This window comes from Kitasatospora sp. NPDC048722 (assembly GCF_040650235.1).
Lineage (GTDB): Bacteria > Actinomycetota > Actinomycetes > Streptomycetales > Streptomycetaceae > Kitasatospora.
The window spans coordinates 1-56845 of sequence record NZ_JBEZGX010000047.1 but is presented as its reverse complement, the minus strand read 5'-3'; the positions used below and the strand labels follow the sequence as shown (position 1 = coordinate 56845).

Sequence of the window (56845 nt, the reverse complement as noted above, 5' to 3'; positions counted from 1 at the left end):
TTCACCCGCGGCATCGCGGTCGGCAAGACCGACGGCACCGGCTGGCACCAGCTGAACCTGCCCGTCGACGGCACCCTGCCCAACCGGTACGTCTCGTCCTTCGCCGTCGACGAGAACGACGCGCAGCACGTCGTCGTCGCCTTCTCCGGCTTCTCCCGCGCCTGGACGGAAGGCCCCGGCGCCGGCATCGGCCACCTCTTCGAGTCCCACGACGGCGGCACCACCTGGACCGACATCTCGGCCAACCTGCCCGACGTCCCCGCCGACACCGTCAGGTTGCTCCCCGACGGCGGCATCGCCCTCGGCACCGACGTCGCCGCGTTCTACCGCGCACCCGGCGAGAGCCGGTTCAAGGTCCTCGGCGAGGACCTGCCGACCACGTCGGTGCTCCAGCTGAGGAGCGGCCCCGACGGCAAGCTCTACGCCGCCACCTTCGGCCGCGGCATCTGGGCCATCAAGACCCGCCGCGACGGCTGACCCGTCCCTACACCCGCGACCCGGGCGCGGCGGCGGCCCCGCCGCGCCCGGCGTTCGCCTGCGCGACCAGGTACGGCACCATCCCGCGCTCCGCGAGCGCCGTCCGCCAGGCGTCCCGCGCGAGCGCCAACTCCCCCGGACCCCCGGCGTCCCCGGCCGAGGCCCCCCGCGAGCGCGAGGCCTCGGCAGCCAGCCCGATCCCACCCGCCAGCGCACTCACCAGCGCCACCCCGGCCGCGACCCACCCGGCGCCGACCAGCGCCCCGCTCAACACCTCCGAGTCGTCGGCCAGCCCGAGCGAGTAGCCGAGCAGCAGGAAGATCCCGGCCGCGGCCCCGGAGACGAGGGGCACGATCACCGCCAGCACCCCCAGCCACCCCGAAGCCCGCTCCGGCGCAGGCGCGTCCACCGGCAGCCGCGCCTCCGCGTCGGCATCCGCCCGCAGCCCCGCGTACCGCTCGTACTCGGGCGCAGCGGCGGCCAGCACGTACTCCGCGTTGTCCCGCGCACACCGCCGCAACCGCTCGACCCCGTGTGCCTGTTCCCCCGTCGCCCGCAGCGCGGCCTGCACCGCCGCCCCGGCGAGCGCCCTGCTGAGCACCGTCTCGAAGTCGGCCCGGTCCTGCTGAGGAAGCCGGAGCGGTCTTTCCATGGTTCAACCCCGTTCGCTGTTCGCGTCGCCCCCGCCTTGGCGCCGGCTTTACCAGCCCTTAGTTCTACAGCACTGTAGAGCATGGGGTGCAGGCGGAGCAGCACTCGTGACCAGTGAACTTATGGCTACGGAACGGGATCGGCCATGGGTACACGCCGCAGAGCGGCCAGGATCGATCCGACGCCCCGTCGGCCGACGGCAACGCTCCGAGCCCTCCCCGCGTGCAGGAGGACGAGCCTAGGCCACCGTCAGGATGCCCCGCATGAAGTGGTGGAACGTGCACTGGTACGAGTACGGGCCGCGCTGCGCCGGTGCCGTGACGGTGGCCGTGGCGCCCGGGGCGATGGGGGCCGTGCCGAAGGTGCGGTCCTGGGCGGTGAGGGTGTGTTCGACGGCGTCGGTGTTCACCACCGTGACGGTGCCGCCTGGGCGGACGGTGAAGTTCGCGGGCTGGAACTGGAAGTTCCCGATCGTCACCGTCACCGCCGCCGGGCCGGTGGGGGCCGCCGTCGCGGGGCCGGGCTGCGCGGACGGCGGGGCGGTGGGGGTGTTCTCGTCCGGCGCCGGGCCGATGTAGGCGCTGAGGCAACCGCTCAGGCCGGCAGCCAGGAGGAGGGCGCCGCCGGCCCGGGCCAGCCGGGTCGGCGGGCGCATCAGTCGGTGGCGGCGGCGGTGACGAGCCGGATCCGGCGGGCGTCCGCGGAGGCCGGCGGGGCGGAGCCGAGGTTGGAGACCGTGGCGGTCAGCACGGCGTCCACGTCCGGGATCCAGTTGCTGGTCTTGGACGGCACGATGAGCTGGCGGTGCTGCTCCGTCCCGTCGCACTGGATGTCCGTCTCGGCGGTGCGGGTGGAGCCGAAGGCCTTCGTGGCGGCGTCCTCCGGGTCCTGCTGCTCCACCGTGACGGTCAGCGACCTGGCCTCGGCGGCGACCCCGCACGCGTACGTGACGTCGACCCGGACCTTGCCCGGGATCTTCTGGTCGATCCGGGCGCCGTCGATGCTGACCGACGTCGTGGGCTGGTCGGGGCCCGGATCGGCCCCTGCGGGTACTGCCAGGCTGCTGAGGGCCGTGGTGAGGGCCGTCAGGATGATCCACCGCTGCACTGCCAACCTCCCGGGGGGCTAGGACGAGCTGCGGCCGACGCTAATCGCCCGCCCCCGGCCCCGCGCGCCGGGCGGCCCGAACGGCTCACACACCGTCCTGAACGGCTCACACCGCCCGGCGCTGCGGGCCTGGCTCACGCCGCCTGCCGCACCAGCCCGGCCCGCGCGCCCGGCCGCAGCCAGACGACCCACGTGAGCGCCGAGCAGGCCAGGTAGGCCGCCAGGAATCCCACGTACGCGGCGTCCCCGTTGTGGCTGGCCTGGAAGGACTGCCGGAAGGCGAGGTTGACGATCACCCCGCCGAACGCCCCGATCGCGCCCGCGAGCCCGATGAGCGCGGCGGAGCGCCGTCGTGCGTCGGCCTCCGCCACCGCCGGGTCGGCGCCGGCGGCGACGGCGGCGCGGGCCCGGCCCTGGTAGTGCGCGGGGATCATCTTGTACGTCGAGCCGTTGCCGATCCCGCTGAGCACGAACAGCGCGACGAACCCGGCCAGGAACAGCGGCAGCGAGCCCGCCCGGGAGGCCGCGAGCACGACGGCCGTCCCGGCGCCCATGGCCGCGAACGTCGCGAGCGTGACGCGCGCGCCGCCCCAACGGTCGGCGAGCCGTCCGCCGACGGGCCGCAGCAGCGAGCCGAGCAACGGCCCGAGGAAGGTGAGCGCGGCGGCCTTGACCGGGGTGTCGAAGCGGTCGTGGAACTGCACCTGGAGCACCTGTCCGAAGGCGAAGCCGAACCCGATGAACGAGCCGAACGTGCCGATGTACAGCGCCGATACGGCCCAGCCGTACGGGTCCCCGGCCACCTCGCGCAGCGCCCGCCCCTCGCCACGCGAGGCACCGGAGGAGACGGCCAGGTTGTCCATCCGCCACCAGGCCCCCGCCGCCGCGAGCACGATCAGCGGCAGGTAGATCAGCGGCAGCAGCCGTGGGTGGGCCGCGCCCGCCGTGGCGAGGACGAGCAGCCCGAGCAGCTGCACGGCCGGCACCCCGAGGTTGCCGCCGCCCGCGTTGACGCCGAGCGCCCAGCCCTTGAGCCGGTGCGGGTAGAAGGCGTTGATGTTGGCCATGGACGAGGCGAAGTTGCCGCCGCCGACGCCGGCCACGCAGGCCACCGCGAGCAGCGTCCCGTACGGGACGCCGGGTCGCAGGACGAGGGCGGCGAGCACGGTCGGCACGAGCAGCAGCAGCGCGCTGATCACCGTCCAGTTCCGTCCGCCGAACCGCGCGACGGCGAAGGTGTACGGCAGGCGCAGCAGCGCGCCGAGCGCGGTCGGGAGCGCGGTGAGCGTGAACTTCCCCGCCGTGTCGATGTGGTACTCGGGCCCGAGGAAGAGCACGAGCACCGACCACAGGCTCCACACCGAGAAGCCGATGTGTTCGGAGAGGACGGAGAAGACGAGGTTGCGCCGGGCGATGCGGGCGCCGGCGCGCTGCCAGAACTCCTCGTCCTCCGGGTCCCAGCCGCGCAGTTCGGCGGGTCTGGCCGTACCGGCCTCGACGGTGGTCGTCACTGCGCACCTCCGGAGACCCGGACGGGCCAGACCTTCAGGACGGCCGGGCGGCCGTCGGGGGCGGTGTCCTCGTCGAGGCAGCGGCCGTCGGTGAGGTCGAAGACCTGCTTGTACATCGGCGAGGCGAGCGTCGGGCGGGAGCCGCGGCTGCCGAGCAGGCCGCGCGAGAGCACCTGGGCGCCGCTGAACGGATCGAGGTTGTCGACGGCGTACAGCGTGCCGGTGCGGTCGAGGAAGACCGCGACCTGCCGCGCGCCTTCCAGCAGGACGGCCCTGCCGCGGCCGGGCTGCAGGTCGTCGAGGGTGCAGACGGCGCGCCAGCGGGTGCCGTCGTGGATCTGAACGGTCACGGGGTGAGCACCTCCAGTCGGGCCCCGGCGATGAGGACCGGGGATTCGAGGGTGTGTCCGTCCTCGCCCGGGCGGGCGGGGCGGATCTGGCCGCGTTCGGGGACGAAGGTCACGGCCGGGTCGGGGGTTCCGGGGGCGTTGACGAAGGAGGAGAAGCGCCGCAGCCGGTCGGGGTCGGCCAGGGTCTCGGCCCATTCGTCCCGGTAGCCGACGATGTGACGGGCCATCAGCTCGTCGAGCTCGGCGGCGATGCCGAGCGAGTCGTCGAGGACGACGGCCCGCAGGTGGTCGAGGCCGCCCTCCAGGCGCTCCAGCCAGACCGAGGTGCGTTCGAGGCGGTCGGCGGTGCGGATGTAGAACATCAGGAAGCGGTCGATGGTGCGGATGAGCGTCTCGCGGTCGAGGTCGGCGGCGAGCAGGTCGGCGTGCCGGGGCGTCATGCCGCCGTTGCCGCCGACGTAGAGGTTCCAGCCGGCCGAGGTGGCGATGATGCCGAAGTCCTTGCTCTGCGCCTCCGCGCACTCGCGGGCGCAGCCGGAGACGGCGGACTTGAGCTTGTGCGGGGAGCGCAACCCCCGGTAGCGGAGCTCCAGTTCGATGGCGAGCGTGGTGGAGTCCTGGACGCCGTAGCGGCACCAGGTCTCGCCGACGCAGGACTTCACGGTGCGCAGCGACTTGCCGTAGGCGTGGCCGGACTCGAAGCCGGCGTCGACCAGTTTCCGCCAGATCACCGGGAGCTGGTCGACGGTGGCGCCGAACATGTCGATCCGCTGGCCGCCGGTGAGCTTGGTGTAGAGGCCGTGGTCGCGGGCGATCTCCCCGATCGCGATGAGGCCCTCGGGGGTGATCTCGCCGCCGGGCACGCGCGGGACGACCGAGTAGGAGCCGTTGCGCTGGAGGTTGGCGAGGAAGTGGTCGTTGGAGTCCTGGAGGGCGCCCTGTTCGCCGTCGAGGATGTGGCCGTTGCCGAGGCTGGCCAGGATGGAGGCGACGGTGGGCTTGCAGACCTCGCAGCCCTCGCCGCTGCCGTGCCGGTCGAGCAGGTCGGAGAAGCTCCCGATCCCCGTCACGCGGACGATCTCGTACAACTCGGCGCGGGTGTGGGCGAAGTGCTCGCACAGGCCCTTGTCGGTGCTGACGCCGGCCGCCTCCAGCTCCTCGGTGACGACGGTGCCGAGCATCTTGATGCAGCTGCCGCAGCCGGTACCGGCCCGGGTGCACTTCTTGACGGCGGCGACGCTGTCGCAGCCCTGGTCGCGGACGGCGGCGCGGACGGCGCCCTGGGTGACGTTGTGACAGGAGCAGAGCACCGCGTCGTCGGGCAGCGCGACCGGCCCGGCGTTCGCGAACCCGGCGGGCAGCACGAGCTGCTCGGCCGGGACGGTGAGCGGCTTGCCGGCCACCGCGAGCGGGCGCAGCGTGCCGTAGGCGTCGGTGTCGCCGACCAGGACGCCGCCGAGCAGGGCGCCGTCCTGGCCGATGACGAGCTTGCGGTAGACGCCGCCGCGGCTGTCGCTGTAGAGCACGTCGAGTGCGCCCTCGGCGGTGCCGTGCGGGTCGCCGAAACTGGCGACGTCGACGCCGAGGAGCTTGAGCTTGGTGGAGGTGTCGGCGCCGGTGAAGCCCTCGCCGGGCAGGCCGGCCAACGTCCGTGCCGCCGTCTCGGCCATCTGGTAGCCGGGGGCGACGAGACCGTAGACGCGGCCGTCGGCGGCCTGGGCGCACTCGCCGATGGCGAGGATCGCCGGGTCGGCGGTGCGGCAGTGCTCGTCGACGACGACGCCGCCGCGGGCGCCGACCGGCAGGTCGCAGTCGCGGGCGAGTTGGTCGCGGGCGCGCACGCCGGCCGAGAACACCACGAGGTCGGCGGGGAGTTCGCGGCCGTCGGAGAGCGCGAGCCCGGTGACCCGGCCGTCCTCGCCGGTGACGACGCCGCTCGCGCCGGCGCTGGTGTGCACCGTCACGCCGAGGTCCTCGATCTTGCGGCGGAGCACGGCGCCGCCGCCGTCGTCGACCTGGACGGCCATCAGGCGGGGTGCGAACTCGACGACGTGGGTGGTCAGTCCGCCGGCCCGCAGCGCGCCGGCGGCCTCCAGGCCGAGCAGCCCGCCGCCGACGACGACGCCGGTGGCGGCCTGCTCCGCGTCCGAGCGGATGGCGTCGACGTCCTCGATGGTGCGGTAGACGTGGCAGCCTGGCGCGTCCTTGCCGGGCACCGGCGGGACGAACGGGACCGAGCCGGTGGCCAGCACGAGGGCGTCGTAGTGGAGTTCGGCACCGGACCGGGTGGTGACGGTCCGCCCGGCCCGGTCGATCGCGGTGACCGGGTCGCCCAGGCGCAGGTCGATGCCGTGCTCGGCCAGGAAGCCGGGCGGGCACAGCGAGAGGTCCTCGGCGGTGCGGCCGTCGAACAGCGCGCTCAGGTGGACCCGGTCGTACGCGGGCCGGGGCTCCTCGGCTAGCACGGTGACCCGCCAGCCGGCCGCGGCGGGCTGCGCGGTGAAGGCCTCCAGGAAGCGCTGGCCGACCATGCCGTGGCCGACCAGGACCAGGTCCCGGACAGTGCGGTCGTTACGGGTCATCGCGGTACTCCTCGGGTGAGCAGGTGCAGGGGGTGGCCGCCGAGCGGTCCTTCGCTATCGAAGGCGCCGGCCAGCGCGTCCACGGTGGCCAGGTCGCCGAGCAGGATCGCGCCGACCAGGCGGTCGCCGCGCAGGACGAGCTTCTTGTAGCTGCCGCGGGTGGCGTCGGCGATCCGCAGGACGTCGAGACCCGGGTCGAGGGTCTCGTCCACGGCGCCGAAGGCCGCGTACTCCAGGTCGCCGGTGCTGAGCCGGGCACGCTGGAGGCTGCCGGTGTAGCGGGCGTCCGGGTCGGCGCCGGACAGCCGCCGGGCGAGCACGTCGGCCTGCTCCCAGGCGGGGCCGGCCAGGCCGTGGACGGTGCCGCGGTGCTCGGCGCAGTCGCCGATCGCGGACACGTTCCCGGAGACTGCCAGCCGGTCGTCGACCAGGATGCCGGTGCCGACCGGCAGCCCCGCGCCGTACGCCAGGGCGGTGCGGGGGCGGGTGCCGCAGGCGAGCACGACCAGGTCGCAGTCGAGCCGGTAGCCGTTGGCCAGTTCCACCGCGCCGACGCTCTCGCCGCCGTGGACGGCGCGGGCGCGGTTGCGGGCGTAGGTCTCGACGCCGAGCCCGAGCAGTCGCTCCCGCAGCACCTCGGCCGCCTCGTGATCGAGTTGACGCTCGATCAGGTGCGGTCCCTGGTGGACGATTTCGGTCCGCACGCCGAGCGCGGCGAGCGCCCGGGCGGCGCTCACGCCGAGCACCCCGCCGCCGATCACGACCGCGCGCTTCGCGGTGACGGCCTCCTCGGCGAGCCGCCCGCAGTCCTCCAGCGTGCGCAGGGTGTGCACGCCCTCGGTGAGACCCAGCCCGTCGGGGCGGCGCAGCCCGCGCACGGGCGGCAGCACCGGGTTGGAGCCGGTCGCGAGGACGAGCTCGTCCCACGGCTCGACGGTGCCGTCGGCCAGGGTCAGCGTGCGGGCGGCCGGGTCGAGGGCCACGACCTCGCAGCCGGGCCGGGCTTCGGCCCCGCCGAGCGGCAGCGCGATCGACTCGGCGTCGTAGCGCCCGGTCAGGACGTCCGCGAGCAGCACCCGGTTGTAGGGCGCGCGCGGCTCGGCGCCGTAGACGGTGACGGTGCCGGACCCGCCGAGCGCACCGTAGCGCTCGGCGAAGCGGGCGCCGGCCATGCCGCCGCCGACGACGGCGATCCTCGGGGTCACGGGGCCACCTCCTGTTCGGCGCGCTCCACGCGGACCGCGCACAACTTGAACTCCGGCATCCGGGACACCGGGTCGAGCGCCGGGTTGGTCAGGCTGTTGGCCCGGCCCGCCCCCGGCCAGTGGAAGGGCATGAACACGGTGTCCGCCCGGATCGCGTCGGTGATCCGCGCCGGGGCCACCGCCCGTCCGCGCCGGCTGGTCACCGCCACCGGCTCCCCGTCGGCCACCCCGAGCCGCTCGGCGAGCCGTGGGTGCAGCTCGACGAACGGGCCGGGGGCGGCCTTGGTCAGCTCGGCCACCCGCCGGGTCTGCGCGCCGCTCTGGTACTGGGCGAGCACCCGGCCGGTGGTCAGGTACAGCGGGTACGCCTCGTCGGGCTCCTCGCCGGCCGGGCGGTGGGTGACGGCCGCGAAGCGGGCCCGTCCGTCCGGCGTCGCGTACCGGTCGAGGAAGAGCCGCCTGGTGCCCGGGTGGTCCTCGGCCGGGCAGGGCCAGAACACGCCGTCCTCCGCCGCGATCCGCCGGTAGGTGATGCCCGCGTAGTCGGCGTCGCCGCCGGCCGAGGCGCGGCGCAGCTCGTCGAAGGCCTCCTCGGCCGCCACCGGGAAGCCGGTCGCGACACCCAGACGGGCGGCCAGTTCGCGCAGCACCCACAGCTCGCTGCGGACGCCCTCGGGCGGGTCGAAGGCGCGGCGGCGCAGGATGACCCGGCCCTCCAGGTTGGTGGTGGTGCCGTCCTCCTCCGCCCACTGCGTCACGGGCAGGACGACGTCCGCGAGGCGGGCCGTCTCGGACAGCACCAGGTCGGCGACGACCAGCAGGTCCAGCGCGCGCAGCCGCTCGGTGACGTGCCCGGCGTTCGGCGCGGACACCGCCGGGTTGGAGCCGGCCAGCAGCAGCGCCCGGACGCCGTCCGGCCGGCCGAGGCCGTCCAGCAGCTCGTACGCCGACTTGCCCGGGCCCGGGATGCTCTCGGCCGGCACGCCCCACACCGCGGCGACGTGCGCCCGGGCGGCCGGGTCCTCGATCGAGCGGTAGCCGGGCAGTTGGTCCGCCTTCTGGCCGTGCTCGCGCCCGCCCTGCCCGTTGCCCTGGCCGGTGAGGCAGCCGTAACCGGCGTACGGACGGCCGGAGTTGCCGGTCGCCAGGCACAGGTTGATCCACGCGCCGACGGTGTCGGTGCCCTTGCTGTGCTGCTCCGGGCCGCGCGCGGTGAGCACCATGCCGCTCGTCGCCGTGCCGAACATCCTTGCCGCCTCGCGCAGTTGGTGGGCGGGTACGCCGGTGATCCGCTCGACGCGGTCCGGCCAGTGCGCCATCGCGGCCTCACGGGCCGCCTCGAAGCCGGTCGTCCGCCCGGCGACGAAGTCCTTGTCCACCAGGCCGTCGGCGATCACCAGGTGCAACAGGCCCAGCGCGAGCGCCAGGTCACCGCCCGGGCGGGGCTGGAGGTACAGGTCGGCGAGTTCGGCCGTGCGGGTGCGGCGCGGGTCGACGACGATCAGGATGCCGCCGTTCTCGCGCAGTTCGCGGAAGTAGCGCACCGCCGGCGGCATCGTCTCGGCCGGGTTGGCGCCGACCAGGATCAGGCAGCCGGTGTGCGGGATGTCCTCCAGCGGGAACGGCAGGCCGCGGTCCAGGCCGAAGGCCCTGCGGTGGGCGGCCGCCGCCGAGGACATGCAGAACCGGCCGTTGTAGTCGATGTTCGCGGTGCGCAGCACCACCCGGGCGAACTTGCCCAGCAGGTAGGCCTTCTCGTTGGTCAGCCCGCCCCCGCCGAACACGCCCACCGCGTCCGGCCCGTACTGCTCCCGCACCCGGACGATCCCCTCCGCGACGCGGTCCAGCGCCTCCGGCCAGCCCGCCGCCCGCAGCGGCCCGCCGGGCCGGTCGCGCAGCAGCGGGCCGGTCAGCCGGACGTCACGGGCGAGCACGGCCGCCGCCGAACGGCCCTTGCCGCACAGCGCACCCCGGTTCACCGGGAACTCCGGTCGCTCCAGCACCTCTGGCGTGCCGTCGGCGCCGCCGCCCAGCCGCATGCCGCACTGGAGCGAGCAGTACGGGCAGTGGGTGTCGGTGGTCGGCGCGGGGGCCGCCTTCGGGCTGGTCGGCGTCATGCCGAGGAATGTCGCCGTCCGCTGTTTCGCGACCGCGTCACCCGTGTTGCGGGCGCGGTACACCTCCCTCACGGCCGCCCGGCCCCAGGGTGCGCTCCAGGAACGCCAGTCGTAACCGGAACGGCCGTTTCGCTTACCTGGGGGTGACGGGCGGGCAACGCCCCCGTAACGTGCGCGCCGCACGCTGACCGGCATGGCCACCCCCAGCACCTCGCCCGGACCCCTGACCGGCTTCACCGTCGGGGTCACCGCCGCGCGCCGCCGTGAGGAACTCGTCGCCCTCCTCACCCGGCGCGGCGCCCAGGTGGTGGAGGCGCCCGTGCTGCGCATCCTGCCGCTCGCCGACGACCTCGCCCTGCGCGAGGCCACCGAGCGGTGCCTGGCCGCCCCGCTCGACTACGTGGTCGCCACCACGGGCGTCGGCTGGCGCGGCTGGATGAGCGCCGCCGAGGGGTGGGGCCGCGGTGCCGCCCTCGCCGAGGCATGCCGGGGCGCGGTCGTGCTCAGCCGGGGGCCCAAAGCCACCGGCGCCGTGCGGGCCAGCGGCCTCGGCGAGGGCTTCTCCCCCGGCACCGAAGCCACCGACGAGCTCCTCACCTGGCTGCTCGCCCGCCCCCTCGACGGGTGCCGGATCGCCGTCCAGGAACACGGCGTGCGGCTCGACGCCTTCGCGGCGGCCCTGCGCGAGCGCGGCGCCGAGGTGATCTCCGTCCCCGTCTACCGCTGGGCCCCACCGGACGACATGGCCCCGGTGCGGCGGCTGGTCGAGCAGACCGTCCGGCGCCAGGTGCACGCGCTCACCTTCACCAGCGCGCCGGCCGTCGCCGCCTTCCTCGCCACGGCGGAGGCCGAGGGCCTGCGCGAGCCCGTCCTCGACGCCCTGCGCGGGGACGTCCTGCCCGTGTGCGTCGGCGCCCTGTGCGCGCGCCCGTTCGCCGACCTCGGGCTGCCGACGGTGTACCCGGAACGCGGCCGGCTCGGCTCGCTCGTCCGCCTGCTGGCGGAGACGCTCCCCACGCTCGGTCGGCGCGAAATCCCTTTGTCCGAGGTGGTGTTGACGCTCCAGGGCAACGCGGCACTGGTCGACGGCGAGAGCCACCTCCTCAGCCCCCGCGGCGCCGCCGTGCTCCGGGCCCTCGCCGAACGCCCGGGCCACGTGCTGAGCCGCGCCGAACTCCTGCGCGCCGCCTGGACGGACGCGAGCGCGGACGAACACGCGGTGGAGGCGGCCGTCGGGCGGCTGCGGGCGGCACTCGGGCCGCACGCGGGACTCATCCGGACCGTGCCCAAGCGGGGTTACCGGCTGGCGGCGGGCTGATGCTGCTGGCCGTGGCGCACGGAAGCCGGGACGCGGCGGCGTCCGCGACAATCCAGTTGCTACTTCGCCGCGTTCGCCGTTTGCGCCCCGAACTGAACGTCCAGTGCTGCTTCCTGGACCTGAACAGCCCGCCCCTGGAGGAGGCCCTCCCCCAACTGGCCCATCGCCGGCCCGTCGTGGTCCCGATCCTCCTCGGCACCGGCTACCACCTGCGAGTCGACATCCCGGCCGCAGTGGCCGCCGCCGGCCTCCCACCCTCCCAGGTGGCCCGCGCCCTGGGCCCGCACCGCCTGCTCGCGGAGGCCCTGGCCGACCGCCTTGCGGAGAGCGGCGCCACCCGCGAAGCCCCAGTGGTCCTGGCCGGCGCCGGCTCCTCCGACCCGACGGCCGTCGCCGACACGACACGGATGGCGAGCCTCCTGGCCACCCACCTGGGCCGCCCGGTCACCCCGGCCCACCTGTCGGCGGCGAGCCCCACCCCCCACGAGGCCGTGGCCGCCCTGCACTCCGAGGGCCACCGCGAAGTAGCAGTAGCGACCTACCTCCTGGCCCCGGGTTTCTTCGCCCGCCGAGCCGCCACGACGGAGGCGAGGTGGACGAGCGCCCCCCTGGCCGCCCACGAGGCCGTCGCCCGCCTGATCCTCCACCGCTACGACGAGGTCAGACGGCGGGCTTGCGAGCTGCCGCGGGGGCGACGGGCACGGGCTGTGGAGGATGCGCCCCCGAAGGGCGGCTCGTTGCGGAACGCCCTCGACCACGGGAACGGGCGCGACGCCTCGACTCCGCAGCCTACGCCTGCTACGACGCGATCCTCCCGGTGCCCGCAGCCCCCGAACGTCTCACCTGGATGTGCGCTCCTCTCGGGCTCTCCACGGAACAGGTGATCACCCCTCGGGAGACCTGACCTCCTACGGCGGGTCGAGCGGTGGAAGGCATGTGGAAGGCAGGGGCCCGCCGCGCCGGGTGCGCGGCGGGCCCTCACATGGCGCGGCGTTACCGGCGGCCGGCCACCGCTCGGCGGTCGGACCGGGCGTCCTCGCCCTGGTCGTCGTCGCCCCAGCCGTCGCTGCGGTCGCGGTACAGGGTGAACCGGTCGTAGAGGGCCGGCGTCGGGACCGGGTTGGCCGCCGTGGCCGGGGCCGAGTGGTAGTAGCTCACCGTGATGGTGGTGCGGCTGCCGGGCAGCACGCCCGGGTCGACGTCGAAGACCGCGACGCCGTAGGGGTGGGTGGTGTCCGGGTCGATCACCGCGGACCAGGCGGCCTTCTCCTTGGCGTCCGGGTCGGCCTTGAAGGTGAGCCGCTGGGTGCGGACGAAGGCCTCGCGGACTCCGTCGCCGTCGGCCGGCAGGTACTTGTCGTCGTGGCCGGCGGTGCCGCCGCCGCCCAGGACGAGGTGGACGGTGCCCTGCGAGGTGTCGATCCGCCGCAGGTCGTCGTCCGCGACGGACGGGGTGAGCAGGCCGCCGGACTCGGTGCCCCGCACGGGGTGGGTGCGCTCGTAGTCGTGGTCGTGGCCGGCGAGGACGAGGTCGACCGAGTACTGGTCGAACAGCGGCAGCAGCTTCTCCCGGATGCCCATGTCGCCGCCGTGGCTGGCGGCGGACGAGGACATCGCGAACTGGTGCATGCTGACGACGATCCAGTCGACCGCGCTGCCGCCCCGGGCCCGCGACAACGTACGTTCCAGCCAGCGCAGTTGGGCGCCATCGCTGTAATCGCTGATGTAGATGGACCGCCCGGTGGCGGGGTCGATGCTGGCGTCGTCCTCGACGGCGATCTCGTTGCCGTCGAGGCTCAGGAAGAGCACCGAACCGACCTGGAACGCGTACCAGTTGCCGCAGTGGTCGCGGGTGCCGTTGTCGGGGAGCTCGAAGCGGGTCAGGTAGGAGGCGTAGCCGAGGTCGCCGCCGCCCGCCTCGACCTCGTGGTTGCCGGGTGCGGGCATCCAGGGCCGGCTGGCGGCCGACTTGGACAGGTTGTTCATGAACGCGTTCCAGCACTGCGGCTGGAGCTGCGGGTTGTTGTTGGCGTACGCGAGGTCGCCGTTGAGCAGGTGGAACAGCGGCGAGAACTGCTCGACCTGGCGGACGGCCGCCGCCCCGTGGATCGAGGACTTCGCGAACACGTTGTCGCCGGTGCCGAGGTCGCCGAAGCTGGTGAAGCGGAACGCGGCCCGGCCGCGCCCGGGGGCGGTGCGGAAGGTGCCGCGCACCGGCTGGGCACCGTCGTGCAGGACGTCGTAGACGTACGTGGTGTCGGGCTTCAGACCGCGCAGCCGGACGTGGTGGGTGAAGGTCTCGACCTTGTTGAGGCCGTCGACGTACGTGCGCGTCTCGGCGTCGACGCTGCGCCCGGCGCCGCCGCGCGGGGTGCCCAGGCGCAGGCGCGGACGGCTCACGCTCGCCGCCGTCGCCCAGGACACGGTCATCTCGGTGGACGGCTCGTCACCCCACTGGAGGTGGACCTGCTCGGGGCCGGGCGTGCCGGCGACGGCGGGCTGCGTCCAGAGCAGGGTGGACGCCGGGATCGCCGCGAGGGCGCCGACGGCCGTACCCGTCCGAAGGACCGTTCTGCGCGAGGGATGTGACACTGCCGCCTCCATGGGCTCCGAGAAACGCCCAGGAGACTCCCACGGCGGACGGTACCGGCGAACCACTTCGGACAGTGCGTCCGGCGAACGCCGGGTGAACGAAACGGTTACTGTGGCCCACGTCCGACGGCGGCAACGCGATCGAGAGGTCCCGCACGTGTCCTCAGCACCGGATTCCCCCGCAGCACCGACCTGGTACACCGTCCGGTGCTTCTTCCGCTGGACCAACTGGAGCGACGCGCCCTACGAGGAGCGGATCACCCTCTGGCGCGCCGGCTCCTTCGACGAGGCGATGGCGCTCGGCGAGCGCGAGGCGGCCGCGTACGCGGAGGACGGCGGCTTCGAACTGCTGCCGCTCACCCAGGTGTTCGTCCTCGACGCGGACGGCGGCCCGGCCCACGGCAGCGAGGTGTTCTCCCTGCTGCACCGCACGGACCTGGCACCGGAGACGTACCTGGACCAGTTCGACCGCGACGGCGGCACCGACCAGCCGTGAGCCGAGGAGCTCCTACACGCCGTAGTGATGGGCGAACGGCCGCCCGGGGCAGGTACGGCACTCGAACAGGCGTACACCGTCGAGGTCGCCGAGGCTCAGGCCCGCGCCCTCCCACGTGACGTCGCGGTCCTCGACCGGGGTCCAGGCCTGCCGGTTGTCGTGCTCCTCGGTGCTGTCCACCGTCAGCAGGTGGTCCATCGGTGCCCCGCACACCTGGCAGGCGGGCCACCGCGGCTCCTGCGACCAGCCGGGGTAGCCGCCCAGCTTGGTGCCCGGCGCGGTGGACAGGTGGTACTGGTAGTTCCAGCCCGTCTCCTCCTCCACCTGTTCGAAGCGGGCGTCCAGGGCGTCCCAGAGCTCGTCCGGCAGATCCCAACTCGCGTACTCGGTCACCGTCTCCGGGTGCACGACGCAAGGGCGCGGCACCTGTCCGTACCAGGCGTCCGCGGGCGTCCGCGGGGTCCGCCGCACCTCCCCCACCTCCTCCGCGGAGCGCCAGTGGACCAGCGGGACGACCCACTGGCTCGCGTGGCGGCGCGGGCACCACAGCACCTGGAGCAGGTCCCGCCCCTGCGGGAAGGGCACGGTGTCCGGCACGTCGGCGCGGAAGATCTGGACGACCGCGACCATCGGCGACCCCGGGTGCTCGGGGCACTCCGGCCACGGCTCCCGCACCGGCCAGAGCAGCGGCCCGCCGACCGAACTGTCACGGCACGTCGGCCGGCCCGCGCGCGGGTGCAGCCGCACGGTCTCCGTGCGGAAGGGCGTGAGCTCGGGAAACAGCTCCTCGACGTTCAAGGGGCGCGGTGGGGTTCGACGGGTCACCCGCGGACGGTACCGGTGCCCGCCCCCCGGGCGCACCGGAGATTCGGCCGGAGCCGCGCAGGAAGTCGGCAGGCCCGACTTCCCGCGCCCGGCTTACGCCGGCTGCACCTACCTCGGCACCGCCACGGCCCGCACCGGAGGCTCGGCGTCGGTGGTGCCGTCCTGGGCGACGACGGTGAAGCGGCCGGGGCCGTCCGGGGCCAGGTCCGACGGGTGGTCCGACTCGGTGCCGAGGACGGCGAGGCTCTCGTCCTCGTGGCCGGTTGCGGTGTCCACGCCGGTCAGGGAGTTGCGGGTCATCGCCCAGACGCGGGTGCCGTCGACGGCCAGGCCGGTCACCTGGTCGCCCAGCCCGGCGGTCCACCGCTTGCCGCCGTCGGCGAGGGAATAGGCGACCAGGCGGCCCGTCGCGTGGCGGCTGTTGTGCTTCGCACCGCCGAAGGTGACATCGTCCGGCTTCTCGCCCGGCACGACGAGCAGGTCGCCCACGACCACCCCCGCGATCTCCTGGTCGACCCTGAGCAGGTCCTTGATGTTCCCCGCCATGCCGCTTCTCCCCCGAGACGTGTCGAGTGATCATGGCAGAGGCCGACAAGCGCAGGAAGTCGGATCCATCGACTTCCTGTGCACCACCCTTCGGCTATGCGAGAGGAGACTGTGGGCCATGGATGCGATCGCTCATGGTGTGCGGGAGTCGGCGTCGCGGATCGGAACGTGGCTCCGGGCCCACGTCCGGTCGGCGCCCGCCGTGCCGGCTGCGGACGTGGCAAGGCTCGATGCGGCGGCGCAGGAGCTCGGGCTGGTGCTGCCCGGGGATCTGCGGGCCTGGTGGGGGTCGACGGGTGTCAGCGCCGACTTCTGGCTCCCTGGGGACTTCGCGCCGACGGGCCTGGAGGAGGCAATGGAGACCCGGGAGATCTGGCTTCTGATCGCCGAGCAGAGCGCGGGTGAGGGAGAGGGTGAGAGCGAGGGTGAGGAAACGTTCCTGCCCGCGTTCATGCCGATCGCGTTGAGCCCCGGCGGCGACGGCCTGCTCGTCGATCTGCGCTCCGGCGAGTGGCAGGGCGCCGTTTTCCTCTGGGATCACGAACGATGGGGCCTCGGCACGCCGCTCTGGGAGGGCGTGGGCTCGATGCTCGCGGACGTCGCCGACGCGCTGGAGTCGGGTGCACCGGCGTTGACGTGGCACGAGGGTCTCGGCGGCCCCGAGAATCCGGTCGTCGCGGCGGTCGACGGGTCCCGCCGACTGGGCTGGAAACCCGCGTGGATCTGACCCGCACCGGACAGACGCAGGACGTCGGACCCGCCGACTTCCTGCGTGCGGAGGCCTCGCCCGGACGGATTACCGTTCCCTGACGTCCCGTCCGCGCCCGCCCACCTCCCGGGCCCACCCGACTAGCGTCGACGGCATGGAGATTCTCGTCACCGGCGGCGCCGGCTTCATCGGCTCCGCCGTCGTCCGCACCCTCACGGCGGCAGGCCACGGCGTGCGGGTGCTGGACGCGCTGCTGCCCGCCGTTCATCCGTCCGCCCAGCCCCCCGAGCTGCCGGACGGCGTGCCCTTCCTGCACGGGGACGTCCGCGACCCGGCCGCGGTGGAGGAGGCGCTCGACGGGGTGGACGCCGTCTGCCACCAGGCCGCGATGGTCGGCCTCGGGCTGGACCTGAACGACGCGCCCGCCTACGCCGGCTGCAACGACCTCGGCACCGCCGTCCTGCTCGCCGCGATGGCCCGCACCCGCGTCCGGCGTCTCGTCCTGGCGGGCTCGATGGTCGTCTACGGCGAGGGCCGCTACCGCTGCCCCGTGCACGGCGACGCCTCACCGGGCCCGCGCCGACCGGCCGACCTCGACGCCGGCCGCTTCGAACCGCCCTGCCCGCACTGCGGCACCGCCCTCGCCCCCGGGCTGGTCACCGAGGACGCCCCCGCCGACCCGCGCAACGTGTACGCCGCCACCAAGCTCGCGCAGGAACACCTGGCCTCCTCCTGGGCCCGCGCCTGCGGAGGCACCGTCCTGACGCTCCGCTACCACAACGTCTACGGCCCGGGGATGCCGCGCGACACCCCGTACGCGGGGGTCGCGTCCCTGTTCCGCTCGGCCCTCGCGCGCGGCGAGGCGCCCCGGGTGTTCGAGGACGGCGGCCAGCGGCGCGACTTCGTCCACGTCGAGGACGTCGCGGCGGCCAACCTGGCGGCCCTGACCGCGATCGACGCCAGGCCGCCCGGCAGCGCCCGCGCCTACAACGTGGGCAGCGGCGAGCCCCGGACGGTCGGCGAGATGGCGTCGGCGCTGGCGGAGGCCTACGGCGGCCCGGCACCGGTGGTGACGGGCGAGTACCGGCTCGGCGACGTCCGGCACGTCACCGCGGACTCCGCCCGCCTGCGCACCGAACTCGGCTGGCGCCCGCACGTGCCGTTCCACACCGGGATGAAGGAGTTCGCCGCCGCGCCGCTGCGCGCGTGACCACGGCGGGCGTGAACCCGCTAGACGGCCGCCCTCGGCGCCGGCAGGGCGATCTCGAAGCAGCAGCCCCCGTCGACGTTGCGCACGCCGGCCCGCCCGGCGTGCGCCTCGACGATGCCGCGCACGATGGCCAGGCCGAGCCCGCCGCCGCTGTCACCGCTGTCGCCGCCCTCGCCCGGGTCGCGCCGGGGCGTGCGGGCGGCGCCGCCGCGCCAGCCGGTCTCGAAGACGCGCGGCAGGTCCTGTTCCGGGATGCCGCCGCAGCCGTCGGTGACGGACAGCACGACCTCGTCCGCCTCGCGCCGGGCGGCGACCGCGACCACGCCCTCCTCCGGGGTCGCCCGGATGGCGTTGACCAGTAGGTTCCCGAGCACCCTGGTGATCTCCCGGCTGTCCACCTCGACGGGCTCGGCCGCCACCTCCCGCCCCTCCAGCCGGACTCCGCGCCGCCGGGCCAGCGGGTAGGCGCCGGCGAGCGCGTCGTCCACCAGGTCGTAGACGGACACCCGGGCCACCGACAGCGACAGCGCCCCCGCCTGGATCCGGGACAGCTCGAACAGGTCGTCGACCATCCCGGTGAGCCGTTCGACCTCGGTGCGGATCCGGACGAGGTAGCGCTCCGGCTCGTCGGCAACGCCGTCCTCCAGAGCCTCGGCCATGGCCCGCAGGCCGGCGAGCGGGGTGCGCAGGTCGTGCGAGATCCAGGCGATCAGCTCCCGGCGCGAGCGTTCCAGGGCCTGTTCGCGCGCCCTGGACTCGGCGAGCCTGGCGCTGGTTGCGGCCAACTCCTCGCTCAGAGACGCCAGTTCAGAGCCGAGCGGATGGTCCGGCGCGGTGAACCCGGCGTCGCTGCCGACCGTCCGGGCCGCCACGGCCAGCGCCCGGCTGCCGGCCACCACCTGGCGGCCGAGCAGGGCGGCGGTGAGCAGCGACACGACGGCCGCCATGCCGAGCACGGTGACGACCACGCCGAAGTCGTGGGTGGACAGGAACATCGCCTGCGCCACCGCGAAGGTGCCCGAGGTCACGGCGAGGACGGTCACCACGGCGACGCTGAACAGCGAGAGCGCGACGGAGCGCCGGCGCAGCAGGCGGATCGCGGCCCAGCCGAGCAGTCCGGCACCGCCCGCTCCGAGGGCGGCGAACAGGGCGATCAGCAGGAGGTCCTTCACGCCGCCGCACCCCCGCGTTCCGGGCCGACGGGGTCGTAGCGGTAGCCGACGCCCCACACGGTGGTGATGAGCGCGGGCGCGGCGGGGTCGTCCTCGATCTTCTCGCGCAGCCGCCGGACGTGGACGGTGACGGTGGAGAGGTCGCCGAAGTCCCAGCCCCAGACCCGCTGCATCAGGTCCTGCCGGGAGAAGACCGTGCCGGGGTGTCGGAGCAGGAACGCGAGCAGGTCGAACTCCCGCAGGGTCAAAGAAAGTTCACGTTCACCGCGCTGGGCCCGGCGGGCCTTCGGGTCGAGGGCGATGTCCCCCGAGCGCAGCGGACCGGCGTCCGGAGCCGCCGCGCCCGCCGGGGCCGCGCCGGCCCGGGCGCGGCGCAGCACCGACTGCACCCGCAGCACCAGCTCGCGCGGGCTGAACGGCTTGGTGACGTAGTCGTCGGCGCCGAGCTCCAGGCCGAGGATCCGGTCGGCCTCGTCCCCCTTTGCGGTGAGCAGCACCACCGGCAGCCCGGCGCCCTCGGCGGAGGCCCGCAGGCGGCGCAGCACCTCCAGGCCGTCGAGGCCGGGGAGCATGAGGTCCAGCACCAGGAGGTCCGGGGGCGCGCTGCGGGCGAGGGCGAGCCCCTCGGCGCCGTCGGCGGCGCGGTCCACGAGGTGGCCGGCGCGGGTGAGGTAGCCGGCGACGACCTCGGCCACGGTCGGGTCGTCGTCGATCACCAGGATGCGGGAGACGTCGTTCACCTCGCCGAGGATAGGAGGTGGCGGCGCCGGGCGGAGACCGGACGGGACGGGCGTTCGCCTTCCGTAAGATCCCCGAGAAGATCCCCGAGAAGATCCCGGACGAGATCACCCGGACGGGCCAGCCGACACGACGTCCGCGTTCCGTAAGGCGCCGGTGCCCCCGCGCGGGGCCCGCCGGCGCCTAGCGTGGCCCGCGTGACCTCACCCACCCCCATTCCCCCTTCCGTCGACGTCGTCCTGCCCTGTCTGGACGAGGCCGCCGCGCTGCCCTGGGTGCTCGGGCGGATCCCGGCCGGCTGGCGGGCGATCGTCGTGGACAACGGCTCCACGGACGGCTCCGCCGAGCTGGCCCGCTCGCTCGGCGCGACGGTGGTGGCCGAGCCGCGGCGCGGCTTCGGCGCCGCCTGCCACGCCGGGCTGCTCGCGGCCACCGCCGAGCTGGTGTGCTTCCTGGACTGCGACGGCTCGCTCGATCCGGCCCAGCTGCCGCGCGTCACGGGCCCGGTGCTGGCGGGCGCGGCGGACCTCGTCCTCGGCCGGCGCCGCCCGTCGACGGCCGGGGCCTGGCCGGTGCACGCCCGGCTCGCCAACGCCGTCCTCGCCCGCCGCCTGCGCGCCCGCACGGGGGCGGCGCTGCACGACCTCGGCCCGATGCGGGCCGCCCGCCGGGAGCGGCTGCTGGCGCTCGGCCTGGGCGACCGGCGCTCCGGCTACCCGCTGGAGATGGTGCTCACGGCGGCGGCGGCCGGTATGCGGATCGCCGAGACGCCGGTGGACTACCTGCCGCGCGCGGGCCGCTCCAAGGTCACCGGGACCCTGCGCGGGACGCGGCAGGCCGTCCGCGACATGCGGGCGGTGCTGGCCGCGCCGCCGCCCACGCTGCTGGTGATCGCCAAGGCGCCCGTCCCGGGCCGGGTGAAGACGCGGCTCACGCCGCCGTTCACGCCCGAGGAGGCCGCCGGTCTGGCCGGAGCCGCGCTCGGCGACACCCTGCACACGCTGTCCACCGTCCCGGCCGGGCTGCGCCTGCTGGTGCTGGACGGCGAACCGGGCGACTGGCTGGCGCCGGGCTGGCAGGTCGTGCCGCAGTCGGGCGGCGGGCTGGACGAACGGCTCGCGGCGGCCTTCGCCCACGCCGCCCGCCTCGCCCCGGGCGCGCCCGCGCTGCTGGTCGGCATGGACACCCCGCAGCTGAGCGCGGCGGGGCTGGCCGAACCGCTGTCCGCCGCCCGGCGCGCGGGCGTCGACGCCTGGTACGGCCCGGCGGCGGACGGCGGATTCTGGGCCCTCGGCCTGGCCCGGCCGACGGCCTCGCTCGCCGCCCGACTCCTGCGCGGCGTACCGATGTCCACGCCACACACCGGAGCTCATCTCCTCGACCGCCTCGCCGCAGTGAATCTGACGGTTCATCATCTTCCGGAGCTCACCGACGTGGACACCGCCGAGGACGCCCGCCGCGTCGCCGCCGAAGCCCCGCACAGCCGCTTCGCCGCCCGCCTCGCCAGAGTCGAACCCGGCGCCGTGGATGACGCGTTGACGATCGCCGCCGCCTCGCAGGTCGACACCCCCTCCACAGCGCCGAACTCGCCCGCCAGGATGCCACGTTGACGATCACCGCCACCACCCCCTGGGTCGACGACCCGTTCGCGGAGGCCGTCCGCACGGGTCATGGCCCGCTCTGGCTCCGCCGCGCCGACGGCCACCGCCTGCGGCTCGACGTCGAACGCTGGTGCGCCCCGGCCGCCGGGGCCGACCACAGCCTGCTGCTGCGCTGCACCCGGCTCTCCGCCCCCGTCCTCGACCTCGGCTGCGGGCCCGGCCGCCTGGTCGCCGCGCTGCTCGAACTCGGCGTCCCGGCACTCGGCGTGGACGTGACCGGCGCGGCCGTCGCCCGTACGCTCGGCCTCGGCGGCGCGGCGCTGTGCCGCTCGGTCTTCGACCGGTTGCCCGCCGAGGGCCGCTGGGGTGCCGCGCTGCTGGCCGACGGCAACCTCGGGATCGGCGGCGATCCGCTCGCCCTGCTCCGCCGGGGCGCCGAACTCATCGCCCCGGACGGCCTGTTGCTCGTCGAGGTGGAAGCCGCGGAGACGGACGAGCGCGCTGTCGTCCGGGTCGAGGGCCCCGACGGCCGCCTCGGCCCGCCGTTCCCGTGGGCCCGCCTCGGCACCCGCGCCACCTTGCGCCGCGCCCGCGCCGCCGGCCTCGCCGAGGCCGAGCGCTGGACCTCGCACGGCCGGCGCTTCCTGGCCCTGCGCAAGTCCTGACCGGCGCGGGGCCCGACCGCCCAGGGCGTGAGCCGAGCGCGGGCACGGATTTGGGCCGGGGTCCAGGGAGCCTTGCAGGACGCCGTTCGTGCGTCACGCGTGCGGCTGTCGCCCAACCGCCTCTCGGCCCCTCGGTCAGGGGTGCCCCGGCGGCACCCTTCGCGGCGTCGCGGCCGAGCCTGCCAGAAGCCCCGGGCGGGGACAAGACCCCAAGACCGACGCCTACCCGGCGTTCCCCACCCACCACGGCGGGTGCCCGGACCTGCACGTCAACGGCACCCGTCCCGTGCCGTCCACGCACCGGACCCACGGGACGGACACCAGCCCCACGGGACCGGCACCCTATTCACACCGCCCGCGCGAGCGTCCACCGAGCGGCCAGCCGGCCGCCCCACCGCCGCACCGCACCACCCGTCACGACGCACACCAGCGCCACCCCGTACGCGGCCTGCTGCGCCTCGATCCCGCCCGTCAGGTAGAGCACCTGCCCCGCCGCCGGGACGGCCAGCCACTCCCACCGCCCGTCCAGCGCGACGAGCGCCACCACCAGCAGCCCGTACCACGGGTAGGACGGCGCCACGACGAGCAGTGCCGTCCCGGTGACCAGCAGCGCACCCGACCACGGCCGCGCCGGGTCCCCGCGCCGCAGCACCCACAGCGCCACCCCGGCCAGCACCGCTCCCGCCGCCCACGGCAGCAGCGCGTCCGGCAGGACCAGCGCCAGCAGCCCGAACCGGTCGATGTGCCCCTGCTCGTAGCCCTCCTCCCGAAGGTAGCCCGGCAGGTACCCGAGCACCCCGGCCCCGGACGCGGCGACGTACGGGACGTACGAGAGCGCGAGCGCACCGACCGTCCACGCCAGCAGCACCGCGCCCTCCCGGACGGACCGGCGGGCGAGGGCCCCCGGCAGCGCCAGCCCGGGCAACAGCTTCACCGCGATCGCAGCGCCCACCAACGAACCCCCCACCGACGAACCCCCCGCCGCCGAGCGCCGCCGCACCGCACACCCCAGCCCGGCCACGAGCAGCAGCGCGCCCAACGTGTCCACGTGCGCGTCGTTGACCGACCACACCGTCACACCCGGGCACCACCCCCACAGCGCCGCCCGCCGGCTCCCCCGACCGGCCACGAGCAGTGCCCCCGTCGTCGCGACCGCGAGCAGCGCCCCGGCCGCCTGCACCCCGCGCACCCCGCCGCCGAACGGGTGCACGGCGAGGAACCACGCCTCCGCGACCGGCGGGTAGATCGTGTGCACGGCGGGCCGGTTGATGTGGGTACAGTCCCCGGCCGACGTCCGCCGCACGTCCCAGCCGGTGCACTCCCCACCCGCCGGCCAGAGCCCCGGATCGCGCAGCCGGGCGAGCGCAGGGTCGTCGGGGGCGTGCGCGTACGGGGAGATCCCGGCGGCCTGCACCCGGCCGTCCCAGACGTACCGGTAGGCGTCGTCGCTGGTGCGCGGCGGCGCGAGGAGGCCGACGGCGGCGACGGCGACGCCGCCTGCGAGCACCAACGGCACGACCTGACGGTCCGCCACTTTCCGCAGCAGTGCGAGCGCGAGCGCGAACAGCCCGGCGTCGACGGCGTACCAGACGAACAGGGGAGCGCGATGGTCCAGCGTGCCGCCGCCGGTGACGGTCACGGCGAGGGCTCCGACCAGGGCGGCGAGGGCGAGGAGGACACGAGTGAACACGGCGCCCACCCTGCCACCGCCGGGCCGCGCCGGGCCGCCGCGACGTGGCGCCGTTCGGATTCCGTAAGCACGTCGGAGCACCGCCGCGGGGCCCCGGACGGGTTCCATGGGCACGTGAATCCGAAGACACCCGAACCCCCCGGCCCGAGCTCCCCCAGCCCGAACTCCCCGGGCCCGAACTCCCGCGGCCCGTACCGCCGCCACGACCTCCCGCTCCCGCCGCCTCCCGACGCCCTGCGCCGCGGCCCGTTCCGCGACGGGACGTTCCGCTCGCCGCTGCACGAGCCGCGCACCGCCGTCGTGCTCGGCCGCTGGCTCGGCGCCGCGCTGCTGGTCTGCTTCCTCACCGGCCTGGTCAGCCATGCCCTCCAGAACCCGCCGACCTGGCTCGTCCCGTACCTCCAGAGCCGGCCGGTGGACGGCTACCGGGCCACCCAGGGGCTGCACGTGATCAGCGGCCTGGCCGCGATCCCCCTGCTCGGGGCGAAGTTGTGGACGGTCTACCCGCGGCTCTTCGAGTGGCCGCCCGCCCGCGGCGTGCTGCACGCGCTGGAGCGGCTCGGCATCTTCGTCCTCGTCGCGGCGATGCTGCTGGAGGTGTTCACCGGGCTGTTCAACACCCTCCAGTGGTACCCCTGGCCGTTCCCGTTCCGCCAAACCCACTTCTGGCTGGCCTGGTTGGCGACCGGCGGCCTCCTCGTCCACATCGCCGCCAAGGGCACCCTCATCGCCCGGCACTGGCGCCGCCCGGCCGTCGGGCTCCCGCAGCGCCGCGCCTTCCTGACCGCCGTGACGGCCGCCGCGGGTGTCGTGACCCTCACCACCGCCGGGCAGACGGTGCCCTTCCTCAGCGGCCTGGACCTGCTCGCCCCGCGCCGCCCGGACATCGGCCCGCAGGGCCTGCCGGTCAACCGCACCGCCGCCCAGGCCGGCGCCGTCACCGCCCCCGCGGACTGGCGGCTGCGCGTGGACGGCCCCCACCCGTACACCCTCACCCTCGTCGAGCTCGCCCAACTCCAGCAGCACGAGGTGGAGTTGCCGATCGCCTGCGTCGAGGGCTGGAGCGCGACGGCCCGCTGGAGCGGGGTCCGGATCGCCGACCTGATGGAGCGTGCCGGTGCCCCGGCCGGGGCCGCACTGCGCTTCACGTCGTTCGAGGCCGACGGGCCCTACCGGGTGATGGAGATGCCGTCCGAGTACGCCGTCGACCCGCTCTCGCTGCTCGCCCTGCGCGTCAACGGCGAGGTGCTGACGGCCGACCACGGCTATCCGGCGAGGGTCATCGCCCCGAACCGGCCCGGTGTGCTGCAGACCAAGTGGATCGAACGGATCGAGGTCGTCTGATGCCCCGCCGGCTGCGCGCCGCCCTCCTGCTCGGCGGCCTCGCCCTGCTCGGCTTCGGCCTTTCCGGCCTGCTCGCCGACTCCTACATCACCGCCCCGTTCGACGTCCTGGTGTGGGCCGTCGGAGCGGTCGTCCTGCACGACGGCCTGTGGCTGCCGCTGCTCTGCCTGATCGGCGCCCGCTACGCCCGCGGCCCGGTGCTGCGCGCATGGCTGGTCGTCGCGGCGGCGGTGACGGCCGTCGGGCTGCCGGCCGTCCTGCGGGACGGCACGGACCACGGCAACTCCTCGGTGCTGCCGCTGCCCTACGGCCGCAACCTGCTGCTGGTGCTGGCCGCCACCGCCGCCGCCGCACTGCTGGTCGCGCTCGTCCGGCGATGGCGCACCCAGGGCCTCAGGCCCCGGCGGCGACGCCCGGCAGACCCGTCGTGAGCCCGTCCAGCGCGTGCGAGCAGACGCAGTCCCGGTCGGCCGGCAGGCTCTCCAGCGCCTTGAACAACACGGTGCGCAGCCGGTCGACGTTCCCCGCGAAGGCCTTCAGCACCTCGGCGTGGGTGACGCCCTCACCGGCCTCCACCCCGGCGTCGAGGTCGGTGACAAGCGCCAAAGACGTGTAACAGAGCCCGAGTTCGCGCGCCAGCACGGCCTCCGGGTGCCCGGTCATGCCGACCACCGACCAGCCGTTTGCGGCGAACCAGCGCGACTCGGCGCGGGTGGAGAAGCGCGGGCCCTCGATCACCACGAGCGTCCCGCCGTCCACCGGCTCCCAGGCCGCGTCGCGCGCCGCGTCCAGCGCCGCTCGGCGCCCGGCGGGGCAGTACGGGTCGGCCATCGACACGTGCACGACCTCGGGGAGCGAGCCGTCCGGCAGCGGCAGTCCGTCGTAGTAGGTCTGTACCCGGCCGGAGGTGCGGTCGACGAACTGGTCCGGCACCAGCAGCGTGCCGGGACCGTACTCCGGTCGCAGCCCGCCCACCGCGCACGGCCCGAGCACCTGGCGCACCCCGAGCGCGTGCAGGGCCCACAGGTTGGCCCGGTAGTCGATCCGGTGCGGCGGCAGCCCGTGGCCGCGCCCGTGCCGCGGCACGAACGCCACCCGGCGGCCGGCCACCTCACCGAGGAACAGCGCGTCGCTCGGCGGCCCGTACGGCGTGTCGACGCGCACCTCGGTCACGTCGTCCAGCAGCGCGTACAGCCCCGACCCGCCGATCACGCCCAGTTCGGCGCGCGGGAGTTGCTGATCGTTCGTCATCGTTCCTGCCCTTCCTCGGAGACGTCCCGGCCACTGTAGGAGGCGGCGCCCCCGGCGGAAGCGGGACCTCGATTACGTCGGTCTTACGGATCGCGGCCGCGCGAAGCCGCTGCGGCCGAATGGCGGCGGGCCGCCGGGGTGGTCCCCGGCGGCCGGGCGGGTGACTTTCCGGACGCGTCGGCAACCATCCGCCCCACCTGGCGTGCGTCGGTGGACATGCGCCTTCTCCGGACGGCGCACGCCCTGTCCCCGGACCTGAGAGCCGCCCATGCCTCCCACCGCCCGTCTCCGCAGCATCGTCCCCACCGCCCTCTGCGCCCTGGCCGTCGCCCTCGCGGCCCCCGCGGCGCAAGCCGCGCCCCCGGGCGGCGGCCACGGGGCCGACCCCGTCGGGAGGTACGACTGGGAGAACGTGGCGGACTGCGAGAGCAGCCACAACTGGCACATCAACTCCGGCAACGGCTACTTCGGCGGCCTCCAGTTCGACAACCCCACCTGGCGCGAGAACGGCGGCCTCGCCTACGCCCCGCGCGCCGACCTCGCCACCCGAGAGGAGCAGATCGCCGTCGCCACCGTGCTCGCCGAGCGCCGCGGCCTGAGCCCATGGCCGGTCTGCGGCGCCCGCGCGACCCGCGACCACGACCGGAACCGCGACCGAGACCGGAGCCGCGACCGAGACCGGACCCGCGACCACGACCGGGAGCACGCCCGCGGCACCGCCCTGCCGCCGCCGGCCGCCCCGGCCACCGCGCTCGCCGACGGCGAGTGGCGGGTCGGCCAGGACGACACCCTGTTCGGTCTCGCGGACACCCTCCGCCTCCCCGGCGGCTGGCCCGCGCTCTACGAGGCCAACCGCGACGTCGTGGGCGACGACCCCGACCTCATCCAGCCCGGCATGGTCCTGCGCCTGCCGTCCTGAACCCCCGCCGGACGCCAAGCCGCCCACGCCCCGCCACTGGGGCGTGGGCGGTGCCGTCACGCGGGCTCCGCCACGAGGACGTGCAGCCCCCGCGCCCCCACATCGCTGTGCCGGACGGCCAGGCCCGCAGCCGTGCACTGCTCCTCGACCCACGCCGGGGCGAGCCGCAGCTTCGGGTAGCTGCTGACCTCCTGCGTCCACGTCCCGCCGCTGCGGATGTGGACCAGGTCGTTCACCAGGGCGGTGTCCTCGTCCGGGTACTCCAGCACACAGGTCATGATCCGGTCCTCGGTGGCCCGCACCGGGAGGAAGCGGTCAGTGCCGGTGAGCGGCCGGGTCAGGTCGCGGAAGGACAGGACGAGCCGCCCGCCCGGCGCGAGCGCGAGCGCCGCGTCCCGCAGCAGCGCGACGACGTCCTGCCGCCTCGGGAGGTGCGTGAGCGTGTCCCCCATGCACACCACCGCGGCCACCGTGCCCGGCGCGGTGTGTGCCGGCAGGGCACCCCGCAGGTCCGCCAGGACCGGCCGCACGGCGTCCTCGTGCCCGGTCTTCGTCGCCAGCCCCGTCAGTTCGTCGAGCAGCCGCGCGCTCGTGTCGACGGCGAGGACCGTCCCGTAGCCCAGCGCGGCGAGGGCGAGGCTCTGCGGCCCCGGACCCGCCCCGAGGTCCACGGCGAGCCGTCCGGGACCGTCCGCCCGCACGCCGAGCCCGGCGAGCAGCTCGGCCTGGGCGTCGGCGAGGGCCGGGACGTCTCCGCCGAGCATCCAGGTGTAGTGGGCGGCGAGGAGCCGGTCGTAGTGCTCGGGCGCGGTGTTCATGGCGGTGCCTTCCGTCCGAAGTTCCTGTCCCTGACGGCATGTTAGGAACTCCTGTTCCCGGCGGACCGAGCACCCCCGGGAAAGCGGTCGGCCCGCCCGGTCACCAGGACCGGACGGGCCGACGGAGGGCGCCGCGCTACCCGACGTGGACGCGCGGGCGGCGCGTCCGGTCCGGCTCCGCCTCGCGCAGCACCTCGCGGGTGACCGGGGCCACCTCGCCCTGGCCGAACAGGAAGAACCGCAGGAACTGGGCGAACGGGTTGCCCTCGGTCCACTCGAAGTACAGGTGCGGCCGCTGGCCCGTGCGGTCCCGGACGGTGAGCGCCAGGGCGGCGATCGCGTTCGGGACGCTGGAGCTCTCCAGCGTCAGCACCCGGTAGCGCCCGTGCAGCACCTCGCCGCGGACGGTCAGCTCGGACTCGAAGTCCGAGGCGTCGCGGACCGTCACCTCGACGAACACCAGGTCGTCCTCGCCCGGGATGTCGTTGTCGGCGCGGATCTGGCGGATCTTGTCGCGGTACTCGGCGACGTCCCGGTGGGTCGGCTCGTTGGCGATCAGGCGCAGCGGCCGGTGCGCGTAGTCGCGGATGAAGCGCTCGGCGACGTCGTCCAGGGTCACGTCGGTGACGCGCAGCTCGAAGGCCCGCTTGAGCCGGGAGAGCAGCGACACCAGGATGATGCCGGCGATGAAGCAGGCACCGATCTTGACGCCGTCCGGTCGCTCCATGGTGTTGATCACCGTGGTGTACAGGAAGACGGCCGAGATGATCCCGAAGGCCGTGGTCCAGCCGCGCTGGCGCTTCTTGTAGGCGGCGATGGTCACGGCGATGGCCGCCGAGCTGATCAGCACGAGCACGCCGGTGGCGTAGGCGCCGCCCTGGGCGTCGACGTTGGCGTCGAACAGCCAGGTGATCAGGAAGCCGACGAGGGTGAGGACGATCACCATCGGACGGACGGCGCGCGCCCAGTGCGGGGCCATGCCGTAGCGCGGCAGGTAGCGGGGCAGCAGGTTGAGCATGCCCGCCATGGCGGAGGCGCCGGCGAACCACAGGATCGCGATCGTGGACAGGTCGTAGACGCTGCCGAAGGCGCCGCCCAGGTACTGGTGCGCGAGGAAGGCGAGGGCGCGGCCGTTGGCCTCGCCGCCGGCCTCGAACTCCTTGGCCGGGATGAGCAGCGTGCAGATGAAGCTGGTGGCGATCAGGAAGCTGCTCATGATCACGGCGGCGGTGGTCAGCAGCTTGCGGGTGCCGCGGATCCGGCCGGCCGGGTTCGCCTCGGTGTCCTCCGCCCCGCCCTCGATGTGCGGCATGACGGCGACGCCGGTCTCGAACCCGGACATGCCGAGCGCGAGCTTGGGGAACACGACCAGCGCGACGCCGATCATGACGAACACGTTGCCGTGCTGGACGGTCAGCGCGTTCGACCAGTCGGTGACGACGTGCGGGGCCTGGATGATCTTCCAGACGCCGACCGCGACGACGACCACGTTGAGCGCCAGGTAGACCACGACCAGGCCGACGGCCAGGCCGATCGCCTCGCTGAAGCCCTTCAGGAACACCGCGCCGAGCAGCGCGACCAGGATCAGCGTGATCAGCATCTGCTTGCCGCCGAGGACGCTGTTCAGGTGCGGGTTCTCGACCAGGTGCGCGCTGGCGTCGGCGGCCGAGAGCGTGATCGTGATGATGAAGTCCGTCGCCGCGAAGCCGAGCAGGGCGAGCACGAAGAGCTTGCCCTTCCAGAACGACAGCAGCCGCTCCAGCATCGCGATCGATCCCTCGCCGCGCGGGCTCTCCTGGGCCACCCGCCGGTAGACCGGCAGCGCGCCCAGCAGGGTCACGATCACCAGCACGATCGTGGCGATCGGCGACAGCAGGCCGGCCGCGAGGGCGGCGATGCCCGGCTGGTAGCCGAGCGTCGAGAAGTAGTCCAGGCCGGTGAGGCACATCACCCGCCACCAGCGCTGGCCCTGGTGACCGCCGTGCGCCTCCCCGCTCTCCTGCCCGCTCTGGTCACCCTGCGTGTCCTTGGCCACGGACGCGTCGGCCAGCAGCCAGTTGCGGAGGCGTATTCGCGCCGACGGCGCGGCCACCTCCGGGAGCGCCGCGACCTGCGCCGTCCCCGTCTCCGTCGAACCCGACGAAACCACCTTGCACCTCTTGTTCAAGACCCCGTAAAAGCGCCGTCGGGCGACGGCAGTGCGCCAGGCTATGCGACCGGCGTTAAGGAGTCGTCATCGGCCCGCGTTAAGAAAACGTCATGGTGGTGGACGTCTTGGCGCCGTCGGGGGCGCGCCGGGCCGGGGAACGCGCCCCGGCCCGGCGCCCGCAGGCGTTACGCCTGGTAACCGAGGACCGTCATCATGCCCGTCTCGGCGTGGTAGACGTTGTGGCAGTGGACCATCCACAGGCCCGGGTTGTCGGCGTCGAAGTCCACGGCGAGCGTCGTGCCGGGCAGCACGATCGCGGTGTCCTTGCGCGGGCCGCCGCCCGCCCGGCCGGCCCCGTCCGCCAGCGCGAAGGTGTGCCCGTGCAGGTGGACCGGGTGCCACATGTCCGTCGAGTTCCGGAACTCCAGCCGCACCCGCTCCCCCGCCGCCACCGGGTGGCGCTGCGAGGGGTCGTACCGGCGGCCGTCGAAGCCCCAGTCGGCCTTCGCCATGCCTCCGGTCAGCTCCAGCCGCACCGTCCGGTCCGGCGCCCTCGCGGGCAGCCGGACGCTCGCGTCGGCCGTGAGCTGCGCCGCGGTCACCAGTCGGCCGTCCAGCTCGGCCGGGCGCACCGAGGCGTCGGGCGCGGTGCCGCCGCCGGTGCGCAGCAGCGCGAGCGCGGAGGCGCCCTTGCCCTCGGCGAGGGCGGTGAGGGGGAAGACGCCGTCCTTGACGGTCACCAGGACGTCGTAGCGCTCGCCCATGCCGAGCAGGAGCGCCTGGGTGGCGGCCGGCTCGACCGGGAAGCCGTCGGTGTGGGTGACGGTCAGCTCGTGGCCGCCCAGGGCGACCCGGTAGGCGGTGTCGCCGCCCGCGTTGATCAGCCGGATCCGGACCCGGTCTCCGGGCTTGGCGGTGAAGGTCTCGGGCGCGGTCGCGAGGCGGCCGTTGACCAGGTGGAACGGGTACGCGACGTCGCCCGCGTCACCGCCGAGCAGGTCGCTGCGGGCACCCATGAGCATGCGCGAGGGGCCGGCCGTCCCCGCCGGGTCACGGCCCTCCGTCCCCGGCATGCCGTGCGCGCCCGTGCCCGCCATGTCGTGCCCGCCCATCCCTTTGGACAACTCGCCCAGGACGGCTTCGGGGGTGCTCCCGTCCACCCCGTCCACCCAGTCGTCCAGGACGACGACCCACTCCTCGTCGTAGGCCAGCGGTTCCTTCGGGTCGTCGACGATCAGCGGCGCGTACAGCCCGCGGTCCTGCTGGACGCCGGAGTGCGGGTGGAGCCAGTACGTACCCGGGCGGGTGAGCGCGAAGCGGTAGTCGAACGCGGCGCCGGCCCGGACCGGATCCTGCGTCACCCCCGGGACGCCGTCCATGTCGTTGCGCAGCGCGAGGCCGTGCCAGTGCAGCGAGGTCGGCTGCGGGAGGTGGTTGGCGAGGGTGAGCGCGAGCGTCTCGCCGGCGGTGGCGCGGACCTCGCGGCCGGGCAGCGCGTCGCCGTAGGCCCAGCTGCGGACGGTGCGCCCGCCGAGGTCGAGGGTGGTCGCGGTGGCGGTGAGCGCGACCTTGCGCTCCGCCCCGGGGCTGCGCCGCGCCTCGGCGGCGGCGACCTCGGGGCCGTCCGGACGGACGAAGCCGGCCGGCGCCGGAGCCGGCTTGCCGTGGTCCATGCCCTCCATGCCCTTCATGGAGTCCGAACAGGCGGCCAGGATCCCGCTCCCGGCAGCGGCGAGCGCCGCGCCGAGCACGGCGCGTCGAGAGGGTGTGCGCATGACGAAGTGCACCTCGTGTGTAGGTGTGGGTCGGTGGACGTGCGAGGCAACCGCCACACGCCTACTGACGCAGCACCGACACGTCGGCGAGGACCGACCTCCCGCCCCTGGGCGGCGGAAGCCCTCGGACGGCGGCCGGCGACAACGCCGGCACGGCAGCAGCCGCATCGCCGTCCCGCCGCAGCACGTACCCCCCGACGGCGAGCAGCACGAGCCCCCAACTCGCCGGCACGGCAAGGCAGACCGTCATCGGGTCCATCCCACCGGGCATCCCGGCGTCGGCCGTCACGTCGTGCACCTGGTGCACCCGGACGGCGACATGCTCCCCGCCGTGCCCACCCCCGTGCCCACCCACCGGATGCCCGAGCGTGTGCATGGTCAGCACCCCGAGCAGAAGGGCAGCGAGCAGCACCCCGCGCAGGACCCGGACCACCCCGCCGCCCCGCACCCCGCCCACCTCCGTTCCCGACATTACCCCCACAGGGTATACGCCTCGCCACCCTCGACCCCGAACCCACCCCTGAAGTCCGCCCCTTAGGGGCGTAGACACGCAGGCGGCCGGGCATGGCAGCTCGTAGAACCGACCAGTACGCCATGAGAAGGTGCCCCTCATGAAGGTGATCGATTTCGTCCTCAACATCCTGTGGTTGATCTTCTGTGGCATCTGGATGGCCATCGGCTACGTCATCGCCGGAATCATCTGCTGCGTACTGATCATCACCATCCCGTTCGGCATCGCCTCGTTCCGCATCGCCGGGTACGTCCTGTGGCCGTTCGGGCGGACGGTGGTCGAGCGGCGGGACGCCGGGGCGGCGTCGTGCGTCGGGAACGTGATCTGGCTGGTGTTCGCGGGGTGGTGGCTGGCGATCGCGCACTTCCTCACCAGCATCCCGCTGTTCCTGTCGATCATCGGGATCCCCTTCGGGTGGGCCAACCTCAAGATGATCCCGATCTCCCTCACCCCGCTCGGGCGCGAGATCGTCTCGACGGACCAGCGCTTCGCCGGCTGGTAGGAGAACGGGCGCGCGACGGCCGGCGAGGAGTGAAATCCTCGCCGGCCGTCGGCGTTCCTACAGGTCCAGGATGCGGACGGCCATCTCGCGCATCTCGACCTTGCGGATCTTGCCGGTGACGGTCATCGGGAACTCGTCGACGACGTGGACGTAGCGCGGGATCTTGAAGTGGGCCAGCCGGCCGGTGCAGTAGGCGCGGACGGCTTCGGGGGTGAGGGGTGCCGCACCCTCGCGCATGCGGATCCAGGCCATCAGCTCCTCGCCGTACTTGGGGTCGGGAACGCCGATCACCTGGACGTCGAGGACGTCGGGGTGGGTGTAGAGGAACTCCTCGATCTCGCGCGGGTAGAGGTTCTCGCCGCCGCGGATGACCATGTCCTTGATGCGGCCGGTGATGGCGAGGTAGCCGTCCTCGTCCATGACGGCGAGGTCGCCGGTGTGCATCCAGCGGGCGGCGTCGACGACCTCGGCGGTGCGTTCGGGCTCGCCCCAGTAGCCGAGCATGACGGAGTAGCCGCGGGTGCAGAGCTCGCCGGGTTCGCCGCGCGGGACGGTGCGGCCGGTGGCGGGGTCGATGACCTTGACCTCCAGGTGCGGGCCGACCCGGCCGACGGTGGAGACCCGGCGCTCGACGGAGTCGTCGGTGCGGGTCTGGGTGGAGACGGGCGAGGTCTCGGTCATGCCGTAGCAGATGGAGACCCCGGCCATGCCCATCCGGCCGATGACGTCCTTCATGACCTCGGTCGGGCAGGGGGCGCCGGCCATGATGCCGGTGCGCAGGCTGGAGAGGTCGTGGCGCTCGAAGTCGGGGTCGGCGAGCTCGGCGATGAACATCGTGGGCACCCCGTACAGGGAGGTGCAGCGTTCGGCGGCGACGGCGGCGAGGGTGGCGCCGGGCTCGAAGGAGGGGGCCGGAATGACCATGCAGGCGCCGTGGGAGGTGGCGGCGAGGTTGCCCATGACCATGCCGAAGCAGTGGTAGAAGGGCACCGGGATGCAGATCCGGTCCTGCTCGGTGTAGTCGAGCAACTCGCCGACGAAGTACCCGTTGTTGAGGATGTTGTGGTGCGACAGGGTCGCACCCTTGGGGAAACCGGTCGTGCCGGAGGTGTACTGGATGTTGATCGGGTCGTCCGGCGCCAGTTCGGCCCGGCGGGCGGCGAGGGGAGCGGGATCGGCCCCGCGGCCGACGGCCAGCAGGTCGTCCCAGGCTGCGCTCCCGGTGAGCACGACGCGCTCCAACTCCCGGCAGCGCGGACGGACTTCGTCGATCATCGCCGCGTAGTCCGAGGTCTTGAAGGACGGTGCCGCCACCAGCAGCCGGATCCCGGCCTGGTTGAGCACGTACTCCAGCTCGTGCGAACGGTAGGCCGGGTTGACGGTCACCAGGATCGCGCCGAGCTTGGCGGTGGCGTACTGGGTGAGCGTCCATTCGGCGCAGTTGGGGGCCCAGATGCCGACCCGGTCGCCCTTGGCGATGCCGAGGGCGAGGAGGCCGAGGGCCAGCGCGTCGACGTCGGCGGCGAGTTCGGCGTACGTCCAGCGGCGGGCGGTGGCGCGGTCCACCAGGGCGTCGCGGCCGGGGAAGGCACGGACCGCGCGGTCGAGGTTCTCGCCGATCGTGTCGCCGAGCAGCGGCACGTCCGCGGTGCCGGATGAGTAGCTGCGACTTGTCGGCGTGGTCCGCACGTGCTGCCTCCTGGCTGGGGATCGCGAGGGTCGGGGACCATGGTCCCGATCCCGCACCCCCGGCGCCACCCCCGTTCGGGGGTGGCGCCGGCACCCGGCACGGCGAAGGGCCGTCCGCCGGAGTCGACGGACGGCCCCGGGGCCGTTGTCAGGCGTTGATGCAGGTGTTGCCGAACGCCGGGTTCAGGATCGAGATCACGCCGATCGAGTTGCCGCAGACGTTGGCTTCGACGTTCACCGGGATCTGGATCTGGTTGCCGGACAGCACACCCGGCGAACCGAACGCGACACCGTTGGCGGTGGCGTCGCCGGCCGCAGCGGTGCCCGCCCCGGCCAGGACGCACATCGCGGCGAGGGCGGTGGCGGCGAGGGTGGTGCGAATACGCATTGCGTCACTCCTTGTGAGGGTGGCGAAAAACCGTGTGACGATCACACTCGCCCCCGATCTCACTCGATCCGATGCCCGAAATGCCGGTATTGCTCGCTACGAGGGCGTGTCGTCCGGCCACGTTACGTCACCGCTGCCCAGGCCCACGCAGGCGCGCGGGATCATCGGCCCGTCGCCCCGCCGGGACAGCACCGTCAGCGCGCCGACCTGCGCGGACAGGCTGCCGAGCCGGGCCGCGCACTCGGCGGCGAGCTCCTTCGGGTGCTGGGTGCGGCCGAGCGACAGGTGCGGCGTGAAGCCGCCGGCGTGGCCGCGGCAGCGCGGGAAGCACTCCAGGAGGTCCGCGTACAGCCGGGCCCAGGGGGCGGGCCCGGCGGCGGCCGGATCGAGCCAGACGGTCGCGTACGCGCGGTGCCGGAAGCTGCGCACCCCGCTCAGTCGGGCCGGGAACGGCGGGGTGCGGGCCGCGGCGGCGGAGAGCAACGGGACGGCGCGGGCGAATTCACTCTCCGGGACGAATCCGAAGAGCACGTTGACGTGCGGCGGCCAGCGCCGGACCTGCGGGTCGTGCACCAGCCGGATCGCCTGGACGGCCGGCCACAGCTCGGGCGGCGGCAGCCAGGCGACGGCCGTGCGCGGCGTCGGCGGGAGGTCCATCAAGGCCGGGACGGCGGCAGCCGTCGGGGACTCCCCCGGGGCCGCCGCCGCGCCGTCCGCCCTGCCGTCCATGGGGCCAGGCTACGCACCCAGCCGCGCCTCCACCGCGTCCAGCAGCTCCCGGGCCGGGCGCAGGCCCGGCTCGGCCTGCAAGGCCCGGCGCAGGAGCACGCGCGCCGTGGGGTCGTCGCCCTCGCGGACGGCGTCGAGCGCCTCGTTGTAGTCGATCCGGCCCGCGTAGCGCAGCCGGACCAGGGCGACCAGGTCCTCCCGGCAGGACGGGCAGCGCAGGCTCTCCGGGTCCGCCGGGACGGCGCACTGCGGGCAGGGCACCTCGATCGGCGGGACCGCGTCGTCGGGGTTCATCGGGGACCGGCCTCCTCGGGGCGCACCGGGCCGAGCGACTCCGGCGTCGGGTCGTTGCCCAGCTCCCGCTGCGCCTGGGCGTACAGCACCAGGAGCGCGGAGTTGTGCCGGTTGGCGGCCTCCATGTTGGCGGACTCGACGGCCGCGTCCAGGCCGCGCAGCTCGGCGATGATCTGCTGGGCGAGGCCGGGCGAGACCAGGTTCTGGCTCACGTAGACGTTGCACATGGTGAGCATGCGGAAGGTGTGCCCGAGCGAGTCGCACAGCTCGTCGGCGCGCTGGGCGGCGCGCATCGCGCCCTCCCAGTCGGCCGCCTCGCGGCGCAGCCGCAGGTCGGCGGCGACCGCGCGCAGGCGGTCGAGGTCGCTCGGGTCGAGGTGCTTCTCGCAGTAGTGGATGAACAGGCTCAGGTACGCCTCCGAACCGCGCACCCAGCGCTGGGCCTTGAGCTGGCGCTGGGCCCGCTCCAGGGCCTCGTCGACCGAGCGGCCGCGGGTCTGGCCGGCCGCGAGGTCGTCGAGGGTGTCCATGAGGCGCTGGGCCTCGCGGAGTTCGGCCTCGGTGAGCTCGCCGCCCCAGCGGTCGGTGAAGGTCTCGATCTGCCGCTGCTGCTCCTCCACCTGGACCTTCAACTCGGGGTCGAGGGTGACCCGTTCGAGTTTGACGGTCTTCTCGCCGCCGCCCTGGATGCGCACCGACAGGGTGATGGTGCGGTCCCGGTCGAGGCCGAAGGAGACCTCCACGGGGGTGCGTCCGCCGAGACCGGCGGGCAGGCGGAGGGTGAGGTGGCCGATCAGCTCGTTCTGCTGGGCGATCTCGTGTTCGCCCTCGTAGACGGCGACTTCGAGGCGCTGGCGGCCGCTGCCGGAGACGACGAACTCCCGGCTGACCGGTGAACTGGTGGGGTAGCTGGTGTTCTTGGGGATGATGACGGCGAGCCGGCCGTCGTTGAGCTCGATGCCGAGGTTCTTCGGGGTGATGTCGAACGGGTTGGTGACCTGCATCAACTCGCCGCAGCCGGGGCAGACTTCGCTGCCGGGCGGATTGACCACCCCGCAGGAGGAGCAGCGCAGGCCGACGTCCTCGGCGGCGCTGGAGGCGACCCTGGTCTGCCCGGGGGCGGCCGAGTTGAGTGGTTCGCCGCACAGTTCGCAGGCGGTGACACCCGGGACGGCCGGGGTGCCGCAACGCGGGCAGTTGTCGCTGTGGGCGACGGTGGGCGCCTGCGACGGTGGCGCCACGACGCCCGAACCGTCCAGCGCCTGGCTGCACTTGGGGCAGGCGGAGGCGGCGGCGTCGACCGGGACGTGACAGGTGGGGCAGGACACCCGAGGGCCGCCGAGCAGCGAGGTGGCGCAGTTGGCGCAGGCCGAGGCGGAGAGGTCGCCGGGCGCCCGGCACTCGGGGCACTCGACCTCGCCGACCAGCGCGGACTGCACGGCCGCGCCGAGTGCGACGCACTGCATCGGGTTGACGCCGCGGCGGATCCGGCGCGGCCCGAAGACCTCGCCCAGGCGCCGCGCCACCAGCGGGATCGCGGTGGAGCCGCCGACCAGCACGACCTCGTCGATGTCCCCGACGGTGAGGTTGGCCTGCATGATGGCCTTGTGGGTCAGCTCGATGGTGCGCTCGATGTGGCCCTCGATGAGCTCCTCGAAGCGGGTGCGCTCGAACTCCGTCTCCAGCACCAGCTGGCCGGCGCCGAGGCCGGGGAGGATGACCTCGGAGGACTCCTGGTGGGAGAGCTCGATCTTGACCGTCTCGGCGGTGGAGGCGATCTTCGGGCGGTCGCGCAGGTCGGGCTGGTAGTCCGCGCCGTACTCCTCGCGGATGTCGTCGAGCAGCGCGGTGGTGATCGCCCGGTCGAAGTCGTCGCCGCCGAGCAGGTTGTCGCCCTCGATGCCGAGCACCGAGACCGAGCCGGGCACCAGCAGCAGGATCGAGATGTCGAACGTGCCGCCGCCGAGGTCGTAGACCAGGACGGTGCGGCCCTCGTCGCCCGCCTCCGAGGTGATCCCGTAGGCGAGGGCGGCGGCGGTCGGCTCGTTGATGATCCGCAGCACGTGCAGGCCGGCCATCCGGCCCGCCTCCTGGGTGGCCGCGACCTGCCGCTCGCCGAAGTACGCCGGGACGGTGATGACGGCCCGGTGGAACGGCTCGCCGAAGCGCTGCTCGGCGTCCTCCTTGAGGCGGTGCAGGATGATCGCGGAGATCTCGATCGGGGTGTAGGAACGGCCGTTGAACCAGACGTTGACGTCGCCGTCGGTGCCGGCCGTGACCTTGTAGTCGACCTCCTTGAGGGCCGCCTGGACCTGCGGGTCCTTGAACTTGCGGCCCATGAAGCGCTTGACCGAGCGGATCACGTTCGCGCCGTCGATCGCGGTGCGGCTGCGCGCGGTGGAGCCGACCAGCAGTTCGCCCTTGCGGCCGGTGCCGACGACGGAGGGCGTGGCCTCCTGGTTCTGCCGGTTGAAGACGATCTCCGGCTCGCCCCGGCGCAGGTGGGCCACCACCGAGTTGGTGGTGCCCAGGTCGATGCCGAGTGTGCGGTACATGGCGTTCCCCTCTAGTTCTTTTTCCGCTTGCGGCGCGTACCGGAGCCCGTGCGGGCCCGCCGGGGCCTGGTGGGCGGCGTCTTCGGGCGACCGGGGCCCGCCGGCGCGGCGGAGTCCGGCGCGACTTCCGGTGCAGGTTCGGCGTCCTCGAAGGTGGCGCCCTCCGGCTCGACGGTGCCCTCCGGCTCGACGGCGTCCTCGGGCTCGACGGCGTCCTCGGGCTTCGGCTCCGGGGCGAGCACCGCCTCCACGTACCCGGCGCCGAGCTCGTACACGGAATCCGCCTCCGCCTCCGGCTCGGACTCCGGCGCAGCGACCACGACCTGGGCCCGGCGCAGCACCTCGTCCCCCCAGAAGAACCCGGTGACGACCGTCTGCACGACCGTCTCCGGCGCCACCCCCGGCCGCGGCTCGGTGCCGACGATCTCGGCCAGCACCGGGTCCGCCGTCAGCCCTTCGAGCCGCATCGGCCGCACCCCGGCCCTGGCCAGCCGCCCCAGCAGGCGCCGTCGGGTCGCCTCGATCCCGGCGCCCCGGCCGAGGTGGACGAGCTCCGGGTCGAGGCCCAGCGAGGCGAGCGCGTCGTCCACCTCGACGAGCGCGCCGAGCAGTTCCTGCTGCGCGGCCCGGGCGGCCTGCGCCTCCTCCTCGCGCTTGCGCGTCAGCATCGAGGCGCGGAACAGCAGCTGGGTGAAGCTCTGCCCCAGGTCGAGCGCCCGGGCGCGCTCCGGCACCGGCAGCGGCGCCGGCGACTGCCCGGGCACGGCGGCCGGAACCGACGCGGGCAGGGGCGCGGACGGTTCGGGGCTCGGGGCGTGGTGGGTGGTCATTCGGGGACCTCGATCTGCGGCAGCACGGACAGGTCCGCGGCGAAGCGGGCGGGGACGGGTGGTTCGGAGGCGGTGCCGGGCGGGGTGGGTTCGGCGAAGTCGGCGGCCAGCTCGGCCCGGTGGAGCGCCAGGAAGGAGGCGGCGGGCGGCGGCTGGGGCCGCTCGACGACGAGCAGCGGTTCGGCGAGGGCCGGTGCCAGCAGCCCCGCGGCGCGGTCGACCGGCTCCGGCGGGAGCGGCTGCTGGAGGTCCAGTTCCAGGCGCTTGTCCGGGTTGCGCAGCCGTTCGGCTGCCAGCTGCACCTGCTGGCGGGTGTGGCGACCGGACTTCATCGCCGGGCCGACGGCGAGGAGGATCTCGCGCGCACTGGCGGTCGGCGGGACGCCCAGGATCTCGTACGGCGACGGTTCTTCCAGTGGCATGGCGCGGGTTGCTCTCCTTCGACCGCGGCCCGGGACCGCGGTGTGGACGACGGCCGGGTCAGTACAGCGAGTTGATCTTCCGCTGGAGGGCGCGCAGCTCCGCGTCCTGCGGGTTGTGCTCGACGGCCTGCTTGATCAGCTGCCGGGCCTCCCGGTAGGCACGGGCATTGGCCCTGGCCACCGCGTGGGCGCTGAGGACGATCCCGAGCTCGGTGTGCAGCTTCGCCGTGTCCTCGGCCGAGCCGGACAGCCGCAGCGCCTCCTCCAGCAGCCGGACGGCCTCGGGGTAGCGCCTCGCCTCGTACTGCTCGACGGCCTCGCTGCGCCACACGGTGACGGCCAGCTTGCGGACGTCGGCGGCCTGGCCGTCGTACTCCATCGCCGCGCGCAGCATCGCGGCGCGCTCGGCGAAGGGGCGGTCCTGGAGGGTGTCCAGCATGTGGTTGGCCAGCATGACGGCGACCCGGCGCGGGGCCTCCGCCTCGGGCCGGCCGGTGAACTCCGGGTCGGCGCGCAGGGCTTCGCCCATCCGCGACACCGCCACCGCGCTGCCGCCGGCCAGGGCCGCGGTGAGCGCGAGGCGGCGCAGTGCGAAGGCGAGGCCGAGCCGGTGGTCCGGGTCGGGGTCGAGGTCGATCAGCTCGCGCCACAGCTCCACGGCCGCTTCCAGGTCGCGGGCCGGGGCGTCCGGTTGGGTGAGCTGGTTGGCCCGGTTGCCGAGCGCGGCGGCGAGGAACTGCCGGGCGGTCTGGTCGCCGGGGTTGAGGGTGAGGCTCTTGCGCAGCAGGGTGAGGGCGCGGGGGTAGTCCTTGGTCTCGTTGTTGATCTTCCGGGCCCACTGGGCGTAGGTGGCGCCGAGATCGCTGCGCACCTCGGCGTGCTCGGGGGCCAGCGCCAGGGCGCGTTCGAGGAGTTCGGCCGCGCCCTGCTGGTCGTCGTCGCTGCTCTTGAGCAGGGCGCGGGCCGCGCGCAGGCCGGACTCGGCGGCGATGCCGGGCGCGTCGGCGGGGAGTGCGGCCCCGGGGACGGCGTGGGCGCGGGTGAGGCAGTCGAGGGCCTCGCGCCAGTTCTGGTTGCGGTGGTGCCCGCGGGCCTCGTCGACCAGGGTCTCCACCAGCAGGCCGCGCCAGGCATCGTCGCGCTGCGCCTCGGGGACGGCGTCCAGCGCCTCGACGGCGGCGGACTGGAAGCCCTGGATGAGGAGGTAGCGCTGCGGGCCGAGGGGTCCGAACAGGTCGAGCGCCTGGTCGAGCGGGTGCGGCTCGGGGCGGGACGCGCGCTTCCAGCCCTGCACGGCCCGGTCGAACTGTTCTCCCCACCAAGGGAGTTCGGGAGCGGCACGGAGGAGCCCGGTCAGCGTCGGGCCGTGCGCGAGGTGGCCGGCGGTGGCCCGCCCGGGCCGGCGGACCGTCAGATCCGCCTGGGCGAAGGCGTCGGCGCAGTGCGCCTCCATGGCGAGGCGGAGCGTCCAGCTCGCCGCGTCCTCGCCGGTGCGTCCCTCGGACTCGTCGAGCGCGCGCAGGTCGACGCGCAGCCGTTCGACGAGCGCGGCGCGGGCGGCGGCGACGCGCGGCGGCTCGGCCGGGCGGCCGGTGATCCGGGCGGACTCGGCCCACAGGGCGGGCAGGTGCAGGGCGGCGGCCAGGCAGCCGATCGTCCAGCGCCAGACCTGCGGGTCGGCGGTCCCGCCCTCCGGACCGGGCGCGGTCGCCAGGCGGTACCCGGCGAGGCCGAGGGCGTGCAGCAGGCGGGCGTCGGTCGGGTCGGCGAGCAGCAGCGCGTGGTAGGCGTGCCAGGCTTCCCGGAGGCGGCCCTCCAGGGCGTGCCGGTGGGCCTCGTGCTCGGCCAGCATGCCCAGGGTGGCGGCGGCCTGCGGGTGCCCCGGCGACAGCCGCAGGACCTCGCGGAGGTCGCCGGCGGCCGCACCGGGCTCGCCCGCGTCGAGGCGGTCCGCCGCGCGGCGGACCAGGACGGCGGCGCGCTCCCGGGCGGCCGTCTCCGGAAGCTCGGCCAACGCCTCGTCCAGCCGCCCGAGTTCGGCGCGGAGCAGGGCGAGGTCGAGCCGGACGGGCGCGGCGGGGGCGCCGTCGCCGAACGCGTCGGCCCAGGCGGCGAGCACCGGCTCGGCCTGCTCGGGCACACCGGCGCGGCGAGCGCAGTCCAGGACGGCCCGCAGGGCGGGGCCGGCACAGCGGACGCAGCGCGGGGAGGCGGCGTCGGCGGGCCGGTGGAGGTGCGCGTCGCACGCCTCCCGTCCGCAGCCGCCGCACGCACCGGTGGCGGGGGCCCCGCAGACGGGGCAGTCGGCGGGAGGGGCGGGGACCGGTTCGACCGCGGGTGCGGGCACGGGGGCGGCCGGGGTCGGCGAGGTGCCCGCGACCGGGCCCGTGGCGTACGGGTTCGGCGCGGCACCCGGTGCCGGGCCGTCGGCTCCGACCTGGCCGGTGACGTACGGATTCGGCAAGACGCCCGGCACCGCGCCCGAAGGGGCAGCGGCGGCGGCCGGAACGGGACGCGGCGCAGGCGCCGACAGGAAGTGCCGGTGCCACTCCAGCGCCGTCGCCCAGTTCCCGGCGCGCTCGGCGAGGGCCGCGCGCAGGCGGGCGACGGCCGGGTCGCCCGCCGGGTCGGGGTCCAGCGGCGCGAGCAGGGCGACCGTCTGCACCGGGCGGCCGGCCAGGAGCGCCGTGACGGCCAGGTGGTAGCGGTCGCGCGGGCCCGCGTGGGCGTCGAGCAGGCCGGGCAGGGCCTCCGTCGCTCCCCCGGCCAGGGCGAGCGCGGCCCGCAGCCGTCCCTGCCGGGCGCCGACCGCGCCCGGCAGGCCGTCCGCGAGGGCGAGCGCCTCGGCCGCGCGCGTCCGCGCCTCGGGGCGGTCGCGGCCGGTGACGAGCAGGTGGGCCGCCTCGCGCAGCGCGGCCTCGCGCAGGGCGGGCCGGTAGCCGGGCGCGTGCGGGTCGTCGTCGGCCGCCCGCTGCCACAGCTCGCGCGCCGCCGTCGGGTCGGTGGCAAGGCTCCGCCGGGCCAGCCGGTCGCGGACGACGGCGAGCCACGTGCGCAGGTCGTCGTCGCGCAGCCGCTCGAAGGCGGCCAGCGCGCTCGCCAGGTCGCCGGAGCGAACGCCGGCGAGGCCGTGGTGGAAGGCGGCGATCCGCCCCCACCGGGAGTCGTCGCCCGCCTCGGCGCGCAGCAGCGGCTCGGCCTCGGCGGTCCGTCCGGCGGCGAGCAGGGCGGCGCCGAGCCGGACGCGGGCCGGGCGCCAGCCGGGATCCAGCTCAAGACCGGCGCGGTAGTCGGCGGCGGCCTCGGCGGCGCGGGCGGCCCGCTCGTGGACCAGGGCCAGGCCGAACCGGGCCGGGGCGAAGGCGGGCTGGGCGGCGAGCGCGGCGGTGAACTGCTCCTCGGCCTGGTCGTCGGCGCCGAGCAGCAGCGCGAGGCGGCCGAGCGCGTAGCGGGGACGGGGGTCCCAGGAGGCCTCGCCGGCGGCGGCCTGGAGATCGGCCCAGGCGACGTCGGTCTCCCCGAGCCGCTGCCGGGCCAGGCCGCGGAACAGCAGGCTCTCGGCGCGCAGGACGGGCCCGCGGGACCACCGGTACGCCTCGCCCGGCGCGCGCCGCAGTGCCTCGTCGAAGGCGGCCACGGCGGGCGCGTCCCGGTGCAGGGCGAAGAGCTGCGCGCCCCAGCGGAACCACAGTTCGCCCCCGCCGCCCGGCGCGGCCGACGCGAGCAGGGCCTCGGCCTCCTCGGCGCGCTCGGTGCCGCGCAGGACGGCCGCCCGGGCCAGCACCGGCCAGTCCCGGCCGGGCAGGGCGGCGAGGACCTCCGCGGTGGCGCTGTCGCGCTGCTCGGGCGGGCCGTCGTGGCACAGGCGCTGGACCCAGTCCAGGGCGCGGGCCGCCGCCTGGGCCTCGGCGCCCGGCTCGGCGCCGCCGGCCGTCGCCCGCAGGAAGGCGAGCACCGGAGCGAGGGAGCCGGCCGGCGCCGACATCCGCTCCTCGGCGAGGCGTTGCAGGCTCCACCTGGGCAACTGCCGGGCCGGGTCGGCGAGCAGCGGGAAGGCCTCGTGGTGCAGGGCCAGGGCGGCCTGCGGGTCACCGCCGGCGACGGTGGCCTCGGCCTGGCCGAGCAGGGCGAGGCCGCGCTGCTCCGAGAGCGCCCCGGGCGCCCCTGCGAGCCGACCGGCCACCTTCGCGTAACGCCGTCTGGCCTGCTGCGGCTTGCCGGCCGCGAGCCGCTCGGCCGCCCCGGCCAGGGCCTTCGCCACCGCCTGCGGGTCGAGCGACCGCCTGCGGCGGACCACCAGGACGCCCGCCACAGCGGCCAGTGCCACCACGATCAGCACCACCGCGAGCTGCGCCATGCACCGTCCCCCTGTGCTCCCCGACCGCCCCCGCCATGATCAAATAAGCATGTTCGATCATGAGTTGACGCTATTTCATGATGTTGCTCGGCGAGCATCAGGATAGGCCCTCGGCGGGGCCGCCGAACAGGAACGAGCACTATCCTGGGCACCGCGAGCAGCCGGGCCGCCGTCGGCGGCCCGGCGTCAGGCAGCAGACGGGGGTGGCGTGTCCGAGTCGCGTTGGGTGCCCGGGCTCCGGTTCGGGCCGGAGTTCGACCCCGAGCAGTACGAGCTCCTCGAATTCCACCACCGGGGCGGGGAGGCCGAGGTGTGGCGGGCCGTTCGTACCGGCCACAACGGGCGCAAGGAACTCGTCGCCGCCAAGATCATGCTCGAACGGGACCCCTCCGAGGTCCGCCGCTGGCTCGGCCGCTGGGACGACGTCTCGCACAACGCCCACCGCCTGGGCATCACCGACCTCGTCGTGCCGAGCTTCCTCCTCGGCCCCTCCCCTCACCGGCCCGGCGCCGCACCCACCGGCGGGCTGCTCGCCTACCAGATCTCCCCCTGGGTCGACGGCGTCCCGCTGCACACCTGGGCCCGCGCCAACCGGGCCGGGCCCTCGGCGGCGGCCGACGTGCTCGCGCGACTGTGCCGCATCGTCGACGAACTGCACCGCAAGCGCTGGGTGCACCGCGACATCTCCCCCGCCAACGTCCTCGTCGACGCGGGCGGCCAGGTCAAGCTCATCGACCTCACCTTCCTCGCACCGCTCGACCACACCCTCACCGTCGCCGTGTTCACCCCGGGGCACGTGCCGCCCGAGGCCGAACAGGTCGGCGGCTTCCCGACCACCGCCAAGGACCTGTTCGCCGTCGGCACCCTGGCCCGCGCCCTCCTGCTGCCCGACCACGGCCGCCTCGACCACCGGCTGGCCGTGGAACAGGCCCGCGCCGAACTCCTCGCCGCCGGCTACGGCGAGGAACTCGCGGACTGGGCGTGCGAACCGCTCGCCCGCGACCCCGACCGGCGCCCGGCCCCGCTCGGCCCCTGGGCCGCCCGCGGACGCGAACTGCTGCGCGCGCACCGACCGCGGCCCCGCACGACCGGCCTGGCCGTCCTCCCGGACGCGGGCGGCGCCCCACTGGTCGCCGCCGCGCGGGCGGACGGAGGCGTCCTGCTGGCGGGCACCCAAGGGCTCGCGCCCGGACAGGGACCGGAAGCCGTACGGGAGTTGGTGTGCGCACGGGCCGGACTCCGCGGTGAACCCGTCCTGTGCGCCGAGGACGGCACCGGCACCCTGTGGGTCGGCACCACGACCGGCTGGTGGGAGGCCGCACGCGGCGTCACCGGCCTCGCGGGCGGCGTCGACGCCACCGGCGAACTGACCGTCTGGACGGCCGCCGGCGGCGCGTTGCACTCCTTCCGCTGGGCCCCCGGGCGCACCCTCACCGGCCGCGAACTGCCCGCTTGCCCCGCCGACCGGGTCCTCGCCGCCGTCGAGGAGCGGCCCGGCGCGTGGCTCGTCCTCGTCGAGCACGGGGACCGCGCCCTGTGGTGGCGCACCGGCACCGGCGCCGCCCCCGCTCCGCTCGGCCCGCCCGGACCGCTCCGCGCCGCCGCCCTCGCCCGCACCTCGGCGGGACCGCAGGCCGCCACGCTGCGCGCCGACGGCTCCGTCCAGCTGCACACCCTCGGCGCCGCCGGCCGCGCCCCCGAGGTCGGCGACGGCGAGCCCGCCCACGCCCTCGCCCTGGCCGGCCACCGCGGCGGGCCGACGCTCGCCCTGGCCGGCGAGGGCGGCGTCCGCCTGCGCACGGCCACCCCCGCCCGCCACCCGCGCTGGTGGCGCCCCACCCTGCGCCCGGCGACCCGGGTCGCGCTGGCCGTCGGGGACGACTGGCGGCTGTGCCTGGCGGCCGTGGTCGAGGGCGAGCTGCAGTGCTGGCAGGAGGACGCGGCCTACCGCTGGCAGGCGGTGGCGCTGCCGCCTCAGTGACTCCCGCGGGCGGCGGGTGCGACCGGGAGCCCTTCCGGTGGTGCGCCGACCTGCCCGGGCGGGCTTGTCAGGCCTGGTCCGGGAGTGCGTGGACCGGGCCCTCGACGCTGACGTAGGCCTCGCCCCGGGGCCAGGGGTGGGGGGTGTAGGCGATCAACGTGGACGGGAGTGCCTCGGATTCGGGGCGCAGCTCGATGCGGTGGTCGTGGCCCCGGAAGTCGGTCGCCACCACGTGGGCGCGGACGGCGCCCGGCACCGGGTCGGGGTTCAGGCGGAGTTGGTGCGGGCGTACCAGGGCCAGCGCCCCAGCGGCGAGCGGGACGGGCTCGGCCAGGGGCAGGGAGCCGAACGGGGTGCGGGTGGCCGGGACGAGGTTGGTCTCGCCCAGCACGCGCGCCACGGCGGCGTCGGCCGGGCGGTGGTACAGCGCTTCGGGCGGGCCCGCCTGGGCGATGCGGCCGTCACGCAGCACCGCGACGGTGTCGGCGAAGGCCAGTGCCTCGTCCTGGTCGTGGGTGACCAGGATCGCCGTCGTCCCGGCCTTCCGCAGGGTCGCCGCGACCTCACGCCGCAACTCGGCCCGCAGCGCGGCGTCCAGGGCCGCGAACGGCTCGTCGAGCAGGAGCAACCCCGGGCGCGGGGCCAGCGCCCGCGCAAGAGCCACGCGCTGCTGCTGGCCTCCCGAGAGCTGGTGGGGGCGGCGGTCGGCCAGCCCGGGCAGACCGACCAGCTCCAGCAACTCGGCGACCCGCGCCCGCCGTTCCGCTCGCGGCAGCCCGAAGCCGATGTTGCCGGCCACCGTCAGGTGCGGGAACAGCGCGCCGTCCTGCGGGACGAGGCCGATGTTGCGGCGCTCGGCGGCGACGCGGCGGCGCCCGTCGTCCAGCGTCCGCCCGTGCAGCACGACGCTGCCCGAGGCGGCCGGGTGGAAGCCCGCCACGACCCGTAGCAGGGTCGACTTGCCGCAGCCGGACGGCCCGAGGACGCAGGCGAGGGCGCCCTCCTCCACGCTCAGGTCGATGCCGGAGAGCACCGGGCTGCGCCCGTGGGTGGCGTGCAGATCGACGACGGACAGTCCGGTCATGAGTTCTTCCCTGGGCGGCCGAGGGTGCGGTGGGTCAGCAGGAGGACGGACGGGACGGACAGCGCGACCATGAGGGCCGCGTACGGCGCCGCGGCCCCGTACGCGAGTCCGCTGGTGTACACCCAGAACTGGGTGGCCAGGGTCTGGGTACCGGTGGGGCGCAGCAGCAGGGTCGCGGTCAGCTCGGTGGACGCGGTGAGGCCGACCATCGCGACGGCCGCGCCGAGTCCGGGCAGGACGAGCGGCAGGGTGACGCGCGCGAGCACGGCGAGCGGCCGGGTGCCGAGTGAGCGGGCGGCCTCCTCGACGCCGGGCGGCACCTGGGCGAGGGCGGCGCGGACGGCGGTGAGGGCGAGCGGGAAGAACAGCACGACGTACCCGGCGACGAGCATCGGCGGCTGCTGGTACAGGGGTTGGGCGTAGCGGACGGCGAAGTACACGACCGACAGGGCGACCGCGATGCCGGGCAGCGCCCGGGTGAGGTACGCGACGCGCTCCACGAGCATCGAGGGCCGGCTGCCGCGCCGCCACGCGTACAGGGCGACCGGCACGGCCGCCGCGGTGGCGACGAGGGCGGCGCCGAGCGCGTACCCGAGGGTGGCGAGGGTCGCCCCGACCACCGACGCGGAGGGCAGCGTCGTCGAACTGCCCTTCACCAGCCAGTACCCGAGCGCGTACACCGGCACGCCGAGCGCGACCCCGACGAGCGCCGCGAGGCCGGCCAGCGCCGGCGCCGTCCACCGGCCGAGGCGCACCGGCCGCGCGGTGCGGGCGACGGCACCGTGCCGGGTGACGCGGGCGTTCCGTCCGGCCCAGGCCTCCAGACCGACGAGCAGCAGCGCGAGCGCCACCAGCACGAGGGTGAGCAGGGAGGCGGAGGCGGCGTCGAAGCCGAGCTTGTACTGGGTGAACACGGCGGTGGCGAAGGTGGTGTAGCGCAGCATGGCGAACGCGCCGTACTCGCCGAGCAGGTAGAGCGAGGTGAGCAGGACTCCGCCGGCCAGGGCGGGCCGGGTGAGCGGGAGGGTGACGCGCCACAGGGTGGCGAGGCGGCCGCGGCCGAGCGAGCGGGAGACCTCCTCCGCGGCGGCGTCGCCGTGCCGCAGGGCGGCCGCGACGGGCAGGAACACGAGCGGGTAGAGCGAGCAGGTCATCACGAGCACCGCGCCCCAGTAGCCGTGCACGGAGCGGAACAGCGAGACCCAGGAGTAGCCGCGGACGAACTCCGGCACGGCGAGCGGCAGGGCGAGCGCGACGGTCCAGGCGCGGCGGCCCGGCAGGGTGGTGCGTTCGACCAGGTAGGCGGCGGCGAAGCCGAGCACGGCGGTGAGCAGCGTGACGGCGGCGGCCAGGGTGACGGTGTGCCACAGCAGCGTCGCGATCAACGGGCGGCCGAGGAGGCGCCGGGCCTGGTCCCACCCGCCCTGCGCGGCCTGGGCGACGACGAAGCCGAGCGGCGAGGCGACGACGGCGACGACGGCCACCGCAACGGGCGCGAGCAGGCCGGCGGTGGTCAGCGCGGACGGGCCGGTGGCCCGCCACCGCCGGAGCGGGGACGGGCCGTCGGCACGAGCGGGTGCGGTCACTGGAGCAGACCGGCGTCCTGGAGCAGCGACAGCGCCTGCTTGCCGTCGCCGAGCTGGGCCGGGTCGGCGACGGTGCCGATGCCGTCCAGGGCGGGCAGTTCGGGCTTGCCCCGGACGCCGGTGACGAGCGGGTACTCGTAGCTCGCGGAGTCGGCGATGACGGTCTGCGCCGGGGCGCTCGCGAGGTAGGCGAGGAGGGCCTGGGCGGCGGCCTGGTGCTTGCCGCTCTTCAGCACGGCGGCGCCGGAGACGTCGACGAGGGAGCCCGGGTCGCCCTTGGGGAAGTAGTGCAGGGTGCCGTGGGTGCCGCCCGCGCCCTTCTCGTCGCGCATCCGGTAGAAGTAGTAGTGGTCGATGACGCCGCCCTCGACCTCGCCGCTGTTGATCGCGGCGGAGAGGGTCTCGTTGCTGTCGTAGACCTTGGCGTTGTCCTTGAGGCCCTTGAGCCACTGCCTGGCGGCGTCCTCGCCCTTGGCCTTGATGACCTGGGTGACGACGGGGGCGAAGTCGGTCTCGCCGGGGGCGATGCCGAGCCGGCCCTTCCACTCGGGCTTGGCGAGGTCCAGGACGGAGGCGGGCGGCGCGGTGTCGGCGCCCTTGCCGGTGGCCGCCAGGAAGGCGGCGGTGCGGGCCGAGACGCCGACCCAGTCGCCCTTCGGCGAACTGTCCGCGGCCGGGACCGACGTGAGGGTGTCGGCGGCGACCGGGGCCAGCAGACCCTTGTCGTCGAGGACGGTCAGGGCGGGCGGGTTCTCGGCGTAGAAGACGTCCGCCGGGGAGGCGGCGCCCTCCTGGAGGATCTGGTTGGCGAGCTCGGCCTCGTCGCCGGAGCGCAGCTCGACCTTGATCCCGGTGCGCTTGGTGAAGTCGTCGGTCAGCGCCTTGACGGTCTGCTCGTGCTGACCGCTGTAGAGGGTGACGCTCTGGCCCGCGAGGGCCGTGCCGGAGGGAGCGGGAGAGCCGTCGGTGCCACTGGAGCCGGAGCCGGCGCACGCCGTGAGGGCGAGGGCGCAGGCGGCGACGAGGGACAGGGCCGCGAGGGGCCGGACGGGTCCGGGCATGGTGAGGGTCCTCCGAGGTGGCGGGGGTTTCGGCCGCACGCACGCCTCCACGGCCCGGTCCGGGCCGTCGGGACGCTGGCTGCGGCGGCCTGACGGCACGAGAACCTAGGGCAGGGAAGGCTTGCCTAACAAGTTTCGGAGCGTCACATCTCGACCCGGTCTCGCGCGGGTCGCGCTTCGGTGGACAAACCGCCAAGGCCGGGCAAACCGGCCTTCAAGCGCAGGTCAGAGCGGGGGTGTACGACCGATCACCAGTCGGGGCGCCTGGGGGTGGCTACTTTGCGTGACTGACAGCCGGTCGTACCGGGACGGTCCGGCGCCACCAAAGGGCCCCGGAACCAGGAGGTTCCGGGGCCCTTGCGACCAGCGGTCGCGCGGATCAACGGAAGCGGCGGAGCCGGAGGCTGTTGCCGACCACGAAGACCGAGGAGAAGGCCATCGCCGCGCCCGCGATCATCGGGTTGAGCATCCCGGCCGCCGCGAGCGGCAGGGCGGCGACGTTGTAGCCGAAGGCCCAGAACAGGTTGCCCTTGATCGTCGCCAGGGTCCGGCGGGAGAGCCGGATCGCGTCGGCGGCGGCCATCAGGTCCCCGCGGACCAGGGTCAGGTCGCCGGCCTCGATCGCGGCGTCGGTGCCGGTGCCCATCGCCAGGCCCAGGTCGGCCCGGGCCAGCGCGGCCGCGTCGTTGACACCGTCGCCGACCATCGCGACGACCTTGCCCTCGGCCTGGAGCCGCTTGACGGTGTCCACCTTGTCCTGCGGCATGACCTCGGCGATCACGTGCTCCGGCGCTATCCCGACCTCGGCGGCGACGGCCTCGGCCACCGCCCGGTTGTCACCGGTGAGCAGCACCGGGGTCAGGCCCAGGCGGCGCAGTTCGGCGATGGCGGCCGCGCTGGTCGGCTTGACCGCGTCGGCGACCTCCAGGACGGCCCGCGCCTGCCCGTCCCAGCCGACCGCGATCGCGGTCCGCCCGGCCGCCTCGGCGGCCCGCTTGGCCGCGGCGAGGCGCTCGGGCAGGTACTGGGCCCACTCGTTGAGCAGCGCCTCCCGGCCGGCGACCACGGCGTGGCCGTCGACGACGCCCTGGACGCCGAGGCCGGGGACGTTCTCGAAGCCCTCGACCGGCGGCAGTTCGCCCTCCTTCGCGGCGGCGGTGGCCACCGCCCGGGCGATCGGGTGCTCGGAGGCGTGTTCCAGTGCGCCGGCCAGGCGCAGGGCCTCGGCCTCGGTGACGCCGTCGGCGGTGTGCACGGCGAGCAGGGCCATCCGGCCGGTGGTGACGGTGCCGGTCTTGTCCAGGACGATGGTGTCGACCTTGCGGGTGGACTCCAGCACCTCCGGGCCCTTGATCAGCACGCCGAGCTGGGCGCCGCGTCCGGTGCCGACGAGCAGCGCGGTCGGGGTGGCCAGGCCCAGGGCGCACGGGCAGGCGATGATCAGCACGGCGACGGCCGCGGTGAACGCCGCGGTCCAGCCCTCGCCGGTGCCGAGCCAGTAGCCGAGGGTCGCGATCGCGAGGGTGATCACGATCGGCACGAAGACCGCCGAGATCCGGTCGGCGAGGCGCTGCGCGGCGGCCTTGCCGTTCTGGGCGTCCTCCACCAGCTCGGCCATGCGGGAGAGCTGGGTGTCCGCGCCGACCCTGGTGGCCTCGACGACGAGGCGGCCGCCCGCGTTGACGGTGGCACCGGTGACGGCGTCGCCGGCGGCGACCTCCACCGGGACGGACTCGCCGGTGAGCATCGACGCGTCGACGGCGGACGCGCCCTCGACCACGACACCGTCGGTGGCGATCTTCTCACCGGGACGGACCACGAACCGGTCCCCCACCGCGAGTTCGGCGATCGGGACCCGCGCCTCGCGGCCGGCTCGGAGCACCGTGACGTCCTTCGCCCCGAGCTCCAGCAGCGCCTTGAGCGCCGCCCCGGCCGTGCGCTTCGAGCGGGCCTCGAAGTAGCGGCCGGCCAGGATGAAGGCGGTGACGCCGGCCGCCGCCTCCAGGTAGATGTTGCCCGCACCGTCGCTGCGGCCGATGGTCAGCTCGAAGCCGTGCCGCATGCCCGGCATGCCGGCCGTGCCGAAGAACAGCGCCCACAGCGACCACAGGAACGCGGCACCGGTGCCGAGCGAGACCAGGGTGTCCATCGTCGCGGCGCCGTGCCGGGCGTTGGTGAACGCGGCCCGGTGGAACGGCCACGCGGCGTACGTGACCACCGGGGCCGCGAGGGTCAGCGACAGCCACTGCCAGTCGTCGAACTGGAGGGCCGGCACCATCGCCATCGCGATCACCGGGACGGCCAGCGCCACCGCGGTGATCAGCCGCTGGCGCAGGGGGGCCAGCTCGTCGGCCTCGCCGGCCCGTTCGGCCCCTTCACCGGCGGGGCCGGTGGCGGCCGGGGGCTTCGGGAGGGCGGCGGTGTAGCCGGTCGCCTCGACGGTGGCGATCAGGTCGGCGACCTCGACCGCGCCCCCGAAGCTGACCTTCGCCTTCTCGGTGGCGTAGTTGACGCTCGCCGAGACCCCGTCCATCCGGTTGAGCTTCTTCTCGATCCGCGCGGCGCACGATGCGCACGTCATGCCGCCGATCGAGAGTTCCACCTCCGTGGAGGCGGGTGCCTGCGTGCTCATCGTTGCTCCTCGCGTCCGTGGCGCTGCTGTGTCGGTACCCGGGAGGGGTATCCAGTGACGCCGGGGCGGCGCCGGATTCCTTTATACCCCTGGGGGGTACCTGTCGCAAGGCTTCGCCGGATACCCCCCGCAGGTATTTTCCGATCGGCGGAACACCTTGACTCGATACCCTAGGGGGGTATTAACTGGCGACGTCGAGGAGAACGGCGCCGGGCCCCGGCGTCCATCCCGAGTCGTCCCGAGGAGAGCGTCATGAACACCGCCCTGAAGATCGCCGTCTTCACCACCGGCCTCGCCACCGCCTTCGGCCTCGCGTACGGGGTCGGCCACGCCACCGGGACCGGCACCGCCACCGACACCACCGCCGATCACACCGGGCACGGGGGCGTCGTCGCCGCTGCCCCTGCCCAGGACGGGCACACCGGGCACGAGGGACACGAGGGACACGACGGGGACGGTGGCCGGCCACCCGGCGGGCTCCAGATCTCGGACCGCGGCTACACCCTCAGCCTCGACAACGCCTTCGCCACCGCCGGCACCCCCACCGACCTGCGCTTCCGCATCCTCGGCGCGGACGGCCGGCCCGTCACCGACTACCAGGCGCAGCACGAGAAGGAACTCCACCTGATCGTCGCCCCGCGCGACCTCTCGACCTTCCAGCACCTCCACCCCACCCGCGCCGCCGACGGCACCTGGAGCGCCCGGGCCGACCTGCCCGCCGCCGGCGAGTACCGCGTCCTCGCCGACTTCACCCCCGCCGGCGCGGCCGAGGGCCTCACCCTCGGCGCGGACCTGCACGCCGCGGGCGACCTGCGCCCGGCCCCGCTCCCGGACACCGGCCGCACCGTGACCGTCGACGGCTACACCGTCACCCTCGGCGGCGACCTCACTCCCGGCCGGGCCGGCCGCCTCACGCTGAACGTCAGCAGGGACGGGCGGCCCGTCACCGACCTCCAGCCGTACCTCGGCGCCTACGGACACCTCGTCGCCCTCCGGGCCGGCGACCTCGCCTACCTCCACGTCCACCCGGAGAGCACGGCCCCGGGGCCGGAGATCGCGTTCGACGCCACCGCGCCGAGCGTGGGCAGCTACCGCGTGTTCCTGGACTTCAAGCACCAGGACACCGTCCGAACGGCCGCCTTCACGGTGACGGCCGACGGCACGGGCGGCGAGGCCGAGGTGACTCCGGCCGAGGTGACTCCGGCCGAGGCGCCTGCGACCGAGGCCGCCGCCCCGCACCAGCACCAGCACTGACCACGACCCGCCCCGGAGGAAACCGGGGAGGGGTATCGCCGAGCCCGGTCCCGTGCCGGGAAACACCGACAGGAGCACACCCATGAGCAAGACCGCCGTCACCATCGAGCCCGCCTCTGCCGAGCCGGCCGCCGCCTCCTCCTGCTGCGGATCGTGCGGCACCGGCGCCGCGGCCACCCCCGCCTCCGCCGTCGAAGCCGCGGGCCACGCGGTCTTCCAGGTGCAGGGCATGACCTGCGGCCACTGCGTGTCGTCCGTGACCGCCGAGCTGAAGAAGATCGAAGGCGTCACCGAGGTCGCCGTGGACCTCGCCACCGGCCGCGTCGCCGTCGACGCCACCGCGCCGCTCGCCGACGAGGCCGTCGCCGCCGCGATCGACGAGGCCGGCTACGACCTCGTCGGCCGCCTCGACGGCTGACGACCGGCACCCGCCCCGCGCCACGACCCGTCTGCCCGGACGGACGGCACGCCGTCCGTCCGGGCCCGGGTCTCCCCTGTCTCCCCCGGACGCGACGCCGTCACCGAGGGCGGCCGGGCAGCCGACACCGAGATCAGGGAAGCCCCGGTCTCACCCCGGTCTCACCTCTCACCCCTCACCCCGGTCTCACCGGGGGAGCTTCACCGCGGTCGCCGTCATCGCCAGCCAGCCCGTGGTGATCAGTGCGACCGCCACCGCGAGCGGCAGGTGGACGGCACCGAAGAACAGGTCGAACATCCACCCCGCGAAGAAGAACGGCACCAGGCCGACGAGCCCGAGCCATCGGACGTCCTCATCCACCCCCGAGAGGCCGGCCACCACCATGCCGGTTCCCACGGCGATCAGCAGCGCGAGCGCCGCCAGGAGGCCGAACCGGAAGCGGGGGCACACCGACTTGTGGCCCCGGTACTCGACTTCGGCGACATCGCCCCTCCAGACCTTCAGCAGCACGTACGTGCCGACGTCCGCGTCGTCGTAGAACGCCACGCCGACCTCGTAGTCCTTGCCCCCGGGATCCGACTCACGCGCCACCGTGAGGTTGTGGGTGGTCGAGTCCCCGCTGCGGCCCACCCACCGGTCCGTCACCCGGCCGCTCTCCAGCCGCACGCAGGCCGACCCCGCAGGCGGGTTGCCGGTGCTGCAGACGGGGGCGCGGGCATACGCACCCACGTCCTGGTTCACGGCGACGGTCCGCGCGATGCCGATCCCGACGGCACACAGGCCGATCACGAGGAGCACCCCGCGCGCCAGCGCCACGAGAGCCGTCAGCCATGCCCGCCGCGGCCGTGCGTCCCTCACGTCCCCCACCGCCCTCGCCACCCCCTGCTCCCCCTCGGGATGATGCCAAACAACCGGCATCCCGGGGCCGGAACGCCGAACTCCCCGGCCCTCCCCCCGTTACCTTCTTCGTGGCCCTGAAATGGGGCTCCTGGCCTCCGGGTCCGGCATGACTGTTGCCCCCTGTCGATGACATGACCTGGGGGGTGGTGTCACCGGGCCCGGAGCACCGTGTGACCGCTGATGAGAGGCCTGACCGGCACCCGGCCGAGCGCAATGCCCGGCCGCTGACGGGTGCCGGGTCTGCGTAACGTGGATGCGCGCGAACGGTGCCGACGGGCGAGGCCGGGACGGTGAACGACCCTCGGGGGGTTCGGTGTTCGACACGAGTGACATCGCGGTCTTCCTCGGCCTGGACGTCGGCAAAGGCGACCACCACGGCCACGGCCTGACCACAGCGGGAAAGACCGTGTTCGACAAGCGGCTGCCCAACAGCGAACCGAAACTGCGGGCCGTCTTCGACAAGCTCACCGCCAAGTTCGGCCGCGTCCTGGTGATCGTCGACCAGCCGGCCTCGATCGGCGCACTGCCGCTCGCCGTGGCCCGTGACGCCGGCTGCGAGGTCGCCTACCTGCCCGGCCTGGCCATGCGGCGCATCGCCGACCTCTACCCCGGCGAGGCCAAGACCGACGCCCGCGACGCCCACGTGATCGCGGACGCCGCCCGCACCATGCCCCACACCCTGCGCGCCCTCGAACTCGCCGACGAAACCGCAGCCCAGCTCACCGTCCTGACCGGCTTCGACCAGGACCTCGCCGCCGAGGCCACCCGCACCAGCAACCGCCTGCGCGGCCTGCTCACCCAGTTCCACCCCTCCCTCGAACGCGTCCTCGGCCCGCGCCTGGACCACCCCGCCGTCACCCACCTGCTCGAACAGCACGGCTCACCAGCCGCCCTGCGCAAAGCCGGCCGACGAAAACTCGTGACCCTGATACGGCCCAAGGCCCCGCGCATGGCCGAACGCCTGGTCGACGAGATCTTCGACGCGCTCGACGAGCAGACCGTCGTCGTCCCCGGCACCACCACCCTGGACGTCGTGGTGCCCTCCCTGGCCCGCTCGCTCACCGCCGTCCACGAACAACGACGCGCCGTCGAAGCCCAGATCGGCGAACTGCTGGAGGCCCACCCTCTTTCGAAGGTCCTGACCTCGATGCCCGAAGTCGGAGTCAGGACCGCCGCCACCCTTCTGGTCACCATCGGCGACGGCACCAGCTTCCCCACCGCCGCCCACCTGGCCTCCTACGCCGGCCTCGCCCCGGCGACGAAGTCCTCCGGGTCCTCCATCCACGGTGAACACGCCCCGAGGACCGGCAACCGGCTTCTGAAACGAGCCATGTTCCTCTCCGCGTTCGCGGCCCTCCACGACCCCGACTCCCGGGCCTACTACGACCGGCAACGCGCCCGCGGCAAGACCCACACCCAGGCCCTTCTCCGCCTCGCCCGCCAACGCATCAGCGTCCTGTTCGCCATGCTCCGAGACAGCACCTTCTACGAGACCCGCACCCCCAAAGCCCTGCCCGCATGACCCGATCGACCTTGACGAAGGACATAGAGGCACCCCCCCAGGGGTCCCGCACCCTTCGGCACGACCACAGTGGAGCCGATCCGGCACCTGAGGTGCACGGACGCCGTCCGGCGCGGCGGCCGTGATCGGACTCGGCGCACTCGGCGCACTGGCCGCCCTCGCCGTCCCGCCACTGAACGGCCTGCGGGAGGGCCGGCACGCCGAGGAGTCCGCCGATGGTGCGTATTCGGTCGCGATCAAGGGGTGGTCTTGGTGAGGTTTTTGATCCAGATCACCGAGGCGCGCAGGCGGAGGCCGGCGAGGTGGCTCGCA

48 protein-coding genes and 1 pseudogene (1 of these 49 cut by a window edge) are annotated in these 56845 nt (G+C 74.7%); 17 read left to right on the top strand and 32 right to left on the bottom strand.

What is annotated here, in order from left to right:
* Positions 1-477: the final stretch of a glycosyl hydrolase gene (locus AB0C76_RS29615; protein ID WP_359971454.1), read on the top strand. Its footprint begins 2124 nt before the window's first position; the window shows 477 of its 2601 coding nt (coding positions 2125-2601); its start codon lies off the left edge, out of view; the stop codon is at positions 475-477.
* A 7-nt stretch (positions 478-484) separates the two neighbouring features.
* On the opposite strand, the gene AB0C76_RS29610 is transcribed toward AB0C76_RS29615, so the two are convergent.
* The 8 genes from AB0C76_RS29610 to AB0C76_RS29575 form a co-directional block, all read right to left on the bottom strand.
* The gene (locus tag AB0C76_RS29610) at positions 485-1129 is read right to left on the bottom strand and encodes a hypothetical protein (protein ID WP_359971452.1); all 645 of its coding nucleotides are present in this window, start codon (positions 1127-1129) and stop codon (positions 485-487) included.
* A 237-nt stretch (positions 1130-1366) separates the two neighbouring features.
* Positions 1367-1783 carry a cupredoxin domain-containing protein gene (locus AB0C76_RS29605; RefSeq protein ID WP_359971450.1) on the bottom strand — a complete coding sequence of 139 codons (417 nt, stop codon included), beginning with the start codon at positions 1781-1783 and terminating at the stop codon, positions 1367-1369.
* Positions 1783-2235 carry a hypothetical protein gene (locus AB0C76_RS29600; RefSeq protein WP_359971448.1) on the bottom strand — a complete coding sequence of 151 codons (453 nt, stop codon included), beginning with the start codon at positions 2233-2235 and terminating at the stop codon, positions 1783-1785. The genes AB0C76_RS29605 and AB0C76_RS29600 overlap by 1 nt, the downstream gene beginning before the upstream one ends.
* A 134-nt stretch (positions 2236-2369) precedes the next feature.
* Positions 2370-3746 carry a nitrate/nitrite transporter gene (locus AB0C76_RS29595; RefSeq protein ID WP_359971446.1) on the bottom strand — a complete coding sequence of 459 codons (1377 nt, stop codon included), beginning with the start codon at positions 3744-3746 and terminating at the stop codon, positions 2370-2372.
* Positions 3743-4096 (bottom strand): nitrite reductase small subunit NirD, encoded by a 354-nt coding sequence (nirD, locus tag AB0C76_RS29590; RefSeq protein ID WP_359971444.1) that lies wholly within the window; start codon positions 4094-4096, stop codon positions 3743-3745. The genes AB0C76_RS29595 and nirD overlap by 4 nt, the downstream gene beginning before the upstream one ends.
* Entirely contained in the window at positions 4093-6678 is a 2586-nt protein-coding gene (nirB, locus tag AB0C76_RS29585; RefSeq protein ID WP_359971443.1) for a nitrite reductase large subunit NirB, read from the bottom strand. The genes nirD and nirB overlap by 4 nt, the downstream gene beginning before the upstream one ends.
* The gene (locus tag AB0C76_RS29580; protein ID WP_359971441.1) at positions 6675-7883 is read right to left on the bottom strand and encodes an FAD-dependent oxidoreductase; all 1209 of its coding nucleotides are present in this window, start codon (positions 7881-7883) and stop codon (positions 6675-6677) included. The genes nirB and AB0C76_RS29580 overlap by 4 nt, the downstream gene beginning before the upstream one ends.
* Positions 7880-10000 carry a molybdopterin oxidoreductase family protein gene (locus AB0C76_RS29575; RefSeq protein WP_359971439.1) on the bottom strand — a complete coding sequence of 707 codons (2121 nt, stop codon included), beginning with the start codon at positions 9998-10000 and terminating at the stop codon, positions 7880-7882. The genes AB0C76_RS29580 and AB0C76_RS29575 overlap by 4 nt, the downstream gene beginning before the upstream one ends.
* A gap of 193 nt (positions 10001-10193) precedes the next feature.
* Between AB0C76_RS29575 and AB0C76_RS29570 the strand changes: the two genes are divergently transcribed.
* On the top strand, positions 10194-11318 hold the full coding sequence (locus AB0C76_RS29570) for a uroporphyrinogen-III synthase (RefSeq protein WP_359971437.1): 1125 nt from the start codon (positions 10194-10196) through the stop codon (positions 11316-11318).
* Positions 11318-12202, top strand: coding sequence for a sirohydrochlorin chelatase (locus AB0C76_RS29565; RefSeq protein ID WP_359971435.1), 885 nt, complete (start codon positions 11318-11320; stop codon positions 12200-12202). The genes AB0C76_RS29570 and AB0C76_RS29565 overlap by 1 nt, the downstream gene beginning before the upstream one ends.
* 109 nt (positions 12203-12311) lie before the next feature.
* Here the strand turns inward: AB0C76_RS29565 and AB0C76_RS29560 are convergent, their stop codons facing one another.
* Positions 12312-13910 (bottom strand): metallophosphoesterase family protein, encoded by a 1599-nt coding sequence (locus tag AB0C76_RS29560; RefSeq protein ID WP_359971433.1) that lies wholly within the window; start codon positions 13908-13910, stop codon positions 12312-12314.
* Between the two features lie 157 nt (positions 13911-14067).
* On the opposite strand from AB0C76_RS29560, the gene AB0C76_RS29555 reads away from it, so the two are divergent.
* Positions 14068-14406 (top strand): hypothetical protein, encoded by a 339-nt coding sequence (locus AB0C76_RS29555; RefSeq protein ID WP_359971431.1) that lies wholly within the window; start codon positions 14068-14070, stop codon positions 14404-14406.
* Positions 14407-14418: 12 nt separating this feature from the next.
* Here the strand turns inward: AB0C76_RS29555 and AB0C76_RS29550 are convergent, their stop codons facing one another.
* Both AB0C76_RS29550 and AB0C76_RS29545 read right to left on the bottom strand, forming a co-directional pair.
* On the bottom strand, positions 14419-15231 hold the full coding sequence (locus AB0C76_RS29550; protein WP_359971429.1) for a DUF1963 domain-containing protein: 813 nt from the start codon (positions 15229-15231) through the stop codon (positions 14419-14421).
* Positions 15232-15339: 108 nt separating this feature from the next.
* Positions 15340-15777: a hypothetical protein gene (locus tag AB0C76_RS29545; protein WP_359971428.1), complete on the bottom strand. Its 438-nt coding sequence runs from the start codon at positions 15775-15777 to the stop codon at positions 15340-15342.
* Between the two features lie 118 nt (positions 15778-15895).
* Between AB0C76_RS29545 and AB0C76_RS29540 the strand changes: the two genes are divergently transcribed.
* Both AB0C76_RS29540 and AB0C76_RS29535 read left to right on the top strand, forming a co-directional pair.
* Entirely contained in the window at positions 15896-16504 is a 609-nt protein-coding gene (locus AB0C76_RS29540) for an SMI1/KNR4 family protein (protein ID WP_359971426.1), read from the top strand.
* A 136-nt stretch (positions 16505-16640) separates the two neighbouring features.
* Positions 16641-17696: an NAD-dependent epimerase/dehydratase family protein gene (locus AB0C76_RS29535; RefSeq protein WP_359971424.1), complete on the top strand. Its 1056-nt coding sequence runs from the start codon at positions 16641-16643 to the stop codon at positions 17694-17696.
* Positions 17697-17716: 20 nt separating this feature from the next.
* On the opposite strand, the gene AB0C76_RS29530 is transcribed toward AB0C76_RS29535, so the two are convergent.
* Both AB0C76_RS29530 and AB0C76_RS29525 read right to left on the bottom strand, forming a co-directional pair.
* Positions 17717-18868, bottom strand: a complete 1152-nt coding sequence (locus AB0C76_RS29530; protein WP_359971422.1) for a HAMP domain-containing sensor histidine kinase — start codon at positions 18866-18868, stop codon at positions 17717-17719.
* Positions 18865-19608 (bottom strand): response regulator transcription factor, encoded by a 744-nt coding sequence (locus AB0C76_RS29525; protein WP_359971421.1) that lies wholly within the window; start codon positions 19606-19608, stop codon positions 18865-18867. The genes AB0C76_RS29530 and AB0C76_RS29525 overlap by 4 nt, the downstream gene beginning before the upstream one ends.
* 195 nt (positions 19609-19803) lie before the next feature.
* Between AB0C76_RS29525 and AB0C76_RS29520 the strand changes: the two are divergent.
* The 3 genes and pseudogenes from AB0C76_RS29520 to AB0C76_RS29510 form a co-directional block, all read left to right on the top strand.
* Positions 19804-20481 (top strand): annotated as a pseudogene (locus tag AB0C76_RS29520) (glycosyltransferase family 2 protein); the annotation flags it as partial.
* Positions 20455-21216: a DUF2064 domain-containing protein gene (locus AB0C76_RS29515; protein WP_359971489.1), complete on the top strand. Its 762-nt coding sequence runs from the start codon at positions 20455-20457 to the stop codon at positions 21214-21216. The pseudogene AB0C76_RS29520 and the gene AB0C76_RS29515, both read left to right, overlap by 27 nt.
* Positions 21213-21872 carry a class I SAM-dependent methyltransferase gene (locus AB0C76_RS29510; RefSeq protein ID WP_359971419.1) on the top strand — a complete coding sequence of 220 codons (660 nt, stop codon included), beginning with the start codon at positions 21213-21215 and terminating at the stop codon, positions 21870-21872. The genes AB0C76_RS29515 and AB0C76_RS29510 overlap by 4 nt, the downstream gene beginning before the upstream one ends.
* A 346-nt stretch (positions 21873-22218) precedes the next feature.
* Here the strand turns inward: AB0C76_RS29510 and AB0C76_RS29505 are convergent, their stop codons facing one another.
* Positions 22219-23562, bottom strand: coding sequence for a glycosyltransferase 87 family protein (locus AB0C76_RS29505; protein WP_359971417.1), 1344 nt, complete (start codon positions 23560-23562; stop codon positions 22219-22221).
* Positions 23563-23796: 234 nt separating this feature from the next.
* Between AB0C76_RS29505 and AB0C76_RS29500 the strand changes: the two genes are divergently transcribed.
* On the top strand, positions 23797-24906 hold the full coding sequence (locus AB0C76_RS29500; RefSeq protein ID WP_359971487.1) for a molybdopterin-dependent oxidoreductase: 1110 nt from the start codon (positions 23797-23799) through the stop codon (positions 24904-24906).
* On the top strand, positions 24906-25337 hold the full coding sequence (locus AB0C76_RS29495; protein WP_359971415.1) for a hypothetical protein: 432 nt from the start codon (positions 24906-24908) through the stop codon (positions 25335-25337). Before AB0C76_RS29500 ends, AB0C76_RS29495 begins: the two co-directional genes overlap by 1 nt.
* Here AB0C76_RS29495 and AB0C76_RS29490 read toward each other — a convergent pair.
* Positions 25300-26157, bottom strand: a complete 858-nt coding sequence (locus tag AB0C76_RS29490; protein WP_359971414.1) for an S-methyl-5'-thioadenosine phosphorylase — start codon at positions 26155-26157, stop codon at positions 25300-25302. The two genes, AB0C76_RS29495 and AB0C76_RS29490, sit on opposite strands and share 38 nt — an antisense overlap.
* Before the next feature lie 268 nt (positions 26158-26425).
* Here AB0C76_RS29490 and AB0C76_RS29485 point away from each other — a divergent pair, with 268 nt between their 5' ends.
* Positions 26426-27076, top strand: coding sequence for a transglycosylase family protein (locus tag AB0C76_RS29485; RefSeq protein ID WP_359971412.1), 651 nt, complete (start codon positions 26426-26428; stop codon positions 27074-27076).
* Between the two features lie 56 nt (positions 27077-27132).
* Here AB0C76_RS29485 and AB0C76_RS29480 read toward each other — a convergent pair whose 3' ends face one another.
* The 4 genes from AB0C76_RS29480 to AB0C76_RS29465 all read right to left on the bottom strand — a co-directional run bounded on the left by AB0C76_RS29480 (position 27133) and on the right by AB0C76_RS29465 (position 32290).
* On the bottom strand, positions 27133-27894 hold the full coding sequence (locus tag AB0C76_RS29480) for a class I SAM-dependent methyltransferase (protein WP_359971410.1): 762 nt from the start codon (positions 27892-27894) through the stop codon (positions 27133-27135).
* 136 nt (positions 27895-28030) lie between these two features.
* Entirely contained in the window at positions 28031-29929 is a 1899-nt protein-coding gene (locus AB0C76_RS29475) for an amino acid transporter (RefSeq protein WP_359971485.1), read from the bottom strand.
* Between the two features lie 299 nt (positions 29930-30228).
* The gene (locus AB0C76_RS29470; RefSeq protein WP_359971409.1) at positions 30229-31818 is read right to left on the bottom strand and encodes a multicopper oxidase family protein; all 1590 of its coding nucleotides are present in this window, start codon (positions 31816-31818) and stop codon (positions 30229-30231) included.
* A gap of 61 nt (positions 31819-31879) precedes the next feature.
* The gene (locus tag AB0C76_RS29465) at positions 31880-32290 is read right to left on the bottom strand and encodes a DUF6153 family protein (protein WP_359971407.1); all 411 of its coding nucleotides are present in this window, start codon (positions 32288-32290) and stop codon (positions 31880-31882) included.
* Positions 32291-32429: 139 nt separating this feature from the next.
* On the opposite strand from AB0C76_RS29465, the gene AB0C76_RS29460 reads away from it, so the two are divergent.
* Positions 32430-32831 (top strand): YccF domain-containing protein, encoded by a 402-nt coding sequence (locus AB0C76_RS29460; RefSeq protein WP_359971405.1) that lies wholly within the window; start codon positions 32430-32432, stop codon positions 32829-32831.
* Positions 32832-32888: 57 nt separating this feature from the next.
* Here AB0C76_RS29460 and AB0C76_RS29455 read toward each other — a convergent pair whose 3' ends face one another.
* The 8 genes from AB0C76_RS29455 to AB0C76_RS29420 form a co-directional block, all read right to left on the bottom strand.
* Positions 32889-34520, bottom strand: a complete 1632-nt coding sequence (locus AB0C76_RS29455) for an AMP-binding protein (RefSeq protein ID WP_359971403.1) — start codon at positions 34518-34520, stop codon at positions 32889-32891.
* A 148-nt stretch (positions 34521-34668) separates the two neighbouring features.
* Entirely contained in the window at positions 34669-34908 is a 240-nt protein-coding gene (locus AB0C76_RS29450; protein WP_359971401.1) for a chaplin, read from the bottom strand.
* 96 nt (positions 34909-35004) lie between these two features.
* Positions 35005-35637, bottom strand: a complete 633-nt coding sequence (locus AB0C76_RS29445) for a 2'-5' RNA ligase family protein (RefSeq protein WP_359971399.1) — start codon at positions 35635-35637, stop codon at positions 35005-35007.
* Positions 35638-35646: 9 nt separating this feature from the next.
* On the bottom strand, positions 35647-35931 hold the full coding sequence (locus AB0C76_RS29440; protein WP_359971397.1) for a hypothetical protein: 285 nt from the start codon (positions 35929-35931) through the stop codon (positions 35647-35649).
* Positions 35928-38486, bottom strand: a complete 2559-nt coding sequence (locus AB0C76_RS29435; protein WP_359971396.1) for an Hsp70 family protein — start codon at positions 38484-38486, stop codon at positions 35928-35930. The genes AB0C76_RS29440 and AB0C76_RS29435 overlap by 4 nt, the downstream gene beginning before the upstream one ends.
* Before the next feature lie 11 nt (positions 38487-38497).
* Positions 38498-39316: a nucleotide exchange factor GrpE gene (grpE, locus tag AB0C76_RS29430; RefSeq protein WP_359971394.1), complete on the bottom strand. Its 819-nt coding sequence runs from the start codon at positions 39314-39316 to the stop codon at positions 38498-38500.
* Complete coding sequence (locus AB0C76_RS29425; RefSeq protein WP_359971392.1) at positions 39313-39738, bottom strand: hypothetical protein; 426 nt, start codon at positions 39736-39738, stop codon at positions 39313-39315. The genes grpE and AB0C76_RS29425 overlap by 4 nt, the downstream gene beginning before the upstream one ends.
* 58 nt (positions 39739-39796) lie before the next feature.
* Complete coding sequence (locus AB0C76_RS29420; protein WP_359971390.1) at positions 39797-44095, bottom strand: hypothetical protein; 4299 nt, start codon at positions 44093-44095, stop codon at positions 39797-39799.
* Between the two features lie 208 nt (positions 44096-44303).
* On the opposite strand from AB0C76_RS29420, the gene AB0C76_RS29415 reads away from it, so the two are divergent.
* Positions 44304-46076 (top strand): hypothetical protein, encoded by a 1773-nt coding sequence (locus AB0C76_RS29415; RefSeq protein WP_359971388.1) that lies wholly within the window; start codon positions 44304-44306, stop codon positions 46074-46076.
* 67 nt (positions 46077-46143) lie between these two features.
* Here the strand turns inward: AB0C76_RS29415 and AB0C76_RS29410 are convergent, their stop codons facing one another.
* The 4 genes from AB0C76_RS29410 to AB0C76_RS29395 all read right to left on the bottom strand — a co-directional run bounded on the left by AB0C76_RS29410 (position 46144) and on the right by AB0C76_RS29395 (position 52439).
* On the bottom strand, positions 46144-47160 hold the full coding sequence (locus AB0C76_RS29410; protein ID WP_359971386.1) for an ABC transporter ATP-binding protein: 1017 nt from the start codon (positions 47158-47160) through the stop codon (positions 46144-46146).
* Positions 47157-48746: an iron ABC transporter permease gene (locus AB0C76_RS29405; RefSeq protein WP_359971384.1), complete on the bottom strand. Its 1590-nt coding sequence runs from the start codon at positions 48744-48746 to the stop codon at positions 47157-47159. The genes AB0C76_RS29410 and AB0C76_RS29405 overlap by 4 nt, the downstream gene beginning before the upstream one ends.
* Positions 48743-49807 (bottom strand): extracellular solute-binding protein, encoded by a 1065-nt coding sequence (locus AB0C76_RS29400; protein WP_359971383.1) that lies wholly within the window; start codon positions 49805-49807, stop codon positions 48743-48745. The genes AB0C76_RS29405 and AB0C76_RS29400 overlap by 4 nt, the downstream gene beginning before the upstream one ends.
* 379 nt (positions 49808-50186) lie before the next feature.
* Positions 50187-52439 (bottom strand): heavy metal translocating P-type ATPase, encoded by a 2253-nt coding sequence (locus AB0C76_RS29395; RefSeq protein ID WP_359971381.1) that lies wholly within the window; start codon positions 52437-52439, stop codon positions 50187-50189.
* 252 nt (positions 52440-52691) lie between these two features.
* Between AB0C76_RS29395 and AB0C76_RS29390 the strand changes: the two genes are divergently transcribed.
* Both AB0C76_RS29390 and AB0C76_RS29385 read left to right on the top strand, forming a co-directional pair.
* Positions 52692-53693 (top strand): hypothetical protein, encoded by a 1002-nt coding sequence (locus tag AB0C76_RS29390; RefSeq protein ID WP_359971379.1) that lies wholly within the window; start codon positions 52692-52694, stop codon positions 53691-53693.
* 82 nt (positions 53694-53775) lie between these two features.
* Positions 53776-54111: a cation transporter gene (locus tag AB0C76_RS29385; protein WP_359971377.1), complete on the top strand. Its 336-nt coding sequence runs from the start codon at positions 53776-53778 to the stop codon at positions 54109-54111.
* A gap of 186 nt (positions 54112-54297) precedes the next feature.
* Here the strand turns inward: AB0C76_RS29385 and AB0C76_RS29380 are convergent, their stop codons facing one another.
* Complete coding sequence (locus AB0C76_RS29380; RefSeq protein WP_359971375.1) at positions 54298-54969, bottom strand: hypothetical protein; 672 nt, start codon at positions 54967-54969, stop codon at positions 54298-54300.
* 355 nt (positions 54970-55324) lie between these two features.
* On the opposite strand from AB0C76_RS29380, the gene AB0C76_RS29375 reads away from it, so the two are divergent.
* Positions 55325-56533 (top strand): IS110 family transposase, encoded by a 1209-nt coding sequence (locus AB0C76_RS29375; protein ID WP_359971373.1) that lies wholly within the window; start codon positions 55325-55327, stop codon positions 56531-56533.
* The last annotated feature ends 312 nt before the right edge of the window (positions 56534-56845 follow it).

Coding starts and splice junctions, on each gene's coding strand:
- AB0C76_RS29610 (WP_359971452.1), bottom strand. CDS start 1,129: ATGGAAAGACCGCTCCGGCTTCCTCAGCAGGACCGGGCCGACTTCGAG.
- AB0C76_RS29605 (WP_359971450.1), bottom strand. CDS start 1,783: ATGCGCCCGCCGACCCGGCTGGCCCGGGCCGGCGGCGCCCTCCTCCTG.
- nirB (WP_359971443.1), bottom strand. CDS start 6,678: ATGACCCGTAACGACCGCACTGTCCGGGACCTGGTCCTGGTCGGCCAC.
- AB0C76_RS29575 (WP_359971439.1), bottom strand. CDS start 10,000: ATGACGCCGACCAGCCCGAAGGCGGCCCCCGCGCCGACCACCGACACC.
- AB0C76_RS29570 (WP_359971437.1), top strand. CDS start 10,194: ATGGCCACCCCCAGCACCTCGCCCGGACCCCTGACCGGCTTCACCGTC.
- AB0C76_RS29565 (WP_359971435.1), top strand. CDS start 11,318: ATGCTGCTGGCCGTGGCGCACGGAAGCCGGGACGCGGCGGCGTCCGCG.
- AB0C76_RS29545 (WP_359971428.1), bottom strand. CDS start 15,777: ATGGCGGGGAACATCAAGGACCTGCTCAGGGTCGACCAGGAGATCGCG.
- AB0C76_RS29540 (WP_359971426.1), top strand. CDS start 15,896: ATGGATGCGATCGCTCATGGTGTGCGGGAGTCGGCGTCGCGGATCGGA.
- AB0C76_RS29535 (WP_359971424.1), top strand. CDS start 16,641: ATGGAGATTCTCGTCACCGGCGGCGCCGGCTTCATCGGCTCCGCCGTC.
- AB0C76_RS29515 (WP_359971489.1), top strand. CDS start 20,455: ATGCGGGCGGTGCTGGCCGCGCCGCCGCCCACGCTGCTGGTGATCGCC.
- AB0C76_RS29495 (WP_359971415.1), top strand. CDS start 24,906: ATGCCCCGCCGGCTGCGCGCCGCCCTCCTGCTCGGCGGCCTCGCCCTG.
- AB0C76_RS29490 (WP_359971414.1), bottom strand. CDS start 26,157: ATGACGAACGATCAGCAACTCCCGCGCGCCGAACTGGGCGTGATCGGC.
- AB0C76_RS29485 (WP_359971412.1), top strand. CDS start 26,426: ATGCCTCCCACCGCCCGTCTCCGCAGCATCGTCCCCACCGCCCTCTGC.
- AB0C76_RS29480 (WP_359971410.1), bottom strand. CDS start 27,894: ATGAACACCGCGCCCGAGCACTACGACCGGCTCCTCGCCGCCCACTAC.
- AB0C76_RS29470 (WP_359971409.1), bottom strand. CDS start 31,818: ATGCGCACACCCTCTCGACGCGCCGTGCTCGGCGCGGCGCTCGCCGCT.
- AB0C76_RS29465 (WP_359971407.1), bottom strand. CDS start 32,290: ATGTCGGGAACGGAGGTGGGCGGGGTGCGGGGCGGCGGGGTGGTCCGG.
- AB0C76_RS29460 (WP_359971405.1), top strand. CDS start 32,430: ATGAAGGTGATCGATTTCGTCCTCAACATCCTGTGGTTGATCTTCTGT.
- AB0C76_RS29450 (WP_359971401.1), bottom strand. CDS start 34,908: ATGCGTATTCGCACCACCCTCGCCGCCACCGCCCTCGCCGCGATGTGC.
- AB0C76_RS29445 (WP_359971399.1), bottom strand. CDS start 35,637: ATGGACGGCAGGGCGGACGGCGCGGCGGCGGCCCCGGGGGAGTCCCCG.
- AB0C76_RS29440 (WP_359971397.1), bottom strand. CDS start 35,931: ATGAACCCCGACGACGCGGTCCCGCCGATCGAGGTGCCCTGCCCGCAG.
- AB0C76_RS29435 (WP_359971396.1), bottom strand. CDS start 38,486: ATGTACCGCACACTCGGCATCGACCTGGGCACCACCAACTCGGTGGTG.
- grpE (WP_359971394.1), bottom strand. CDS start 39,316: ATGACCACCCACCACGCCCCGAGCCCCGAACCGTCCGCGCCCCTGCCC.
- AB0C76_RS29425 (WP_359971392.1), bottom strand. CDS start 39,738: ATGCCACTGGAAGAACCGTCGCCGTACGAGATCCTGGGCGTCCCGCCG.
- AB0C76_RS29420 (WP_359971390.1), bottom strand. CDS start 44,095: ATGGCGCAGCTCGCGGTGGTGCTGATCGTGGTGGCACTGGCCGCTGTG.
- AB0C76_RS29410 (WP_359971386.1), bottom strand. CDS start 47,160: ATGACCGGACTGTCCGTCGTCGATCTGCACGCCACCCACGGGCGCAGC.
- AB0C76_RS29400 (WP_359971383.1), bottom strand. CDS start 49,807: ATGCCCGGACCCGTCCGGCCCCTCGCGGCCCTGTCCCTCGTCGCCGCC.
- AB0C76_RS29395 (WP_359971381.1), bottom strand. CDS start 52,439: ATGAGCACGCAGGCACCCGCCTCCACGGAGGTGGAACTCTCGATCGGC.
- AB0C76_RS29390 (WP_359971379.1), top strand. CDS start 52,692: ATGAACACCGCCCTGAAGATCGCCGTCTTCACCACCGGCCTCGCCACC.
- AB0C76_RS29385 (WP_359971377.1), top strand. CDS start 53,776: ATGAGCAAGACCGCCGTCACCATCGAGCCCGCCTCTGCCGAGCCGGCC.